Annotated in this window: 49 protein-coding genes, 1 tRNA gene and 1 riboswitch (1 of these 51 cut by a window edge); of the genes, 19 read left to right on the top strand and 31 right to left on the bottom strand. The window is 69.1% G+C overall.

Going from position 1 to position 57441, the window contains the following annotated elements:
* Positions 1-341 precede the first annotated feature (341 nt).
* The 4 genes from AS594_RS21805 to AS594_RS21790 form a co-directional block, all read right to left on the bottom strand.
* Positions 342-1127 carry a GntR family transcriptional regulator gene (locus tag AS594_RS21805; protein ID WP_069928619.1) on the bottom strand — a complete coding sequence of 262 codons (786 nt, stop codon included), beginning with the start codon at positions 1125-1127 and terminating at the stop codon, positions 342-344.
* A gap of 70 nt (positions 1128-1197) precedes the next feature.
* Positions 1198-2322 carry a low temperature requirement protein A gene (locus AS594_RS21800; protein ID WP_069935959.1) on the bottom strand — a complete coding sequence of 375 codons (1125 nt, stop codon included), beginning with the start codon at positions 2320-2322 and terminating at the stop codon, positions 1198-1200.
* 66 nt (positions 2323-2388) lie between these two features.
* On the bottom strand, positions 2389-3531 hold the full coding sequence (locus AS594_RS21795; protein WP_141747176.1) for a peptidase: 1143 nt from the start codon (positions 3529-3531) through the stop codon (positions 2389-2391).
* Between the two features lie 152 nt (positions 3532-3683).
* Positions 3684-4856: an ROK family transcriptional regulator gene (locus tag AS594_RS21790; protein WP_069935265.1), complete on the bottom strand. Its 1173-nt coding sequence runs from the start codon at positions 4854-4856 to the stop codon at positions 3684-3686.
* 56 nt (positions 4857-4912) lie between these two features.
* Here AS594_RS21790 and AS594_RS21785 point away from each other — a divergent pair, with 56 nt between their 5' ends.
* Entirely contained in the window at positions 4913-6037 is a 1125-nt protein-coding gene (locus AS594_RS21785; RefSeq protein ID WP_069935264.1) for a Gfo/Idh/MocA family oxidoreductase, read from the top strand.
* Positions 6034-6579, top strand: coding sequence for a heme-degrading domain-containing protein (locus AS594_RS21780; RefSeq protein ID WP_240509071.1), 546 nt, complete (start codon positions 6034-6036; stop codon positions 6577-6579). Before AS594_RS21785 ends, AS594_RS21780 begins: the two co-directional genes overlap by 4 nt.
* Positions 6580-7020: 441 nt before the next feature.
* Here the strand turns inward: AS594_RS21780 and AS594_RS21775 are convergent, their stop codons facing one another.
* From AS594_RS21775 to AS594_RS21760, 4 genes are all read right to left on the bottom strand, one after another.
* Positions 7021-7884 (bottom strand): fumarylacetoacetate hydrolase family protein, encoded by an 864-nt coding sequence (locus AS594_RS21775; RefSeq protein WP_069935263.1) that lies wholly within the window; start codon positions 7882-7884, stop codon positions 7021-7023.
* A 122-nt stretch (positions 7885-8006) separates the two neighbouring features.
* On the bottom strand, positions 8007-8774 hold the full coding sequence (locus AS594_RS21770; RefSeq protein ID WP_069935262.1) for a YidC/Oxa1 family membrane protein insertase: 768 nt from the start codon (positions 8772-8774) through the stop codon (positions 8007-8009).
* A gap of 295 nt (positions 8775-9069) precedes the next feature.
* Complete coding sequence (locus AS594_RS21765) at positions 9070-9372, bottom strand: DUF6412 domain-containing protein (RefSeq protein WP_069928613.1); 303 nt, start codon at positions 9370-9372, stop codon at positions 9070-9072.
* A gap of 152 nt (positions 9373-9524) precedes the next feature.
* The gene (locus AS594_RS21760) at positions 9525-10385 is read right to left on the bottom strand and encodes a class E sortase (protein ID WP_240509070.1); all 861 of its coding nucleotides are present in this window, start codon (positions 10383-10385) and stop codon (positions 9525-9527) included.
* 122 nt (positions 10386-10507) lie between these two features.
* On the opposite strand from AS594_RS21760, the gene AS594_RS21755 reads away from it, so the two are divergent.
* The 4 genes from AS594_RS21755 (at position 10508) to AS594_RS21740 (ending at position 14412) form a co-directional block, all read left to right on the top strand.
* Positions 10508-11524, top strand: a complete 1017-nt coding sequence (locus AS594_RS21755; protein WP_069932345.1) for an SEC-C domain-containing protein — start codon at positions 10508-10510, stop codon at positions 11522-11524.
* Positions 11525-11614: 90 nt separating this feature from the next.
* Positions 11615-12040 (top strand): very short patch repair endonuclease, encoded by a 426-nt coding sequence (locus AS594_RS21750; protein ID WP_240509069.1) that lies wholly within the window; start codon positions 11615-11617, stop codon positions 12038-12040.
* Between the two features lie 107 nt (positions 12041-12147).
* Entirely contained in the window at positions 12148-13119 is a 972-nt protein-coding gene (locus AS594_RS21745) for a DNA cytosine methyltransferase (protein WP_069935261.1), read from the top strand.
* 123 nt (positions 13120-13242) lie between these two features.
* Positions 13243-14412, top strand: a complete 1170-nt coding sequence (locus tag AS594_RS21740) for a DNA cytosine methyltransferase (RefSeq protein ID WP_069935260.1) — start codon at positions 13243-13245, stop codon at positions 14410-14412.
* Here the strand turns inward: AS594_RS21740 and AS594_RS21735 are convergent.
* From AS594_RS21735 to AS594_RS21725, 3 genes are read right to left on the bottom strand one after another with little or no spacing between them, the layout of a single operon-like run.
* Positions 14396-15280, bottom strand: coding sequence for a DUF6339 family protein (locus AS594_RS21735; protein WP_107393232.1), 885 nt, complete (start codon positions 15278-15280; stop codon positions 14396-14398). The two genes, AS594_RS21740 and AS594_RS21735, sit on opposite strands and share 17 nt — an antisense overlap.
* A complete protein-coding gene (locus AS594_RS21730; protein ID WP_079148874.1) occupies positions 15277-16206 on the bottom strand; it encodes a hypothetical protein in 930 nt (309 codons plus the stop codon). The genes AS594_RS21735 and AS594_RS21730 overlap by 4 nt, the downstream gene beginning before the upstream one ends.
* Positions 16207-16253: 47 nt before the next feature.
* The gene (locus AS594_RS21725) at positions 16254-18362 is read right to left on the bottom strand and encodes a helix-turn-helix domain-containing protein (RefSeq protein WP_069935258.1); all 2109 of its coding nucleotides are present in this window, start codon (positions 18360-18362) and stop codon (positions 16254-16256) included.
* 625 nt (positions 18363-18987) lie between these two features.
* On the opposite strand from AS594_RS21725, the gene AS594_RS21720 reads away from it, so the two are divergent.
* From AS594_RS21720 to drmB, 5 genes are all read left to right on the top strand, one after another.
* On the top strand, positions 18988-19314 hold the full coding sequence (locus tag AS594_RS21720) for a hypothetical protein (protein WP_069935257.1): 327 nt from the start codon (positions 18988-18990) through the stop codon (positions 19312-19314).
* Between the two features lie 119 nt (positions 19315-19433).
* Positions 19434-24197: a sacsin N-terminal ATP-binding-like domain-containing protein gene (locus AS594_RS21715; RefSeq protein ID WP_069935256.1), complete on the top strand. Its 4764-nt coding sequence runs from the start codon at positions 19434-19436 to the stop codon at positions 24195-24197.
* Entirely contained in the window at positions 24194-26104 is a 1911-nt protein-coding gene (locus AS594_RS21710; protein WP_079148873.1) for a UvrD-helicase domain-containing protein, read from the top strand. The genes AS594_RS21715 and AS594_RS21710 overlap by 4 nt, the downstream gene beginning before the upstream one ends.
* Positions 26101-29325, top strand: coding sequence for a helicase-related protein (locus tag AS594_RS21705; RefSeq protein ID WP_069935254.1), 3225 nt, complete (start codon positions 26101-26103; stop codon positions 29323-29325). The genes AS594_RS21710 and AS594_RS21705 overlap by 4 nt, the downstream gene beginning before the upstream one ends.
* Entirely contained in the window at positions 29322-31160 is a 1839-nt protein-coding gene (gene drmB / locus AS594_RS21700; protein ID WP_069935253.1) for a DUF1998 domain-containing protein, read from the top strand. Before AS594_RS21705 ends, drmB begins: the two co-directional genes overlap by 4 nt.
* 130 nt (positions 31161-31290) lie before the next feature.
* Here the strand turns inward: drmB and AS594_RS21695 are convergent, their stop codons facing one another.
* The 3 genes from AS594_RS21695 to AS594_RS21685 all read right to left on the bottom strand — a co-directional run bounded on the left by AS594_RS21695 (position 31291) and on the right by AS594_RS21685 (position 36031).
* Positions 31291-32280, bottom strand: coding sequence for an NHL repeat-containing protein (locus AS594_RS21695; RefSeq protein WP_069935252.1), 990 nt, complete (start codon positions 32278-32280; stop codon positions 31291-31293).
* A 394-nt stretch (positions 32281-32674) separates the two neighbouring features.
* Complete coding sequence (locus tag AS594_RS21690; protein ID WP_069935251.1) at positions 32675-33592, bottom strand: S1 family peptidase; 918 nt, start codon at positions 33590-33592, stop codon at positions 32675-32677.
* Between the two features lie 1125 nt (positions 33593-34717).
* A complete protein-coding gene (locus AS594_RS21685; RefSeq protein WP_240509068.1) occupies positions 34718-36031 on the bottom strand; it encodes a DUF445 domain-containing protein in 1314 nt (437 codons plus the stop codon).
* A 204-nt stretch (positions 36032-36235) separates the two neighbouring features.
* On the opposite strand from AS594_RS21685, the gene AS594_RS21680 reads away from it, so the two are divergent.
* Complete coding sequence (locus AS594_RS21680; RefSeq protein ID WP_069935250.1) at positions 36236-37528, top strand: SGNH/GDSL hydrolase family protein; 1293 nt, start codon at positions 36236-36238, stop codon at positions 37526-37528.
* Between the two features lie 76 nt (positions 37529-37604).
* Here AS594_RS21680 and AS594_RS21675 read toward each other — a convergent pair whose 3' ends face one another.
* From AS594_RS21675 to AS594_RS21660, 4 genes are read right to left on the bottom strand one after another with little or no spacing between them, the layout of a single operon-like run.
* Positions 37605-38315, bottom strand: a complete 711-nt coding sequence (locus AS594_RS21675; RefSeq protein WP_069935249.1) for a DUF1707 SHOCT-like domain-containing protein — start codon at positions 38313-38315, stop codon at positions 37605-37607.
* A gap of 53 nt (positions 38316-38368) precedes the next feature.
* On the bottom strand, positions 38369-39358 hold the full coding sequence (locus tag AS594_RS21670) for an ABC transporter ATP-binding protein (RefSeq protein WP_420877816.1): 990 nt from the start codon (positions 39356-39358) through the stop codon (positions 38369-38371).
* A gap of 6 nt (positions 39359-39364) precedes the next feature.
* Positions 39365-40216 carry an ABC transporter permease gene (locus tag AS594_RS21665; RefSeq protein ID WP_069930675.1) on the bottom strand — a complete coding sequence of 284 codons (852 nt, stop codon included), beginning with the start codon at positions 40214-40216 and terminating at the stop codon, positions 39365-39367.
* A 22-nt stretch (positions 40217-40238) separates the two neighbouring features.
* Positions 40239-41039 carry an ABC transporter permease gene (locus AS594_RS21660; RefSeq protein ID WP_069928607.1) on the bottom strand — a complete coding sequence of 267 codons (801 nt, stop codon included), beginning with the start codon at positions 41037-41039 and terminating at the stop codon, positions 40239-40241.
* Positions 41040-41257: 218 nt separating this feature from the next.
* Between AS594_RS21660 and AS594_RS21655 the strand changes: the two genes are divergently transcribed.
* The gene (locus AS594_RS21655) at positions 41258-43831 is read left to right on the top strand and encodes a transglycosylase domain-containing protein (protein WP_069935248.1); all 2574 of its coding nucleotides are present in this window, start codon (positions 41258-41260) and stop codon (positions 43829-43831) included.
* Positions 43832-43877: 46 nt separating this feature from the next.
* On the opposite strand, the gene AS594_RS21650 is transcribed toward AS594_RS21655, so the two are convergent.
* From AS594_RS21650 to AS594_RS21640, 3 genes are all read right to left on the bottom strand, one after another.
* The gene (locus AS594_RS21650; RefSeq protein WP_028811654.1) at positions 43878-44198 is read right to left on the bottom strand and encodes a DMT family transporter; all 321 of its coding nucleotides are present in this window, start codon (positions 44196-44198) and stop codon (positions 43878-43880) included.
* 43 nt (positions 44199-44241) lie between these two features.
* Positions 44242-44307, bottom strand: a riboswitch (guanidine-III (ykkC-III) riboswitch).
* A 124-nt stretch (positions 44308-44431) separates the two neighbouring features.
* Positions 44432-44767: a GroES family chaperonin gene (locus AS594_RS21645; protein WP_028811655.1), complete on the bottom strand. Its 336-nt coding sequence runs from the start codon at positions 44765-44767 to the stop codon at positions 44432-44434.
* 49 nt (positions 44768-44816) lie between these two features.
* Positions 44817-45137, bottom strand: coding sequence for a DUF3618 domain-containing protein (locus tag AS594_RS21640; RefSeq protein WP_069928605.1), 321 nt, complete (start codon positions 45135-45137; stop codon positions 44817-44819).
* A 152-nt stretch (positions 45138-45289) separates the two neighbouring features.
* Here AS594_RS21640 and bcp point away from each other — a divergent pair, with 152 nt between their 5' ends.
* The 3 genes from bcp to AS594_RS21625 all read left to right on the top strand — a co-directional run bounded on the left by bcp (position 45290) and on the right by AS594_RS21625 (position 47744).
* Positions 45290-45757, top strand: coding sequence for a thioredoxin-dependent thiol peroxidase (gene bcp / locus AS594_RS21635; protein WP_069928604.1), 468 nt, complete (start codon positions 45290-45292; stop codon positions 45755-45757).
* A gap of 123 nt (positions 45758-45880) precedes the next feature.
* Positions 45881-47389: a glycine betaine/L-proline transporter ProP gene (gene proP / locus AS594_RS21630; protein ID WP_069935247.1), complete on the top strand. Its 1509-nt coding sequence runs from the start codon at positions 45881-45883 to the stop codon at positions 47387-47389.
* 269 nt (positions 47390-47658) lie between these two features.
* Positions 47659-47744 (top strand) — tRNA-Leu (locus AS594_RS21625).
* A 43-nt stretch (positions 47745-47787) separates the two neighbouring features.
* Here AS594_RS21625 and rdgB read toward each other — a convergent pair.
* From rdgB to AS594_RS21605, 4 genes are all read right to left on the bottom strand, one after another.
* Positions 47788-48390 (bottom strand): RdgB/HAM1 family non-canonical purine NTP pyrophosphatase, encoded by a 603-nt coding sequence (gene rdgB, locus AS594_RS21620; protein WP_069935246.1) that lies wholly within the window; start codon positions 48388-48390, stop codon positions 47788-47790.
* A 20-nt stretch (positions 48391-48410) separates the two neighbouring features.
* Entirely contained in the window at positions 48411-48809 is a 399-nt protein-coding gene (locus AS594_RS21615) for a hypothetical protein (protein ID WP_069935955.1), read from the bottom strand.
* A gap of 181 nt (positions 48810-48990) precedes the next feature.
* Complete coding sequence (rph, locus tag AS594_RS21610) at positions 48991-49722, bottom strand: ribonuclease PH (RefSeq protein ID WP_069935245.1); 732 nt, start codon at positions 49720-49722, stop codon at positions 48991-48993.
* 95 nt (positions 49723-49817) lie between these two features.
* Complete coding sequence (locus AS594_RS21605; protein ID WP_069928600.1) at positions 49818-50051, bottom strand: PTS sugar transporter subunit IIB; 234 nt, start codon at positions 50049-50051, stop codon at positions 49818-49820.
* 220 nt (positions 50052-50271) lie between these two features.
* Here AS594_RS21605 and AS594_RS21600 point away from each other — a divergent pair, with 220 nt between their 5' ends.
* Both AS594_RS21600 and AS594_RS21595 read left to right on the top strand, forming a co-directional pair.
* Complete coding sequence (locus AS594_RS21600; RefSeq protein ID WP_069928599.1) at positions 50272-51549, top strand: PTS transporter subunit EIIC; 1278 nt, start codon at positions 50272-50274, stop codon at positions 51547-51549.
* 251 nt (positions 51550-51800) lie between these two features.
* Complete coding sequence (locus AS594_RS21595; protein WP_069928598.1) at positions 51801-53069, top strand: PTS transporter subunit EIIC; 1269 nt, start codon at positions 51801-51803, stop codon at positions 53067-53069.
* 85 nt (positions 53070-53154) lie between these two features.
* On the opposite strand, the gene AS594_RS21590 is transcribed toward AS594_RS21595, so the two are convergent.
* A complete protein-coding gene (locus AS594_RS21590; RefSeq protein ID WP_069928597.1) occupies positions 53155-53907 on the bottom strand; it encodes an MBL fold metallo-hydrolase in 753 nt (250 codons plus the stop codon).
* Positions 53908-54081: 174 nt separating this feature from the next.
* Here AS594_RS21590 and AS594_RS21585 point away from each other — a divergent pair, with 174 nt between their 5' ends.
* Positions 54082-54546, top strand: coding sequence for a type II toxin-antitoxin system PemK/MazF family toxin (locus AS594_RS21585; RefSeq protein ID WP_069935244.1), 465 nt, complete (start codon positions 54082-54084; stop codon positions 54544-54546).
* 456 nt (positions 54547-55002) lie between these two features.
* Here the strand turns inward: AS594_RS21585 and AS594_RS21580 are convergent, their stop codons facing one another.
* The 5 genes from AS594_RS21580 to AS594_RS21565 all read right to left on the bottom strand — a co-directional run.
* The gene (locus tag AS594_RS21580) at positions 55003-55953 is read right to left on the bottom strand and encodes a PLP-dependent cysteine synthase family protein (protein ID WP_069928595.1); all 951 of its coding nucleotides are present in this window, start codon (positions 55951-55953) and stop codon (positions 55003-55005) included.
* A complete protein-coding gene (locus tag AS594_RS21575; protein ID WP_069928594.1) occupies positions 55953-56231 on the bottom strand; it encodes a MoaD/ThiS family protein in 279 nt (92 codons plus the stop codon). Before AS594_RS21575 ends, AS594_RS21580 begins: the two co-directional genes overlap by 1 nt.
* A 103-nt stretch (positions 56232-56334) precedes the next feature.
* On the bottom strand, positions 56335-56448 hold the full coding sequence (locus tag AS594_RS47590; RefSeq protein WP_338120175.1) for a putative leader peptide: 114 nt from the start codon (positions 56446-56448) through the stop codon (positions 56335-56337).
* Between the two features lie 69 nt (positions 56449-56517).
* On the bottom strand, positions 56518-57294 hold the full coding sequence (locus tag AS594_RS21570) for an ABC transporter ATP-binding protein (protein ID WP_069928593.1): 777 nt from the start codon (positions 57292-57294) through the stop codon (positions 56518-56520).
* Positions 57291-57441 carry the 3' end of a FecCD family ABC transporter permease gene (locus tag AS594_RS21565; RefSeq protein ID WP_069928592.1) on the bottom strand. The gene runs 902 nt beyond the window's last position, so the window shows 151 of its 1053 coding nt (coding positions 903-1053); the start codon falls outside the window, past its right edge — the gene reads right to left on this strand; it ends in the stop codon at positions 57291-57293. Before AS594_RS21565 ends, AS594_RS21570 begins: the two co-directional genes overlap by 4 nt.

Raw genomic sequence — 57441 nt, 5'->3', positions numbered from 1 at the left:
CGGCTGCGGGTGCGGCTGCCGGTGCGGGTAGGGGTGTGGCATTGGCCAGTCCTGAGGGGTGCGGCTGCGGGCGAGTTCTCCGCCACCCGCCCCAGCGGGGCAGCGCGGCACCGCCGCGCGGAGGGAGGCCCCCGGCCGACACCATCCCGAGCCCACCGGGGCCCCATCCGTCCCAACGGGACCCATCCGGCCCACCGGGTGGCCATCCCTCCCCACCCGGCACCAACCAGCCCCTCCGGCGTTCGAGGAGCGGGGTCCGGGGCGGAGCCCCGCAGGCCACCCCCGGCTGCCTCAGCCCCTCCGGCGCTTGAGGAGCGGGTCCGGGGCAGCGCCCCAGGCCCCTACCGCCCGCCCCCACCCAACCGCACGGTGAAGCTGAACCGGTCCCCCCGGAAAAGCGTCCGGACCCGCTCCAGCGGCCGGCCCTCCACGTCGCGCGACAGCCGATGGATGAGCAGCATGGGAAGCGCCGGCGGCGTACCGATGAGGAGCGCCTCGCGCGGAGTCGCCAGGACCGTCTCGATCCGCTCGTCGGCCTCGCCGAACGACACCCCGACGCGCTCATGGAGGTACGAGTAGAAGGACGAGTCCGGCTCGAAGTCGGCGTCCAGGCGCGGGACACGGGCCACGGCGACGTACGTACTCTCCAGCCCCACCCGCTCGTCGTCCGCCAGCAGCACCCGCTCCAGGTGCCAGACCGGAGCCCCCGCCTCCACCCCCACGTCCGACGCCAGCGCCGCCGGGCAGGGGAAGCGGTCGAGCCCGATGAGACGGCGCCCGGGCCGGCGGTTCTGACGGCGTACGCCTTCGGTGTAGCTGGCCAGGGCCAGTGGCTGTTCCAGCTTCGGGCCCGCGACCACCGTGCCCCGCCCCTGCCGGCGGAGGCGGCCCTCCAGAAGCAGCTCGCGCAGCGCCTGCCGCACGGTCTCGCGCGAGACTTCGTACCGTACGGCAAGATCCCGCTCGGTCGGCAGCAGACCTCCCTCACCCAACTCACCGATCAGAGCGGCGATATGAGCCTTTACGGCGTAGTACTTGGGAACGCGGCCGTGCTCCGGAACCCCGGAGCGGATCGGCGCCCCGGGCTCCTGGTCGTGCGCGTACGGGTAGTCCTTCGGGTAGTCCACGCACTGGATGTTCCCAGACGATGTTGAACACCCACGGAGCAGCGTGCGCTCCGGCCGCGCCCGGTCCGGCTCACCCCGGCGCCCGGACGGAGAGGTACACACCCACGGCGACCGTGCAGGCCGCGATCAGCCCGGCCAGCGGCACGGCCCAGTGCCCGGCGAAGCCGGCGAGCAGGCCGGACACCAGGAGGACCAGGTGCTGTGCGGTCCCTCGCTTGAAGTGGCGGGCGTGCACCAGCCACACCGTGAACATGAACAGGGCTGTGGGCACGGTGACGGCCGTCGAGGCCGCGAGCGTGGAGATGTGGGCGTGATGCGTCGCCTGTTCGACCGCGACTTCGATGCCGGCACCGATCGCGGCGGCGGAGCCGAAGATCAGGTAGTGCCCGTAGCCCCAGAAGAACCCCTGCCGGTTGGAACGGAGATACTCGTGCGCCGGTACGGCGAAGTAGATCCAGAAGGCGGCGAAGACGATGACCAGTCCGCCGGCGGCGATCGGCAGCAGTTCGTCCAGCGCCGCTGACTCGTCCAGGGCCGTCTGCACGGCGACGGTGGCGGCGGCGATGGTCTCGCCGAGCACGATGATGGTGAACAGGCCGTAGCGTTCGGCGATGTGGTGCGGATGCCAGTTGGTCTCGTGGCGGCTCTCGGCGAACACCGGCACCGCGAGCTCGGCGGCGGCCAGCACCAGGAAACCCCACGTCCACGCGGCGTCCGGCAGCCACAGCAGCACCACCCAGCCCACCTGCACCACCACGAGCCCGGCGGCGAAGCGCAGCGCGGCCACCCGCGCGGCTCCCGTCTCGCCGTGTGCGGCCCGCAGCCACTGGAGAGTGAGGGCCACGCGCATGATCAGGTAGCCGAGGACCGCGACGCCGTAGTCGGCGTGGTCGAAGGCGCGCGGGACTCCGGCGGCCAGAACGAGTACGCCGGACATCTGCACCAGCGTGGCGATCCGGTACGGGATGTCGTCGCAGTCGTAGGCCGAGGCGAACCACGTGAAGTTCACCCAGGCCCAGTAGATGGCGAAGAAGACGAACAGGTACCCGGTGATCCCCTCCCAGGCATGCCCCTCCGCCACCGCGTGCACGAGCCGCGCCCCCGCCTGCGCCACGGCCACGACGAAGCACAGGTCGAACAACAGCTCCAGCGGCGTGGCAGCCCGGTGCACCTCGTCACGGCGGCGAGCCCTCATGCGCACCAGCGGGACGACGACGCGGCCGTGTCCGGCCCCGGCGGGGGTGTGGTCAGTCACCGCTGCTCATCGGTTTCGACGGCCTTCCGCCGCGCGCCTTTCGCCAAGCGCCTTTCCGATGCGCGCCCTGCCGGTCCGTACTCTGCCGGACACGCGCCCTGCCGGCCCGCACTCTCCCGGCCCTGCCGACACGCACCCTGCCGACCCCGCCGACCCGCGCAGGTGACGCCGGGCGCCCGCCATGAGCGCCGCGCCGCCGAGGATCAGCGCGCCGGCGGTGGTGCCGAGGGCGAGCAGCGGACCGGGGTCGCGGCTCGTCATGGCGAGGGCTGGTGGGTGCTCCCGGCCGTCGGGGGTGTCGTCGTCACCGGTGCCGGGATCGCGGTCGGGGCCCGGCGACCGGTCGGGATCGGGATCGCGGTCGGGGTTGGGGTTGGGGTCCGGGTCCGGGTCCGGGTCCGGGTCCGGGTCCGGGTCCGGGTCTGCCTCGGGAGGGTCGGGGTCGTCAGGATCATGTCCCGTGTCGTGGCCGGGATCGCGGCCCGCGACGGTGAAGCGGTAGTCGTTCGACTCGCCGACCCACTCGCCGTCGTCGGACCTGCGCTGCACGAGGGCGGCGTTGACGACGGCGTGGGCGGGTGCGGTCCCGGAGGCGAAAGCGAGCCGCACCTCGACGGTGACGGTGCTGTGGGCGGCAACGGTGAAGCCGGGGAATCCGCCGTCGAAGACGCCGATGTGCTCGTCCTCGTCCGTGGTGTGGAAGCGTACGTCGATCCACCGTCCAGAACCGTCGTCGAACTCCAACTCAACCTGGTCCGAAGCGAGTTCCCGCGCCCGGTCCGTCAGGACGATGACCGGGTGGATGTTGCGGCAGCTGTCGGCGGTCGTGTTGGTCAGCTCCAGCGACCATTCACCGGCCGCCCCGCCCGCCCGATAGGTGTCCGGACCACCGCGCAGCCGGGTGGTGATGGGGAAGTCGGAGGAGGCCGGGTCACCGCAGGAGGGCCGCTTGCCAGGAGCGGCGCGCAGAGGACCGGCGTAACCCGCGCCTTCCTCCACGGCACCCGCGCCCGTACGGGCAGGGGCAGGGGCACCGACACCCGCATGGACATGCGCGGTGCCGACCGCACCCGCATGCGCGGTGACGGCTGCCGAGGACACCAGGGCGGCTGCCGTACCCCCGAGGGCGAGGGCAACACGCAGTCGCACAGACAGTCGCACGGGCAGGCGCGCAGGCAATCGCACGGGCAGTCGCACGGGCAGTCGCATGGGGAGCCTTTGCGTGTCGGGGTCACCCGGTCATCGACCGTGACCCTGCCACCCCCGCACGAGGGACACCCGAACGCCACGCCCCGGTACGTTCATATGACTCCGGTGAATCCCCCCAACGGCCCACTCGCCCCGCTCCCCGCACCCGGGAACGCGACGTCCGCATGCCCGAAGACCGGTGCCAGGACGAGCTGCGCCGCCCCGTCGGCGACAGCGCGCCCGTCACCTCCCGCCACGGCCACCGGCACCGCGGGCCCGCCGCCCTCGCGCCGGGCGAGCTCGGCCAGTACGGCCTCCACACCTCGTACGAACACGTCCTCCCGCGCCACGACCACCCGGCCACCCAGCAGCACCCGGTCGATGTCGAGCAGCCCGACGAGGTTGGCGGCGCCGGTGCCCAGGACCCGCGCGGCCTCCGCGAGGTCGCCGCGGGCGACGGCGGCGAGGCAGAGGGCTTCGATGCAGCCGCGGCCCCCGCAGGAACAGGGCGGCCCGTCCAGCTGGAGGGTCTGGTGCCCGAACTCACCGGCCCCGGTGCGCGCCCCGCGATAGAGCGCCCCGCCGAGGACGAGTCCGGAACCGAGCCCCGTCCCGAGGTGGAGGTACGCGAAGGAACCGCCGGCGGGCCGGGCGCGCAGCGCGAGCCCGAGGGCGGCGGCGTTCGTGTCCTTGTCCAGCACCACGGGCAGCCCCAGCCGCTCACCGAGCACGTCCCGCAGCGCGAACCCGTCCCACTGCGGAAACCCGGTGACCCGGTGCAGCACCCCCCGACCGTGATCGAGGGGGCCGGGCATGGCGACCCCGGCCCCGAGCAGTGTCCGCCGCGCCGACGGCACGCCGGGCGGCGGAAGGACGAGCGCCGCGACCTCGCGGCACGCCGCCTCCAGCACCACCTCCGCATCGGCGCCGAGGTCCAGCGGCGACCGGCGCTCGGCGACCGTCGTGCCGGCCAGGTCGACCAGTACCGCCGTCAGCTCGTCGCGGTCCAGGTGCAGGCCGACCGCGTAGGCGGCGTCCGGCACCAGCCGCAGCACGGTCCGCGGCTTGCCGCCCGTCGACGGACGGCGGCCCGCCTCCGCCGCCAGGCCCTCCGCCCGCAGCCGTGCGGTGATCTTGCTGACGGCCTGCGGGGTGAGGGCGGTGCGCTCGGCCAGTTCGAGGCGGCTGATGCCGGTCTCGCCCGCCGTACGCAGCAGGTCGAGGACCAGCGCCGCGTTGTGGCTGCGCAGCGCCGGCAGGTTCGCTCCCGTATTACTCCTGTTCACTGGGCCATTGTCCCCTGCGCTTGCACTTTGGCAACAGCGTTGTTTAAGTGGGAGGCATGACTGGCACTGGCATCGGCACCGAACCGGGCACCGGCAGCCCCGGCACCCACGCCCCCCTGCGGGTCGGACTCGTGGGCTACGGCCTCGCGGGCTCCGTCTTCCACGCCCCGCTCATCGCCGCGACCGAGGGCCTGGCCCTCGATACGGTCGTCACCTCTAACCCGGAGCGGCAGGAGCAGGCCCGCACCGAGCACCCCGGCGTGCGCGTCGCGGCCTCGGCCGACGAACTGTGGGCGCGCGCGGACGACCTCGACCTGATCGTGATTGCGTCCCCGAACAAGACCCACGTCCCGCTGGCGACCACCGCCCTCAAGGCGGGACTGCCGGTCGTCGTCGACAAGCCGGTCGCCGGAACCGCCGCCGAGGCGCGCGAGCTGGCGGCGCTCGCCGACGAGCGCGGTCTCCTGCTCTCCGTCTTCCAGAACCGCCGCTGGGACAACGACTTCCTCACCCTCCAGCAGTTGATCGCCTCCGGCGAGCTCGGCGACGTACAGCGCTTCGAGTCGCGCTTCGAGCGGTGGCGCCCGCAGATCAAGGGCGGCTGGCGCGAGTCGGGCGACCCGGCGGAGATCGGCGGGCTGCTGTACGACTTGGGCAGCCACGTCGTCGACCAGGCGCTCGTGCTCTTCGGCCCGGCGGTGCGGGTGTACGCCGAGTCCGATGTGCGCCGCCCGGGCGCGGAGGCCGACGACGACACGTTCATCGCGATCACGCACGAGAGCGGCGTCCGCTCGCACCTCTACGCGAGCGCCACCACCGCGCAGCTCGGCCCGCGTTTCCGCGTGCTCGGCTCGCGGGCCGGTTACGTGAAGTACGGCCTCGATCCGCAGGAGAACGCCCTCCGCGAGGGCAAGCGGCCCGCCGCCGACGGGAACTGGGGCGAGGAGCCGGAGTCAGCCTGGGGTCGTATCGGCGCGGGCGAGTCCCCTGCGACGGGCGGCGGCAGCCCGGTCCCGACCCTGCCGGGCGACTACCCGGCGTACTACGCGGCCGTCGCCACCGCCGTACGCGCCGGCACGGCCCCGCCGGTCACCGCCGCGCAGGCGGCCGCGGCACTCGACGTACTGGAAGCGGCGCGGCGCTCGGCCCGCGAGGGCGTAACAGTGGAGGTCCAGCGATGACCCCGTCCAACATGTCCAGCCCGTCCAGCACGGCCAGCCCGACGACATCGCCGGCGACATCGCCGGCGAGCGCCGCCGAACGGTTCACCGAACTGCTCACCGAACTGATCGCCCAGGAACGCCGCCTGGTCCTCCCCCGTTTCACCCACGAGGACGCGTGGACCCTCGGCAGCCTGCTCGTCGACCTCGCCCGCGAGCGCGAGGCGCCCGTGGCGATCGACATCCGGCGCGGCACGCAGCAGCTCTTCCACTGCGCACTCCCGGGTTCGAGCGCGGACAACGACGCGTGGATCGACCGCAAGCGCCGGGTCGTGGAGCGGTACGCGGAGAGCTCGTACCTCGTCGGAACCCGTTTCCGCGCCAAGGGCACCACGTTCGAGGACGCGGCACGGCTGGACCCGGACATGTACGCGGCACACGGCGGCTCGTTCCCGATCACCGTCGAGGGCGCGGGCGTGATCGGCACAGTCACCGTCTCCGGCCTCCCCCAGGCGGACGACCACGCGCTGGTGGTCGAGGCCCTGGAACGCTTCAGCTCCTGAGACGGGGCGCGGGCCCTGCCGAGAGCTTCAGCCGCTGAGGCCGGCGGCGCGGAGCCGGCCGAGGCGGGCCCGGAGCCGGCCGAGACGGACGCCGGGCCGCCCAGAGCGCCACGACCTCCCCCAGGGCCGGGTGCCGGGGCGTGGCCGGCCGTGCAGCATTCCCAACCCCACCGGCGTTCGAGGAGCGGGGTCGAGTGCGGAGCCCCGGTGCGGAAAGGGGCGGGGTGGGGATGGAAGCCCACCCCGCCGCCCGGCCGCAGGGAGAGAGCAGCCCTCACGGAGCCACAGAGCCACAGAGCCACGGAGCCAGCAAGCCACCGAGCAGCCGCTCCCCAGGCACCCACAAGCAATCGCCCACTCGGCCACCGGCGCACACGTGAGCACCTGCACGCCTCCGGGCGCCTACAGCGCTTCAGGGGCCCGCAGGGCCCGCGACAGCGCCTACGCGTCCTTCAACTCCTGCCGCTGCCGGCCAAGCCCCTCGACCTCCAGCTCCACCACATCCCCGGACCGCAGATACGGCTTCGGCTCCGCCTGCCCCATCGCCACGCCCGCCGGCGTGCCGGTGTTGATCACATCGCCCGGGTACAGCGTCATGAACTGGCTGACGTACCGCACCACTTCCCCGACCCCGAAGACCTGCTCGGCGGTGGTCCCGTCCTGCTTCAGCTCGCCGTTCACCCACAGCTTCAGACCCAGCGCCTGGGGATCGGGTATCTCGTCCGCCGTCACCAGCCACGGACCCAGCGGGTTGAACGTCTCGCAGTTCTTGCCCTTGTCCCACGTGCCGCCGCGCTCGATCTGGAACTCGCGCTCGGAGACGTCGTGCGCGACCGCGTACCCCGCGACATGCGCGAGCCCGTCCTCGGCCGAGTCCAGGTAGCGGGCGGTACGGCCGATGACCACGGCCAGCTCGACTTCCCAGTCGGTTTTCGTGCTGCCGCGCGGCACGAGCACCGTGTCGTCGGGACCGACCACCGTGTCCGGCGCCTTGAAGAAGATGATCGGTTCGGGGGGTATCGCCGCACCCGTCTCGGCCGCGTGGTCGTGATAATTCAGGCCAATACATACGATCTTGCCGATGCGCCCGAGCGGCGGCCCGACCCGCAGCGTCCCCGCCGAATCGTCGATCACCGGCAGTTCGCCGCCCGCGGCGGCCTCGCGAACCCGGCCGAGCGCCGCTTCGTCGGCCAGCAGGCCGCCGTCGATGTCGGTGACGAGACCGGACAGATCCCGCAGCGTCCCGTCCTGGTCGAGCAGTGCCGGACGTTCGGCACCCGCCGTTCCCACACGCAGCAGCTTCATGGTCAGTCTCCTCTGGTCGAGAGTCGCGTTCGGCCCCGGCCGATGGGTGCGGCCATCGGAGGATTGGCCGATCCTCCAAGGTGCTGTTCCAGTCCGCAAGACCCCGTTCACAGACTGGACTGTTACGCGGCGGTAGCCACCGCGCCCTTACCGGCGGTTATGTCCCGGTAAAGCCACGCCCGCTCCACAGCGCTCCACGTCGTACTGGTGACGACGTACAGCGCGGCGGCCAACGGCACCACGGCCACCGTGATCAGCGTCGCGAACGACATCAGCGGCATCACCTTGGCCATCGCTCCCATGGCCCCGGCACCCGGCAGCTGCATCCCGTCCGGGCCCTCGACCGGCAGACCGGGGGACGCCGCCATCTGCTGCTTGGTACGCCGGTAGGTGAACGTGGCCACCACCGCCACGACGGCGAACAGCACGAGGTACAGCAGCCCCTGCGCTCCGAAGACCCCACCGTCCGCCAGCGCGTCGGCCCACCGGTCGCCGAGCGGGCTTGCGAAGAGGGTGTGGCCGAGGAGTTCGTTCGGTTCGCCTCCGATCTGCTGGCTCGAGAAGAGGTGGTACATCAGGAAGAACGCCGGCAGCTGGAACAGGCTGGGCAGACAGCCCGACAGCGGCGAGACCTTCTCCTTGGCGTGCAGTTCCAAGACCGCCTTATGGAGGCGCTCCGGGTTCTTGCCGTGCTTCTTGCGCAGCTCGGCGATCTGCGGCGCGAGCTTGGTACGGGCTTTCTGGCCCCGGGCGGTCGCCCGCGACAGGGGATGGATGGCGAGTCGTACGCACGCGGTGAACAGAACGATCGCGGCGGCCGCGGCTGAGGTATGGAAGAACGGTTCGAGCAGATCCGCGAGTCGTGCGACCAGGCTGGCGAAGACGGACATGGGGAGCCCTCCGAGGGGTCTCGTCGTACCGGAGAAGAGAGACAAATCGGCATGACGACCCACGCGAGGTGCGTACGGAAGTACGCGAGCAGGTGAGCGGGCGAGCAGGCGAGTGCGCGACTAACGCGCTCTCCGCAGTACGCGCTCTGGGCTCATACGGCTCTGGGCACTACGCGCTCCTGACGTACGGCCTCTGGCAGTAGTAGGCACGCGGCGATTGCTGTTTCGCGCGGGCGTACCTCAGCGACGTACGTCAGAAATCAGAACGCGGCGCGCGCCCCTTGTGCGGTGGTCGTCAAAGGACGACGACACCCGGCGCCCGGGGCCTGGTGCGCCCCCGCGCGTCGGGATCACGCTGGGGCAGGAACGCGGTGCGTATCTCCCGGTCCCGTATCGCCGTACGCACCCTCGTGCGCGGCACGGCGGGAACGGAGCGCGCCGCGATCAGCGCGCACGCGATGAGAGCCGAGCCGGCCGCCGCGGTGGCGGCAAGGGCGACGGCGGCGGAGAAGCTGCCGTTCTCCATGAGGAGGACTTCGGTCAGAAGGAAGAGGACGACACCAACCGTGCGCAACAAGCGCGCCGAGCAACTGATCATGATCCCCCTCCTCTCACCGCGTCATCGCGGTCTGCAACGCCGGCCTGCGATCGCGGCCTGTAATGACAGACGCACAACGCGCCCCCCAAGTTCCCTCCCACGCCACATTGCCTGCACCACAATCCGTGCACCACAGTCCCCCGCGTCCTCCCCTAGCGCGGTCGCATCGACGCGAGCTTTCCCCACACCACCAGCCGGTACTTGGAGGTGTACTCGGGCGTGCACGTGGTCAGAGTGAGGTAGTAGCCCGCGTCGCTGTAGCCGACATCCGGCCGCACAACGCTGCGCGGCACCTTCGCGATCACCCCGCTGTCGCGCGCGGAGGTCTGCGCGAGCGCCTTGTCGACGACGTACGTGTAGACCGCTTCCCGCGTCTCGACCTTCACCTCGTCGCCGCCACGCAGCCGGTTGATGTAGCGGAAGGGCTCCCCGTGCGTGTTGCGATGCCCTGCCAGCGCGAAGTTCCCGGCGCGGCCGGGCTGCGCGGTCTGCGGGTAGTGCCCGACGTACCCCCTGTCGAGTACGCCTCCTTTGCTGACGCCCTGCGCGACTGGCGCGGTGACGCCGAGGCGCGGGATGCGGAGGATGGCGTACGCCTGATCCCAACGGGGAGGCGACGGCTTGCGGCCGACGGTACGCGGCGGGCTCGGCGGAACGGCTGTTGGCTCACCCGGCCCGCCGGCCTCGGGCACGGCCCGAGGCACCTCGACCGGTACCTCCCCGACATTCCCGTCCCCTCCCGTCTCCCCTTCCCCTTCCGCCCCCCACTCCCTCCCCAGCTCCCGCTCCCACTCCCTCTCCAGCGCCTGCACCTTCCGCTCGGCGCCGTCGCGGGCCTGCCGGTTGGTCCACCACAGCTGGTGTACGACGAGCAGCAGCACGACGACGCCGACCGTCACCGCCGCCTCCGCCCCCACCCACAACCCGCGCGCGGCCAGCGCGCGCCCCCGGGAGGCGCCCTGCACCACCACCGGAATCCGCCTCTGGTCCCGCCGCCGCTCCCGCTCCCGCACGGCGGGCACGATAGGCCGTACACCGACAACTCTCCAGAGTCGCGCCGGACAGCCGGTCCGTCCGACCCCGTACCGCTCCCGGCTCTCTCACCCACACCCCGTACAGCAGTACGGTGTGGACCATGCGCCCCGACACGTCTGCCGATCACGCCGATCACACCGCCGAAGCCGAGCGCCTGCTGCGTACCGCGACGCAGTATCCGGAGGACAAGGAGCCGCTGTACCTCCAGGCCGCGGCCCACTTGGAGCTCTCCGGCGACCGCGCCCGCGCGGCCACGCTGTACGACCACCTCCTGGCGAAGACCCCGGACAACCCGCCGCTGGTGAAGGCCCTGAAGGCGGCCAACCTGTGGGAGTACGGCCACGAGGCGGAGGCCCGCGCGATCATCGACGGCATCCGCGCCGCGGCCCCGCGCGAGGCGGCGCCGTGGGAGATCATCGCGGAGGCCCTGGAATCCCACGACGAACTCCACGCGTCGCACGACGCGTTCACCACCGCGCTGACGCTCCTCATCGACCCGTCGGAGGAGATCCCGTACACGTCGTACTCGCTCCTGACCGGCCGCCACCGCGTACGCCGCATGCTGGGCCTGCCGCACGACGAGTGGGACGCGGTGGCGGACAGCGTGAACGCCGGCCCGATCACCCTGGACGAGCTGCACGACCCGAAGCGGCTGTGGACGCTGGGCTCGGACAACCCGGCGGAGCTCCGGGCCGAGATCGCCCGCCTGCGCGCCGAACTGGGCACGTACCGCACAGCGCTCTCGCGCCCGTTCCCGGTGGCGATGCTGCACTGGCCGGAAGACGAGCTGCGCGAACTCCTGACGGCGTACCCCACCCTCGCGGCGGACTACCCGACCCACGAGGCACACCTCACCGCGATCGAGTCGGCATTGCGCGACCTGTCCTCGACGGGCACCCGGAACCTGGGCATCGTCAGGGGCACGGTCCCGTCGTACGAGGCATTCGCCGCCTCGGAGTCGGCGTCCCCCGCCGACGCCTCGCTCCTCCCCCAGTACGCCACCACCCTGGCAGCCCGAGGCCGGGCAACCTCCTGGCCCCCGCCCCGCAACGCCCCCTGCTGGTGCGGCTCGACCCGCCCCTACCGCGACTGCCACGGCACCCCGGACCTCCGATGACGCCTCCCCGCCACTGGACACAACGCCATGGGCACCACTGAGCCTCACGCCGAACCGCCGGGTGGGGAGCCGCGCCGGCACAATGCGCGGATGCCCCACCCCATCCCGTCGTCCGCCGCCGTCTCGTCCCGCATGAGCCGTCAGGGCTCCCGCGACACGGCCGCCGAGATCGCCGTGCGCAAACTCCTCCACGCCGCGGGCCTTCGCTACCGGGTGAACGTCCCCGTACCCGGGATGCCTCGCCGCACGATCGACATCGTCTTCGGGCGCGCCAAGATCGCGGTCTTCCTCGACGGCTGCTTCTGGCACGGCTGCCCGCAGCACGCGACGCAGCCGAAATCCAACGCCGAGTGGTGGCGAACCAAACTCGACAAGAACATGGCCCGCGACCGCGAAACAACAGAACACCTCGAGGCCCAGGGATGGACGGTCCTGCGCTTCTGGGAGCACGAGGCGACACCTGAAGTGGCAGCGCACGTCATGGACGTGCTTTTCCAGAAGCGGTCCCAGGTATGAACGACACCTCGGATCCAGCCAGGAGTTCCACTTTTCATCGACATGCGTAATCAGCCCACCTATCGTCGTCGACACCAATATTGATCTTGATGAGACTGGGGGCTCTCATGGAGAGATTCAGATCGGTCGACGTGTGCTCAGGGGCAGGCGGGCTGGCTCTCGGCCTGGAGCGCGCCGGCTTCGATCCGGTGCTGCTGCTGGACAACAAACCCGTCGCCTGCGAGACGTTGCGTCGTAACAGATCGACATGGAACGTACTCGAGATGGACCTCCTGGACTTCGATCCGGCGGAACATCAAGAGAGCTACGACGTAGACCTGCTCTCCGCAGGTCTGCCTCGGGTGACCTCCTCGGCCACTGCGAATCGAGTGGAAACGGGCATAGAGCTGCGGCTACTGGAAGCCACTGTTCTTCTGGCACACGCCGTGCAGCCACGGGCTCTGCTCATCGAGAACGTGCCCGGACTCGTTGACGGCCCGGAGTTCACCGCAGTGCGGGACTTCATCCGGAAGGAGCTCCAGCACCTCGGCTACAAATTCCACTGGTTCATCCTCAATGCCGCTGATTTCGGCGTCCCCCAGGACCGGAAGCATGGCGTACTCGTAGCCATGAAAGACCGCTTCTTCCATGCCTTCGACCAGCCGGCACCGACCTGTTCCAACCACGTGACAGTGGGCGAGGCCCTGCTCGCCTCCATGTCGCAACGGGGCTGGAGAGGTGCCGACGCCTGGGCGATACAGGCCGACCGCGTCGCGCCCACCCTGGTGGGCGGCTCGGACAATCGCGGCGGAGCGGACCTGGGGTTGACCGGAACCAAGAAAGCGTGGGCTCGCATGGGTATCAACGGCGGAGCCCTGAGTGACGAGGTGCCCGGGCCGGACGGCACCCAGGAGTCCGACACGTCAGGCTCCGATCTGAAGAAGATCACGGTGGCGCAGACCGCCATCCTGCAATCCTTCCCCGACGACTGGATATTCGCGGGCAGAAAAACTAAGCAATACCGACAGATCGGACACGCTTCCCCGCCCCCCGTCGCTGAGGCCCTCGGGCGAGCCATCGCCGCCGCGCTGGGCGCCTGAGGCTTGTGCGGGCTCTCCCTCGTCGAGGGTCCGCGCAGTGCCGACCAGGGCATTCGCTGTCCAGGCGGCCGCCTCACCGCCTGTGGGTGTGGGGCCCGCGTACGCCGGCTACACTTCACTCCCATGACCGCCCCCGCCTCGCCCGAGCCCTCTGCCGCCAAAGAAATTGAGATCGTTGATCTCTTCGCCGGGCCGGGCGGGCTGGACGTGGCGGCACGACAGTTGGGCCTGACGCTGGTGACCGGCATCGAATGGGATGCGGACGCATGCGCGACGCGCACGGCGGCGAACCTGCCCACAAAACAAGGTGATGTCCGCGACTACGGCCCCGGGGACTTTCCGTCCGCCAATGTCCTCGCAGGTGGGCCGCCTTGCCAGACGTACACCGTCGCCGGCGCCGGCGCCGGACGCCGAGCCCTCGAAGAGGTGCTCGGCCTGGCCAAGCGGATGGCCGCTCGCGAGGACGTCGGCGAGCACATCAAGAACCTGGACGACGAGCGAACGGGCCTGGTGCTCGAACCATTGCGGTGGGCACTCGACGCAATTGATGTGGAGCAGCGTCCTTACGAGGCCATTGTGCTGGAGCAGGTCCCCGCGGTACTGCCCGTGTGGGAAGTGGTGGGTGAAGCTCTCGACGCCGAGGGTTACTCGGTGACGCACGGCATACTCCGCACCGAGGAATACGGGGTGCCGCAGACTCGCCGGCGCGCCATTCTCATCGCCCGTTACCAAGGCAAGGACCGAGCCAACAGTGTCCGGGCCACGTTGCCCAGGCCGACGCACCACCCGTACAGGAAGGGCGTGGCACGTCCGACTACGGAGGGGGGATTGCAGCCTTGGGTGACGATGAACGACGTCCTCAAATGGCCGCAATCGTTCGAGGTCATCTCCAACTACGGTACGGGCGGCGACCCCAAGGTTCGGGGACGACGCACGTCCGACGAGCCGTCCGCCACAGTCACCGGGAAGATCTCCCGCAACCGAGTCGTGGCGGCCGACGGCACGGAGTCCCGTTTCACCAATGCGGAAGCAGGGCTTTTGCAGACCTTCCCGGCCGACCACAAGTGGTCGGGTCGCGGGATCGCTCAGCAGATCGGCAACGCCATTCCGCCCCGCCTCGCCGTCCACGTCCTGGCCGCAGCCCTCGACCTTGGCGAGGAGAAGCTCGACGCCGCGATCGCCTCGCTGGAAGCCTCCGCGAGTCCCTCGGCACGGCCCGGGCACGTAAGCACCCCAGGCCGTGTGCCGGCACCTGCCCCCGCGGAATCGGAGCTGGTCAGCTCTCGTCCGTGAGCCTTCCTCGGACGTTGGCATCCACGAAGAGCTCCTCGAAGTAACGGACAAGGGTGTCCACCGCCTTCTCGGGTACCGGCCCGTCGTCGGGCCCGTCCGGCAGCAATCTGCGGGACACAGGAGGAGCCGAATCGCCCTCTCGGATCCACTCCTCCAAAATGCTGCCGTCCCACGCGTCGTCCGCCGCGAAGACGTCGTACATCAGCGTGCTCGCGGCCGTATTGGCGACTGCGGACAGGGCATTCACCTCGCGCCCCGTCCTCGCCGTGCCCTTTTCCACGAGCCGTATCAGCGCCTGGGCCGTGGGGCGGTGATCGATGATGTCGAGTCTCAGTACGGTGTTCAGGACGTCTTGATTGCCGCACGCCACCTGCACCGGACGGTAGTCCGCTCCGTCACGGAACAGCTCGGCGGCCCACCAAAGTCGTGAGAACGCCTGCGTGTAGTGAGCACCCCGGAAGCGTTCCGCGGCGACCATGGGAGGAAAGCCGTTCTTGCCCGTGGCGGGAAGGTGACGCCACACGACGTAGTCGGGAGCGACGGACAGGGAGACGAAGTTCCACAACCTCGCGTCGGCCGCTTCCCTGCGAGTCAGGCGGAGAGCGGCGTGCAGTCGTGGAGCCAGCCACGCGTCCGCCTTCGTTCGGGCATCGTCGCGGTACAGGTGCATGACGTCGTCGATCAGGTCCCGCAGCGGCTCAACGTCCAGACGAGCGCCCGCACCCCGGAGCGGTTCGGAGTTCTTGCTCAACGCGATGTACGGGGGGTTCTCCCTGCTGGCCAACACGCCCGTGCTCAAGCTCTTCGCAGCATTCGTGTCGGACAGCAGCGCCAGGCGATCCGGCATGTGCTCGGGCTTGTCGGTCACGCCTTGCTCCCCTTCTGGGACGTTTCGAGGACTCTGACGGCCGTGCCGAGGTGTCTGGCCACCTTGGCCCGGCGCGTGGCTGCGTAGTTGATGCGCGGCTGGAGTTCGTTCCAACCCGAGGATTCACTGCGCCGAGCATGAATTTCCCGCAACGCGTCCGCTCCGGACTGCTCGGGCAGTACGTCGGAAAGCATTCCTCGCAGCACCGCGTCCCGCCAGCCGCCCGGCCACTGCGGATTTCCTTCGGCATCCACCTCGAGGTCACTGACCGCGGAGTGGAACACGGCAGTCCAGACGTCGGTCGCGATCTGCGCCGCGAGCATGTCCCGGACGGCCTTCTCCATCGAACTCCCGTTGGAGTTGAGCAGCTCCGCGATGCCCTCGAAACCAGTGTTCAAGTGAACCGTCGGGATGTCCCCCGACGTCTCGATCATCCACGGGGCATCCTTGTACGGTCGGAGCCACTCGTGCGGTCCGTCGCGGAAATCGACCTCTTCAACCTGTAGTTCCTGTCGTCGGACCGGGGTCCGAGCCGTGAGATCGACCAGCCAATTGTCGTCGGACCGACCGACGACGCGTCCTCGCACCCCGTCGACGGTCGCGACGACGATCACAGCGAGCTCGGCCTGACTGCGATACGCGGACCTCCAGAAGCGGAGCTGTCCCGCCCACGTCGAGCTGCCCGTCGATTCCCGTTCCAGCAGCGTGGTAGTACGGGAGTTGGTCGACTTCTCCGTGAGTACGGCCATGACCGTCACGTCGCTCCAAGGCCCGGAGGACAGCTCCTTCTCGGGCAGCGTGGCCGTGATGCTCAGCCGCGAAGACTCCCAGTCGGACCGCTCGACCTGGTGCAGAGCGACCACACGCTCCTGGCTCGAGAAGACCGAGGTCTCCAGGTCCGTCCGGTCCTGCCTCACAGCGGTCACGCGGAAGGTCACCTCGCCGGCCAGCGTCCTGTACGGAAAGACCCTCATCAGACAGCGCCCCTTGCCTTCTGCAGTTCCACGATCAGTCCTGCCAGATCGGCTCGTACCGGGTGAGTGGACACGTCTGTTGTTCCGGCGAACGTGGCCGTCCGCGCGCCCGCTTCGAAATGCAGCGCACCGTCCACGACGTGGCAGTTCTCGAGTGCGACGATCTCGGACCACTTGACAGAAGGCCTGCCGCCGGAGCGGACGTCGAACCTGGCTGCCGGACTCATCACCCACGGGTCCGGGCGCACGGGCAACTTGACCTCGGCCTTCACCTGCCAGGCTCCGAACGAGTCGACTTCGGCGTCGAGGTCTCGAATGGTCGGAAAGCCGGTGGCCCTGGCACCCCCGCTGGAACCGCCGTCGAGTCGCAGCAAGTCGCGCAGCGCCTTGGGGCCCTCCTGATTCTGCTCCTTACGGCGCCCCACGAGTTCCCTGACAACTGTGTTGGCCGCTTTGGTGAACGCGGAGATGCGCCGGTAAGCCGTCGGCGAGTAGCTGGCCCAGAGTTCCTCGGTCTGACCCCATTTGTTGTGCTCAGGAGGCTCTGATGCCCTCAGGAAGGCTTCGGCCCGGTCGGCGCTCTCCGCGTCATCGCCCGCCGCATGGCCGGCCAGGAGCACCGCCTGGAACGGGTTCGTACCGAGCGAGAGGTCGGGCACTCTGGCTGCCTTCACTGTCATACGACTGCCGCGCATGCTCACCAGTTGATTGGGTTTTCCGTCGCCGTCCTCGGCTGCCGTGACCAACAGGACGGCTTGGTGCTCGACCGTTCCCCGTTTGCCGCCGAGCTCCGGCACCTTGAGAGGCACGCGGGCCATTGCCACCTGTCCGGCGTCGGTGAGCCGCTCGACCGTGGTGCCGTCGAAGTACGCCTTCAGGGCCCTGGTCCGCGACGGTTGCGTCAGCTGCGGATCCACACGCTGTTCCTTGACCACCACCTGACCATTGCGCAAGGTCCGCACCGACGCCTCCAGCAGAGGAGGCACCTTGCTTCCTGCGGTCATCGCGGCCCAGAAGTTGTTGGCAAGCGCAGTCACCAACTTCTCGTGCATGGACTGCACCGTCTGTTCGTCCGCACCGTCGTCCTCACCGGCCGCGTCGTTGAACGTGCCGGCGACGTCGTGGGCGCCGACAATCAAGAACGAGGTGCCGGGTTCCGCGTTCTCACGGGTGAGGTGAAGCTGGGCGACGGTTTCCTCGTCCGCCCACCAGGAACGGGCAACGTCCTCGCTACCGGGTTCAGTGTCCGGCTCTCCGAGCCAGGCGGGCCCCGCACACGCCACACCGTCCACCACTCGCCACGGCAGATCCAACCGGCCGATGAGCCGTCGCTGGGTGCGCCCTTCGTGCGGCACCGACAGAGTCGAATTGATCAGTACCATGCCGAGACGGCTGGTCGCCCACAGAGTGGCCTTCCCCAACCCGTAAGAGCCACCGGCGCTGTCGTCGGACTTCCGGCTGTCGAGCTGGCGGCGGACAACCGCGGCGAACCGGCCGTCCTCATAGTCGTCTCCCGTGAGGCCCGAGGCGTTGTAGTCGTCAACCCTAAGGAGAATGAGCCGATCGCGCTCATTCATCTCTTTCAGACCTTCGGCGATGACCCTTCCGACCTTCTGCTCCTGAGCGGCCGCGGTTTCGTAGTGGGGACAGAGTTCGCCCCAACCAATGGCCTCACGGAATCCGGCGAGGGCCTCGCCGGTCAACTCGTGCAAGGTGTAACGGACTCGGACCGGCTTCGTGCGATCGAGCCGCTCGTCCAAGCTGTTCTGCGTCGCCTCGCGCGCAAGGACCTCCACATCGGCCTCGAAGGCGAAGGCGGCGGCATTTCCGAAATCCCGCCCACCGTCGGCGTACGCCGGGCGGTGGTACCAGGAGATCGGCCGGGTCGAGACAGCGTCGGTCGTACGGGTGTGGATCGTCCCGGGGTCGGTCCCGATGGCGGCCGCGATGGCGCGCATCGTCTCGTCGCGAGGTACCGCGCGACCTGTGATCCAGGCCGAGACGGCAGCACGCGTCAGGCCCACTCGCTCGGCAAGTTCGGCCTGGCTGATGCCCAGGCGTCGCAGTTGACGCGCGAGCCAAGGCCCAAAGTCTTCTCCGTCGTCCACTTCTGACCACCCCTCAGCCGATACCGGCACCACAAAGCTGCCCAACCATAACAGGGCATTTGACATAGGAGGCTCTGTTAAACAGGAATTGACACCACCTCGGGATGCGTCTGGAATCTACGCCGGAGCATTAGTCAGAAATATCCGCCATGGCTCATTTTGTCCTCACTCGAAGGCGGCTTCACCCCTCGTGACAACTGGAGGCGGTTCTTCCATTTCTCAGAATGGAAGAACCGCCTCCGCTTAGTCGTCCCCGGAGGATTCACGAAGTCCGCTTTTCTCCCGATTTCGCGAGGGGCGCCATACCGAAATTTCCAGGGACTTGCTCAGCGAGCATTCCTTGCTCTACCGTTTGCCTTCCTCGCCGCGTGGGTCAACTCGACGCGCCTTGTCGGGCTCCGGCTTTCCGAGTGCCAGGAATTGCGGAGCGCGAAGACGGCTCGCTGCCGCACGAGAGTTCTTCAATCACCTTGCGGGGCACCCTCCTTTCCTTTACGGTCCTTTTGGCGACAGCCCCACCTGTCATCCAAGAAACATGCTCCTGGATACAGGTGCATGCACTTCCGAGAACAGAGCCACCATGCACTTATCCGAGCGAATGTTTCCGACAGAGAGCAGGGCCGCCATGTCCGACGATTTCGAGCTGGAAGAAATGCGCCGATTCGTCACTCAGTACGAATCGTGCGAGGACCCGTACCTGCGGTCGGAATTCCTCCAACAGACCGGCACGACGTTCGCCGTCGTCAGGCGATACCGACAGCTCATCGCCGCAGCTGATCGCGCTCTCGCGGCCAACCCCACTGCGCGTCCCGGTTTCCGGGCCGACCGGGGTCGTCGGGGGCGACGCAGCCGCCCCACTCCGGTACGCCCGCCCGGCCATGCGCGGAACCGCCGCCGCCGCTCGCGCGTCACCGTGGTCGTCACGGTGCACATCGTGGTCGAGCTGTCTTAGCCCGACACACTGTCGGACGTCCCGGCTATCGTTTTGAGCAAGTTGCCGGCCACGGCCAGACCGTGGCCGGCGCTCCGGTTTCTCCAGCGCCTTGTCAGCAGCCATAGAACGGAAACCTCGTGAGCTACTCCGATCCGGCGGACATCGAAAAAATTTCGCCTGTGATCAAGAAGATCGTCGAGCAGTCGGCACGCGTTTTGGAGACATACCGCGTCGATCCGGGACTCGTCCAGGAACATGCAAATGGCGAGCGCCGGATCACTCAGGGCGGATATGGGGACCGCCAATTGTTCGAGCTCGTACAAAATGCGGCCGACGAGATCGCGAATGATCCAGGAGGGACAGTACATGTCGTCCTGACGGATACGCATCTTTATTGCGCGAACGAGGGAACGGAGGTTTCCGCGGAAGGCGCGGAGACAATTCTGCGCATGAGTGTATCGAAGAAACGGGGAGGACAGATCGGGCGCTTCGGCGTGGGCATCAAATCAGTCCTTGCCGTAACTGATGCCCCTCAATTCTTCAGCACTTCCGGAAGTTTCGGATTCGATCGTGATTGGGCGCATCGCGAAATCATCGGGGCCAGTGGGCTGGCTACGGACGGCAACCGCGAGACACCCGTACTTCGCATGGCACGGCCCCTCGACGCCGATCACGAGAGGGCCGCCGACGCCGTTCTCGACCAACTCCTCGACTGGGCAACCACGGTGGTGCGCCTGCCCCTGATCACCGGTGCCGCCGACCGGTTGGGGCGCGACATGCACCAGGCCAAGGACAGTGAACGGCGCGAGTTCCCGGCACGCTTCCAGCTCTTCTCCCACCACGTGGGCAAGGTGGTCCTGGAAGATCGCCGACCGATGCCTCCCGTACGCCGAGAGATCACCGTGAAGCACGATGGTTTCCACCACACCATCGAGGAGCAGCGGACCGGGCACCGTCCCGCGCAGAGCCGGTGGAAGGTCTTCACGGAGGCGCACCGCCCCAGTAGGACCGCACGTGACAGCGCCGGCGAGATGCACGACCGCGGAACGATCGACATCTCATGGGCTGTCCCGGAGTACACCGGCGAGAACGTGCTCAACGCCCCGAGGGGCCGCGGTGAATTCTGGTCGTTCTTCCCCACCAAGTACCCCATGACCCTGAGCGGAGCACTCAACGGCGCCTGGAAAACGAACGAGGATCGCCAGAATCTCCTCGATGCCAGCCCGTTCAACCAGGAGATCATCCAGGTCGCGGCCCGACTCGTGGTCGACTCACTTCCCCACCTGGCCCCGTTAGAGGACCCCGGTGCGTATCTGCCACTGCTCCCAGGTCGCACCAAGGAATCCGAGACGCTGAACTGGGCCGATCAGTATCTGACCGAACAGATTTGGCAGATGGCAGCTCAGCGTCCGTCCCTCCCGGACCAGGACGGGGATCTGAGGGTGCCTCACGAGTTGAAGTTGCACCCGGACCAGGGCGGCCAGGGAAAGCTCAGGTTCGAGTGGCTACAAATGTGGAACGCCTGCCCGGGCCGGCCCTCCGACTGGGTCCATCCCTCCGTCGAGGCGGCAGAGATCCGTTCCGGCAAGGTGGAGCACATCCTCAAGGCCGCGAAACGGCAGCGGGCGTCGGTGCGTGAGTGGCTGGAGGCTCTCGTTTCCGACAGCGGCGCGGACGGTTCGGCAGTCGCAATCCGCATCCTTGCAGCGATGATCAGGACGGCGTCCCCCTTCGCGGCCGAGGCCCGCACAGCGAAGATCGTCCTCACCGAATCGCACGGAATGGTCGCCCCCGTCGCCGGCAGGGTCTTCCGCCGCACCGTGCAGGACGGGCTCAAGGACGACCTGGTGTACGTCGACGAAAGGCTGTCCGAAGACCTGTCCCTGGCAAGCTCGCTCAGCGAGATCGGGATCCGGGAGGCCGACGCCCGCGGAAGGTTCGTCGGAGTCCTCGACCAGGGCTTCGACAACTACTCCCCGCAGGACTGGACCCGTTTCTGGGAACTCTTCCACAGTGCCGGTGGCAGTCATGTGACGGCAGAGGTCCGGACTCGTGTCGCCGCCCCCATGGAGACACTGTTCGTTCGTACCGTGGACCGGAGCTTCCACCGGATGAAGGACTGCATGCTCCCGGGCCCGGTCGTGCCCGGTGACGGTTCACGGGACAAGAGCATCGCTGTGGACATGACCTTCCATTCCGACGACACCGTGGTGTTCCGAGAGTTCGGGTTGCGCGACCGACCCACCGGAGGCCACCGTCCGGAAGGCGAGTCGTGGTTCGAGGATTACCGGACCGCGGTCTACGAGGGGTACTGCAGGACTCTCCCGAGCAACGCGACCAGGCCTCAGCAGCATCGCCTCAAGCTCGAAGGCGCGGCGGTCGGCGGTCCTCTTCATCTCCTTCTCAAGCTCTCGGACGAAGGGAAGGCGGCCTTCGTCAAGGCACTGTCGGACGACAGCGTGATCGACACCTGGACCCGCCAATTCGGGGCCCAGTCGGCAACGCGCGCCGCGGTGGCCTCACCGATTCGCTGGATGCTGCGTCGGCACGGTCGGGTCTCCACCGCGAAGGGCGTCGTGCCACTCGCAGACGCGGTGGGGCCTCAGCTCCGCGGGTACAGCGACGTGCTTCCGGTCGCGGACATCAGCCCGGAGAAGGCCCGCAAACTCCATCTGCCCGTCACGGTGGACGAGGTCCCCGAGCGGCAATGGGACCAGCTGCTGGCGCAGCTCCTCGAGAGCGAGGACGACACCTTCGTCGGCCGTACCTACGTGATGTTGACCCGTCTGGAAGTTCCCTTCCCCGAGGACTCCCTCACCCGGTGCCGTGTCGGGACCCACTGGGACACGCGTGAGGACGGCGAGATCGCGGTCGCCGCCTCCGGCGGGGAGTATCAGGCGCTCCGCGCGGAGCAGCTGCCCGCTCTGCTGGCCGGCAGCCCAGAAGACGCGGAACTGATGGTCAAGACGTGGGGAATGCTGCGCTACACGGATGTCATCAGCAAGGAGACCCGACATGTGGCGCCGGGCGAACCGACGCCCATGCGGGACGCGTTTCCCGCACTGCGTCAGCGACTCAGCAGCACCCTGATCAACAACTACGGCCTCTTGGCCTGTTCGGAGCTCGAAGAGGTTCTGCGCACTCCCAATGGGACGAGAGTGACCCCGCTGTCCAGCGCTCTTCAGGGCACGACCGTACTTGTGCTGGAGCCGGAGTCTCCGCTGGACGCCCTGATGGCAGCGGACAAGGAGCTTCGCTGGGGCCTCGGGGCGTCTGGCTGCCGTGCCGTGTTGGACGCACAGCGTCGTCAGGAGGAGGACCGGCAGTTGCAGGACGCTCTCCGCATGGTGCGCGAGGCGGGGACTGTCGTGGAGAAGCTCGAGCTCCTTCTGGGCGCCGACGCCCTGCGCGCGGGACTTCCCGCCGGTCTGTTGGAGAGCGAGCGTGCCGACCTGGGAGATGCCGAGCCCTCGGCCTCCCGCGTGGCGCAGATGGCATACAACGCCCATGGCGACGGCGTGTTGCAGGTCCACGTGCGGGATCTCGCGGCAGCGTATCCCAGTCACGCTCCGTCGTCTTTCAGCGGCGCCACCGCCGCGGTGAAATTCGTGGCCGATCTGGGATTCCCGGACTCCTTCGCAGGTGTCCGCGCCCCGTCACTGGAGCCACGGATCGACGTCGCCGGACCGTCCGAATTCCCTCGCCTGCACGATTACCAGGAGCGTCTGGCAACCAACGTCTTCGCGATGTTGGATCGGGTCACCCCGCAGCGCGGCATGCTCTCCCTGCCCACGGGAGCGGGTAAGACCCGTGTGGCTGCCGAAGCCGTCATCCGATGGGTGAAGCAGGACGGACAGCTCGACGGCCCGATTCTGTGGATCGCGCAGTCGGAGGAGCTGTGCGAGCAGGCGGTGCAGAGTTGGAGTTTCGTCTGGCAGAAGGTGGGCGCCGAGAGCCCGCTCGCCATCAGCCGCCTGTGGACGACGAATGAGGCCGGCCCGGTGAGCGACCGACCGCACCTCGTGGTCGCCACGGATGCCAAGCTTCGGGTGTCCCTGGGCACGGACGCCTACGCGTGGCTGCGCTCCGCCTCTCTGGTCATCGTGGACGAAGCACATACCGCCATTGCGCCGCAGTACACAGAAATCCTGAGCCACCTTGGACTCATGCACTCGCGCACTGATCGGCACCTGCTCGGACTGACGGCGACCCCGTTCCGCAACACCAACGTCGAGGAGACTCGCCGACTCGTCCAGCGGTTCGGCAGCCGACGCCTCGACGACGGAATCTTCTCGGGGGAGCCCTATGCCGAGTTGCAACAGCTGGGCATGTTGGCGCATGTCGCGCACAGGGAGCTGACCGGCGGCACCATCGAGTTGACGAGTGACGAGAGGCAGCGCGCCGACCAACTCAGCGTCCTGTCGAAGGCCGCCGAGCAGCGCCTGGCGGACGATCACGACCGCAATCGACGCATCATCGACGAAATCGCCGCCATGCCCTCGGACTGGCCAGTGCTGGTTTTCGCCACTTCTGTGAGCCATGCCAAGTTCCTGTCCGCGAAGCTCAACGACCGTGGCATCACGGCCGCCGCCGTCGATTCGGCGACGTCCACCAGCGAGCGCCGTCGTCGTATCGACTCCTTTCGCCGCCAACAGACGCGGGTGCTCACCAATTACGGTGTACTGACTCAAGGATTCGACGCGCCCGCCACCCGCGCCGTCGTGGTGGCGCGGCCCACCTACAGCCCGAACGTCTACCAGCAGATGATCGGCCGCGGTCTGCGCGGTCCGCGCAACGGCGGCAAGGACAGTTGCCTCATCCTGAATGTCCGGGACAACATCACCAACTACGGAAAGGCTTTGGCCTTCACCCAGTTCGAGCACCTGTGGGGCGCCAAGTGACCACCCTGTACGCCGACAGCCCTCCTCTGACTCCGGAACAGCGTGCCGTCGTGGAACAGCCATGGGACGCCCGCCTCCTCGTGACGGCCGGAGCAGGAGCCGGAAAGACCCACACTCTGGTGCGCAGACTGGACGCGCTCATGGCCGACGAGGAGGAAGGGCTGGAGGCCGGCGAGATCCTTGTCCTCAGCTTCTCCCGAGCGGCGGTCCGTGAGCTGGGGGAGCGAATCGCCGCGCACGCCGAGCAAGCCCGGCGCGTCCGAACCCAGACCTTCGACTCCTGGGCTTACGCGCTTCTCACCAGCGCCTACCCGGATGAGCCGTGGAGCCGATACTCCTTCGACGAACGCATCCGTGAAGCCACCGGAGCCATCGTCCGAGGTGCTGTCGAAAGCAGTGAGATCGGCGCACCCGCCCACGTGATGATCGACGAGGTTCAGGACCTTGTCGGTGATCGCAGGGACATGGTGGAGACACTGTTGGACCACTTCCAGTACAGCTGTGGGTTCACGGTGGTGGGAGACGGTGCCCAGGCGATCTTCGGATTCCAGGTCTCCGACCCCGATGCACGGGCAGCCGAGACCAACTATTTCTTCGACTGGCTCCGCAACTCCTACGCGGACGATCTCGTGGAGCTGCACCTGCCGTCGAACTTTCGAGCCAAGACGGAGGAGGCACGGACCGCGCTGTCCCTGGGGCCCACGCTGCAACGGTTGTCCGCCGACACGGCGGGCTCCGACACCGCAGGTGAGGCTGTCCACCGGGAGCTCAGGGAACGCCTCCTCCGCTGCCCGGGCTTCGGCGACCTCGACGATCCGTTCACGGTCGGCTCCCTCCGAGACTTCACCGGAAGTTGCGCGATCCTCTGTCGGGACAACCGTCAGGCACTGGCTCTGTCCGAGTCCCTGTTCCGACAGGGCGTGCACCACCGTATGCAGCGGTCCCTCCAGGACCGTCCCGTCCCCGCCTGGGTGGCCGAAGTACTTCGCCGTACGGGCTCGTCCACTCTGAACGAGGACCGGTTCCACGAGATCCTCTCCGGGGTGGGGCTGCCGCCCTCCACTGATCCGACTCGACTGTGGCGGTCGTTGCGCGGCGCCGCACGGGCGCCGCGTGGAATGCTGGACGTCGCCGCTGTACGACGGCTCGTCGCGGAGGGGCGCTTCCCGGACGAATTGACGGTCGTGGAGTCTTCGCCGCTGGTGGTGTCGACGGTCCATCGTGCCAAGGGTCTCGAATTCGACCGGGTCATCGTTGTCGAGCCGCCGACTGTCTCCGAGTTGCGCAAGCAGCACACCCACGTGGACCCGGCGGCCGAGGCGCGCGCGCTGTACGTGGCGATGACGCGGCCCCGGGAGGACCTGTTCCGAATCCCCGCCCCCCGGACGGCACAGATTCGACGCGACCGCACCATCAACCGCTGGTACGTCGGTGGATGGGAGTCGTACGTCCGTGATGGTATCGAGGCGATCGGGCAGGACATCTCCCGTGAGCACCCACCCGGGACGGACGGGTTCGAGCAGGAGGCGTCGTCCCTCCAGGACTATCTGATCTCGTCGGTCCACCCCGGGGACGAACTCACCCTGCGGCTCCAGCACGAGATGCCGTTGGCTGCCGACCAGAGCCCTCCCTATACCGTTTTTCACGACGCCCGGCCTGTGGGTGTGGTGTCGGAGGGCTTTCGTCAGGCCCTCTACGCGTCTTTGAAGATCAGCAAAAGCTGGGACATCAGGTGGCCCGTGGAAGTGGCGGGGTTCAGGGTGGACACGCTGGAGAGCGTCGCGGGAAGCAAGGCTTCGAGTGCCCGCGCGGGTCTCGGTGACCACGGAGTCTGGGTCGTTGCCCGAATGTCGGGACTCGGCCGGTACAGGCGGGGCAAGAACTCCCAGGAGGGGTGCGGTTCATGAGGGACGGCGACAACAAACACGCGGCCCACTACGCGGTGCGCGACGGGCTCGTCGCGCAGCTCCGGCGAGATCTGCTCGGCCCCGGTGCCGTGGACGAAGTTCTGAAGCACGACCCACCGATAACGACGTATCCGATCGGCGTTCTGTTCCCTCGGCCCGCGAGCACATCCGCGGAGGAGGAGCTCGCCTCCGAGAACGCGGAGAACGACGGGCTGGACGACGCCCCCGTGCTGAAACGGAAGGACGTCGACGACACGGCACCGGATGTGGGGGTCTCGCTTGCCAACGACCGTCGGCCCTCCTCGATGGGGCTGACCTTCGCAGTCGACCCGGAGGTCTCCTCCACTGTTGTCGTCACCACGGAGGCAGCGGTCTACGACCCGGTGGACGGGGCAGGGAGGCGTGTCGCGGCCAAGCGTGCCGAAATCAGGAGCACCTCCGAGCAGGCCGAACAATGGCGCCGGCGCCCGCTGACGCTGCCGCCGGTCACGATCGACGTGACGCGACCCGGAATGCGGCCGTCGGAATCCCTCGCCGAAGGCGTGGAACTTCGCGCCCTCGTACGCCTGCCCTCCGTGCCGAGCGGGACAGTCACCGTCACGGTCACTCTGATCAACAACATGCGCATCAGCGAACGTGAGTTGCAGGACGCATTCTGCCTCTTCCAACCCCGCCTCACCGTGCACGCGTCGGCCGGCGTCCGTGCCTTCGCCGAGCGACCTGCGGTTTCGGGGCCTGTCGACGAGGAACAGGCGGCCTCCAGGCTGCTCCATCGCCATGCCCCGACCTTCGCCGTGGGCCACGGATGCGCGGCGGACTGGGACTGGTTTCCGCCGCCGATCGGCGCACCGAACACCGCCCGCGCCGCGATCTCGGAGGTCAGAACGGAGTTCGTACCCACCCACGAGGTGCTGCTGACGGACTCCAACCCCGACATCGACGACTCGGCACTCACCATGCACGGTCTCGCCACGCGAGAACCGGCAGATGTGCTGGCAGCGCTCAACCGGTTGGTCGCCGGATATCAAGAATGGATCGGCCGCAAGCGGGACGAGGCCGCGGGACTCGCAGGAACCCCCTACGGGGCACCCGCTCTGGAGCAGATCAGGCAGTGCACCACGGCGCTGGAGCGCATGCGCCGCGGTATCGCTGTACTGACGGCCCAGCCCGACGCCATGCGCGCGTTTCAGCTGGCCAATCAGGCCATGGCTCAGCAGCGGGCTCGGAGTTCTTGGGTGAAGGACGGGCGCACGAAGCCCCTCGATCTGAACAACGGCCGCTGGAGGCCTTTCCAGATCTCCTTCATGCTGCTCTGCCTCGAAGGGATCGTCGACCCCGCGCACTCGGACCGCAGTGTCGCCGATCTGCTCTGGTTCCCGACAGGAGGCGGCAAGACGGAGGCGTACCTCGGACTGATTGCCTTCACCACCTTCCTGCGCCGCATGCGTCACAAGGCACAGGGCGCCGGCGTCACCGTTCTCATGCGTTACACCCTTCGGCTGCTCACCCTTCAGCAGTTCGAGCGCGCCGCCGTCCTGATGTGCGCCATGGAACGGATGCGCCTCGCCGACCAGCGGGAGCTGGGCACCGAGCCGATCTCCATCGGCATGTGGGTGGGCCAGTCCGCTACTCCCAACACCCTCGCCGTTGCGAAGGAAAGCCTTACCGAGCTGCGCAAGGAAAAGTCCCTCCAGGAGAAGAACCCGGTCCAACTCCATGCCTGCCCCTGGTGTGGCACCAACCTCGACGCCCATCAGTACGAGGTGGACGAGGAAGCCCGGCGCATGCACGTCCGCTGCCCCGATGTCTCCTGCGACTTCCACGACGGATTGCCCGTTCACCTGATCGACGAGTCCGTCTACGACGCCCGACCGACCCTCGTGATCGCCACGGTCGACAAGTTCGCCTCCATGCCGTGGCGCGAGCAGACCGCCGCGCTCTTCAACCGGGACCGCTCGGACGGCACCCCACCGCCCGAGTTGATTGTCCAGGACGAGCTCCATCTCATCTCCGGCCCGCTCGGCACTCTCACGGGTCTGTACGAGACCGCGGTGGATTTTCTGGCCGACCGGCCCAAGGTAATCGCGTCGACCGCGACGATCCGGCGTGCCTCACAGCAGGGCACGGCATTGTTCGCCAGGGAGGTGTCGCAGTTTCCTCCGGCGGGCCTCGACTCCCGCGACTCGTGGTTCGCCGTGGAGACTCCCCGTGAGAAGAAGGCGAGCCGCCAGTACATCGGACTGCTGACGCCGAGTACCAGTCAGTCGACGCTGCTCATCCGTACGTACTCGAACCTCCTGCACCAGGCAATGCGCTGCGACGCGTCACAGGAGGTACGCGACGCCTACTGGACGCTCGTCGGCTACTTCAACAGCCTGCGGCTGTTGGCTGCGGCCGAACTCCAGGTGCACGACGACGTCGAGGCGTATTTGGAGTACCTGGCCGAGCGGGACGAAGTCCCGAAGCGCGTACTCCGGGAGCAGACGGAGCTGACGAGCCGGGCCAACTCCAGTGAGATCCCTACCCGTCTCAAGCAGATCGAGCGCAAGTTCCCCCACGAGGAGACAGTGGACGTTCTGCTGGCCACCAACATGATCTCCGTCGGGGTCGATGTGGACCGACTGGGACTGATGGCAGTCATGGGTCAGCCCCAGACCACCGCCGAGTACATTCAGGCGACAAGTCGAGTCGGGCGAAGCCATCCGGGCCTGGTCGCCGTCATGCTCAATTCCGCTCGTTCGAGAGACCGTTCACATTACGAGAATTTCCTTCACTTCCACTCGGCGCTCTACCGAGAGGTCGAGTCCACAAGTGTCACTCCCTTCTCGGAGCGATCACGGGAGCGCGGCCTGCACGCCGTCGTCGTCGCCCTCGCCCGCATTCTGATTCCGGCCGCCCGCCCCAACAACGGCGCAGGCCGGATCGACGAGTTTCACGACCAGCTCCACCAGATCATCAAACCCGTACTCCTCAGCCGTGTCGCCGGCATCGACAAGTACGAACACGAGGCGACCTCTGCGGCCTTCGACGAATTCGTCAAGTGGTGGTCGGACGAGGCCGAAGCACACGGTGGCCTCCTCTACGAACCCAAGCGGGGCAGCAAGATTCCTTCCCTCCTGAGTTCCTTCGACGACGAGTCGAGCGCTGACGCCTGGGCCACTCTCTGGAGCCTGCGTGACGTCGACGCCGAGTCCGCTCTCTTCATGGAGGCATCCCGATGACCCCTCCCCCGTCCCGGCGGCGTCGCAGCGGCGGAATGCCCGAGCGCAGCCTTCCACGACGCGGTTCGGTACGCCGGTCTCAGATGATCACTACCTACGGTGTCGGCTCGCTCATCGCCGTCGACACCGAGTCGTTCATTGTCTCCGGAACCGACTCGTGGAACATCGGCGAGGCTCCAGTGATCCACGAACACCGATTGGCTCGCATCCTTGGCGTGAAGTTCTTCCGGCTGCCCCCTGCGTCCGACGACACGAGCAAAGACGGCGTACGGGTCCGACGCTTTCCGCTGTGGCACTCGTGCGCGGTCTGCAACGCCCTGCGGCCCGTTCGCGGCTTCAACTCCCCACCCGGAAAAAACGAATGCGGTGACTGCCTGGAGGAACTCGTACCGTCCCGATTCGTGACGGCCTGCGCCAAGGGCCACATCGACGACTTCCCCTACTGGAAATGGGCACACCGAAACAACCGGCAGGAGGGCGAGTCCGGGCGATGCGGTGGTGCAATGCGTCTGCGCACCAGCGGAAAGACGGCATCTCTGCGCTCCATCGTAATCTCGTGCACCTGCGGCATTCCCGAGGTTTCCATGGAGGGGGCCTTCCGACGGAGCGCCCTGTCGAACCTACAGGTTCGCTGTGAAGGCAAGCGGCCCTGGCTGAAGGACGCCCCCGCCGAATCCTGCTCCGAAGTTCCACGCACACTCCAGCGCGGTTCGTCCGTGGCGTGGCAACCGATCGTCAAGTCCGCTCTTTCGATTCCGCCCTACAGTGACGGTACGGCGGCCCGCCTCGCGGAGGAGTGGGACATTCTCCGCGGGCTCAGTCGGGCAGAAATAGAACTGTATTTGAAAATTCGGGCGGTCCGGGAAAAGGGCCCCGAAATTTCCATCGACACGGTCATGGCCCTGTTGGAAGCCGAAAAGCATGGGGACACCGGGGCCGACCAGGAGCAGGTGCGGGACAGCGCCTACCTCGCACTGCGCAAGCAGGAGTACGAGCGCTTGAGCGTCGGCAACCTCGAACGCGATCAGAACCGGGAAGAACAGTTCATCTGCGAGCCCCCGACGTCCGCCGCCACTGCGCTCCTCCCGTACGGGTTGGATCGCCCTATGCTGGTCAAGCGACTGCGCGAGGTCCGGGCGCTCAAGGCTTTCTCCCGGGTGGACACACCGGACACCAATGCGGACGTGCACGAAGCCCAGCTGTCACTCACCCACCTCGACTGGCTCCCCGCCATGGAGGTGCAGGGCGAGGGCGTCTTCCTCAGGCTCGACGAGGCAAGGATCGACTCCTGGGCCCGGAGTGCCGCGGTCGCCGCGCGGGTCGAGCGGATACACAGCAATCATCTGCGCCGGCTCCGCGAGCGTGCGACCGACCCCAAGGCAGTTCCCGAGTCGCCGGCCACTCCGCGCATGGTGTTGCTGCACACTTTGGCGCATGTGCTCATAAACGAGTGGAGTCTTGACGGCGGATATCCGGCAGCGTCCCTGCGGGAGCGCCTGTATGCCGACGACTCCATGGCCGGGGTGCTCATATACACCGCGACAAGCGACTCGGCGGGCAGCCTTGGCGGGGTGGTCGCCCAGGGTGCCCCCGAACGTCTGGCCAAGGCTCTGCGGTCCGCAATGCACCGTTCGGAGTGGTGCTCGGCGGACCCGCTCTGCATCGAGTCCGAGGCGAGTGGCGCGGGGAGCACGAACCTCGCGGCATGTCACGCATGCGTCCTGCTACCCGAGACCAGTTGCGAGCAGAACAACGGCCTCCTGGACCGGGCCCTGTTGATCGGCACCCCGGAGGATCCGTCCACAGGTTTCTTCAGCGGGGTTCTTGGGCGGTGACTGTTCCCTCCGCTGATTGACCCAGTGAGAAGCGGGCGGCCCGCCGTGGACACGGCGGCACGCAAGACATGGCCCGGCCGGGCCGGCTCTGGGCGCCGGTCCGGTCGGGCCGCGATGTGGCAGAGGTCGGTCAGCGGTGGTGCTTGTTCAGGGTGGCCAGGAGGAGGTTCGGGTCCTGCATCGTGAAGAAGGCGGGGCTCGTTACGTAGACCGTCTTGCCCTGTACCGCCACTGCGCTGGGGTTCGACAGGCCGTCCTTCGCCGTGAGTACGACCCGGTGGGTGCCGTTGGGCCGTACCAGGGCCACCTTGTTGTCGGTGAACAGGGCGGCCAGGATCGTGTCGTCACGGCCGGTGAAAGCGAAGTCGTCGACGTTGGTCAGGCCGGTCGCCCTGGTCTGGATCTTGCCCGCGGACCCGTTCTTCTTCACCGGGATGCGCAGCAGCAGCCCCTTGTCGGAGTTGGTCACCCACACGGCGCCGTGCCGCACCTTGAGGCCGTTGGCGCCGACGAACCCGGTCGGCGGTGCGGAACGCTCCAGCTTGCTGCCCGTGGCCCACGCCTTCGGCTTGAGGCAGTCGTGGCCCTGGGCGCCCTTTGCCGGGACGCGCCATACGGTGCCGCGCACCGAGTCGGCGGAGTACAGCACGCCGTGGTGCTCGTCGAGCGCGAGGCCGTTGGGGAAGCCGTTCTTCGGCAGGCATGCGATCTGCTTGACGTGGTGGCTCTTGGGGCTGATGCGCCAGATGCCGGTCAGCTTGGTTCCGGTGGCGTAGTTGACGTACAGCGTGCCGTCGTGCGCCCGCACGAGGCCCGTGGCGACCGCGGTCTCGGTGATCGGGGTGTTCTGTCCCGCCACAGCCGGGAGCTCGGCGATGACGCGCGGCTCGTGGTGCGGGGAGAGACGGGCGACCTGGCGGGCGAGGGCGAACGTCACGTTGGCCGAGCCGTCGGGTTCGAGCGCGATGCTCTCCGGCGTCTGGCCTGCGGCGAAGTCGAAGTGCTCGACGACGCGCGGGTCGGTCAGCGTCGGCTCCTTGGCGGAGGTGGGAGCCGCCGCGAGCGCCGCGAGGGCGACGGCGGCGGTGGCGATGCCGGCCAGGCGTGGGAAGCGGGGCATGGGGCTCCTCCGGGCTGTGCGCTGGGCGCGAGGGACACGGGTCGGTGCCCAGAAGAACATGACGGGATGTCACATCTCGCGCGCCGATCCGGGGCGGGGGCAGGAGATCGCCCGCGTGGCCGACATGCTGCTGCGAGCGGGTGGGAGGACCCCGGCGGCGGTCCGCACCACCGCCCTCACGCGGTTGCCGGGCAAGCGGGCAAGGGGGCAAGCAGGCGGGCGGATGGGCGGGCGCGGGCGCGGAAGGGCGTGCGCCGGGGGCGGCCGTCGGCGGGGCGCGGCCGGGGACAGAGAGCGGACGGGCGCCCCGGGGCCCGGGCTGCTCGTCGGGTGCCGGTACGCAGAAGCCGGCGGACCTCCGTGAAGGGGTCCGCCGGCCTTGGTGGCGTGGGGGCTAGAAGATGCTCACCCCGTACGCGTTCAGCGCCTCGGGTACCGGCTGGAAGAACGTCGTGCCGCCGGACGAGCAGTTGCCGCTGCCGCCCGAGGTCAGGCCGAGCGCCGTGCTGCCAGCGAACATGGCGCCGCCGCTGTCACCGGGCTCGGCGCAGACGTTGGTCTGGATGAGGCCGTAGACGATGTCGCCCCCGCCGTAGTTGACGGTCGCGTTGAGGCCGGTGACGGTGCCGCCGCGCAGGCCGGTGGTGCTGCCGCTGCGCTGGACCGCCTGGCCGACGGAGGCGTTGCCCGCGCCGGTGATGTCGCGGTACGAGCCGTTGTAGAGGTAGACCCGGCCGTCGGCGGCGGAGGAGCTGGAGTGGCGGATGAGGCCGTAGTCGTTGTTCGGGAAGCTGGACCCGGCGGTGGAGCCGAGCACCGTCGTCCTGCCGGAGTTGGTGTACCAGGTGCCCGCGCCCTCGGTGCAGTGGCCGGCGGTGAGGGCGTAGTACGTCGTGCCGCTGCGCACGTTGAAGCCGAGCGAGCAGCGGCCGCTGCCGCTGTAGATGGCCTGGCCGCCCGCGATGAGCTTGCTGAACGTACCGGGCGTGCGCTTGATCTCCAGGGCGTCGGCCTGTGCGCCGGCCGCCTTCTTGATCTTGGCTATCTCGGCGGCCGAGACGGTGGTGTCCGCCGTGACGACGAGCTTGCCGGACGCCGTGTCCGTGTACCACGCGGTACCGGCCACGTCCGCGCCGAGCACCGCGTCGCCGGTCTTGGCGAGCTGGGCGGTGGTCGCCCGAGCGCCGTCGCCGGATTCGGCCGAGGCGATCGGGGTGGCAAGCGCGGAGACGGTCAGCAGAGTCGATGCGACGGCGATCAGCCGTGCACGTCTCGCGACGCCGCCGAGGGGGGAGAGGCGCTTGAAGTTCACTACATCCTCCGGTGGGGATCCCAGGGGCCCGCTGGGTGGGCGGGCCCGTCAGTACGCCGCTGCGGCCCCCGACCATCCGTAGCGGTCATGGGCCTGACAAGCGGCGTGGTAGGAATCCTGGGGTCCGGTTGACTCTTCAACAAGGGCGCCTTTCAGCCGCTCTACGCGCATCCACCAGCGGGTGTTCCGCGCCGGCCCGGCGGGGCCGGTGACGACCGCTCCCGCCGCCCGCGAATCCCCGCCGCGCGGCCGGGCCGGCGAACGCCCCTCCCGGCAGGGCACTACGCAGCGCAGGTGTTTGCTGATTACCCGTCAACTGACCGGAGGGTCAGGAGGTCGGGTCGCCGCGCCGCCGTGGCTCGGGCGGTCGGCGGCCGGGACGCGGTACGCCGACGGTGCGCGGACCGTACGGCGACTCCGCTGCTCACCGGCCGCCCCGGCGCCCGACCGCCCGTGCGCGGGCACGGCCGGGCCGTCCCGCTCGCCGCCCCGCCCCGCCGGGCACGTGCCCGGCTCCGCACGCCTCGGCGGTCGTGGCTATTGCACATACGTCCCGTCAGGTACTCGGTGCCTCCGGCGCCTCTGGCATCACCTCCGCCCCGCCCCTCGACCGCCGGCCCCTCAGCCGCGGGGCCGTCGCGCCACCCGGCGCCACGAGCGCCGCAGCGCGCGGCGCACAGCGTTATGCGGCGATCCCTACTGTTCGTACACCGATGACGACTGTCCGGTTCTGACCAGTGGCGCTGCTTCAGGGGTCTTCACCCGCGCGCCGGACCAAGCCGCCGGAACAAAAACAGGGCGCCGTTGAACAGCCCGCGCATCCCCCGCGTACTACTCAGCAACTCCCCCACAGGCTGGGCGCGTGACCGGCGACAGGCGGTCACGCGCCCAGCGCATTCGCCACCGTGGCAACAGCGCGCCGGGCGGACGCCGCCATTGCAACAGCACCCCCACGGCGGGCACCCCCCACGGCCGCACCCACCACGGCAGCACCCCACCGCCCCTAGCGCCTCCCCACGGGCCCCGCTCCCCCAGCCGCCGACCGCGCCCGCGCTCAGCCCCCAGCTCAGCCCTCCGCCCCCAGCGCTCAGCGCTCAGCGCTCAGCGCTCAGCGCTCAGCCGCCGCTACCCGCCCACCGCGTGCGACACCGTGTAGATCAGCAGCCCCGCCAGCGCCCCCACCACCGTGCCGTTGATCCGGATGAACTGGAGGTCCCGTCCGATGTGCGCCTCGATCTTCTTGGACGTGTGCTCCGCGTCCCAGCCCGCCACGGTGTCGCTGATCAGCGAAGTGATCTCGGTCCGGTACGTCGTCACCACGTACACCGCGGCGCCCTCCAGCCAGCCGTCCAGCTTCTCCTGCAACCGCTGGTCCGTCGCCAGCCGCCGGCCCAGGGAGAGCAGCGATGCCCGTACCCGCAGGCGCAGTTCGCTCTGCTCGTCCTCCGCCGCAGAAATGATCATGGTGCGTACGGACGCCCAGGCCGAGGCGATCACGTCCTGCACCTCGCCCCGTCCCAGAATCTCCGACTTCAGCCGCTCCACCCTCGCCCGCGTGTCCTCGTCCGACTGGAGGTCGGTCGCGAAGTCCGTCAGGAAGCGGTCGATCGCGCCGCGCGCCGGGTGGTCCGGCTCGTCGCGCATCTCGGAGATGAAACGCAGCAGCTCCTTGTAGACGCGGTCGCCGACCTTCCGGTCGACGAAGCGCGGCGTCCAGCCCGGCGCCCCGCCCTCGATCGCCTCCATCACCGCGTCCGCGTGGTGCACCAGCCAGGCATAGGCGCGGGTGCAGATCAGGTCGACCGCGCGGTCGTGCGCGCCGTCCGCGACGACGCCCTCCAGCGCCCTGCCGATCCCCGGGGCGATTTCCGCGGCGTCCGCCCGCCGCGTGATCGCCTCCCCGACCACCGCCTGCACGTCGGAATCGCGCAGAACGGTCAGCGCGCCCCGCAGAGCCGTGGACAGCTCCTCCGTCACCCGGTCGGCGTGGGCCGGCTCCGACAGCCAGCTCCCGACGCGGGCGCCGATGCCGATGGCGCGCAGACGGGTGCGTACGACGTCCCCGGACAGGAAGTTCTCGCCCACGAAGGACCCGAGCGTCGTCCCCAGCTGGTCCTTCTTCGTGGGAATGATCGCGGTGTGCGGGATGGGCAGGCCCATCGGGCGCTTGAACAGAGCCGTTACGGCGAACCAGTCCGCCAACGCGCCCACCATGCCCGCCTCGGCCGCCGCCGCGACGTACGGCGGCCAGCCCCCGACGCCCGACCGCTCCGCCCAGGTGGCCAGGACATAAATCACAGCGACCAGAAGCAGCAGCCCGGTGGCCGTCGCCTTCATGCGGCGTACGCCCTGGCGCTTCTCCTCGTCGGCCGCGCTGTACGCGAAGGGCGGGAGTGGTGCGGCGGCGGCCGGAGACCCGGAAACCTCCTGGTCGGACATGCCGTCAGTTCCCGTCTTCTTACGATCCATCCACTTCACCCGTCCGGCTCACACGCACCCGTCTCGTACGTAATTTTCCCTACCTGACCTACTCGTGGAACGCACTGTGAGTTCCCGACGTCTATCAGGGCGGTGCAATGGCGCATCATGGAGTGAGTTCGAACGGAGCCTCGGGCTCCCTGCGCCCGAGGAGATACACCGAGCATGACCAAGCGCAACGGTTATGCCTTGCTCGCCGCGCTCGCCGCGGTGGTTGTCCTCATCTCAGGGGCCATATTCGCCGGAGCGACGCTCGGCGGTCACGGCCCTGACGACGACACACAGGCCCGTCCCCGTACGCCGCTGCGTTCCGCGGCCCCGGCCACCTCCGCTTCCTGGATCGGCACCTGGTCCACCGCGCCCGCCTTCGCCGAGCCCGGTACGGAACAAGGATTCCCGCGGCATTCGATTCGTAACGTCGTACACACCAGCATCGGTGGCACCAGCGCCCGCGTCACCCTCTCCAACCTCTTCGGCGTGCAGCCGCTGCACGTCACGCACGCCTCGATCGCCGTCGCCGCCACCCCCGGCGCCCCGACCGCCGCGCACGGAACCATGCGCCGGCTGCTCTTCGGCGGCTCGCCCTCGGTCGTGATCCCGCCGGGCCGACAGGTCGTCAGCGACCCCGCGCCGCTGAAGGTGCCGTACGACGCGGACCTGCTCGTCACCACGTACTCCCCCACGCCCAGCGGCCCGGTGACGCACCACCCGCGCGCCCGGCAGACGTCGTACGTCGCGCGGGGCGACCGTACGGAGGACCCGCTCGGCGACGCCTACACCGGCCAGACGCCGTACTGGCGCTATGTCACCGGTGTCGACGTACTGAGCGGCAAGGCCGAGGGCGCGGTCGTCGTCATCGGCGACTCGATCACCGACGGCGTCACGTCGACGGCCGGCGCCAACCGCCGCTGGACGGACGTGCTCGCCGACCGCCTGGACGGGCGCTACGGCGTCCTCAACGCGGGCATCAGCGGAAACCGCCTGCTCAGTGACGGTACGGGTCCGAGCGGCCTCGCCCGCTTCGACCGTGACGTACTCTCCCGCTCCGGCGTGAAGGCGGTCGTCGTCGTCCTCGGCATCAACGACATACTGCGCCCGCCGCACGAGCTCGACGCGGCGCGCATCACGGCGGGCCTGGAGCAGCTCGCGCGCCGGGCGCGGACGCACGGGCTGCGGGTCGTCGGCTCGACGGTGATGCCGTTCGAGGGCACCCGGGCCCACACCCCGCAGCTCGAAGCGGTGCGGGACAGCGTCAACGAGGCGATCCGTACGCGCGGAATCTTCGACGCGGTGGTGGACTTCGACGAGGCGCTGCGCGACCCGTACGCCCCGGACCGGCTGCTTCCGGCGTACGACTCGGGCGACCACCTGCACCCGAGCGACGAGGGCTACCGGCACATGGGCACGGCGTTCGACCTCGCGAGCCTCAACAGGAGCGCGGACGCGGCAGGGGTGTAGCGGTACGTACGGGTACGGCCGGCCCCCACCGGGGGCCCCGGCCGGGGACCCGGGACAGGGCCGCCGGAGCCAGGGGTCAGTCCAGCTCCTTGCGGTCGGCCTCAGCCTTCCTCGCCAGCTTCTCCTGCTTGCGCGCCTCCTTGAGGCGCTGCTTCTCCGCACGGGTGATCTTGCGTTCGACGCCCACGCCGCCCATCAGCGCGAAACCGGTGATCGTCACGCGCGGCGAGTCCGGCGCCACCGGTTCCGACGACTGGTTCGTCAGGTCGCCGAAGCCGCCCATGAAGCCGACGCCCTTGACGTTCACGTCCAGCCCGGGCGGCACCGTGACCGCGATGCCACCCATGATCGTGAAGCAGCGGATCAGGGTGTCCCGCTCCTCGAAGCGGGCCTCGCGCAGGTCGATCTCGCCGCCGCCCATTATCGCGAACGCCGTGAACCTGCGGCCCACCGTCCACGTCCCCTTGCGCCCGAAGCCGCTCCAGAAGGCGAAGCCGCCCCTCGACGTGGCCGGGCCGCCGATCCGGGCCCGCCAGGAGACGGGCGTACCGGAGGAGCCGGGAGAGGCCAGAGAGGCAACCGAGGCGACCGGCCCCGTACCCGGCACCGGGAGATCGCGGACCAGCGGCTCCAGCTCGCCGTGCGTACGCGCCTTGTAGACGGCGTCGAGACGCTGGTCGAACTCCTCCATGTCCAGCCGCCCCTCGGCGACCGCCTCGCGCAACACCTCGGCGACCCGCTCACGCTCGGCGTCGGAGGCGCGCATTTCCGGAAGTCCACTGGTCATACCGAACAGACTAGTCAACCGGCGCGCCCGGTCCCAGAGTTCACGGGCAGGGATCAGAGCGCCGAGCGGTCCGCGTACATCTTCGCGATCACCGCCTCGATGTCCGGCTCCCGCACCGACAGGTCCACCAGCGGATACCTCTGCGCCACGGCCGCCACCAGCGGCGCCGCCGACACCGACGCCGGGAACGCCAGCCACTGCCTCGGCCCCTCCACCTTCACCACCCGCGCCCCCGCCACCTCGACCGGCGGCAGCTCGCGCTCCAGGTCCACCACCAGCGTCCGCTCGCTCTCGCCCACCTCGTGCAGCCCGGCCAGTGCCCCGTCGTACACCAGACGCCCGTGGTCGATCACCATCACGCGCTTGCACAACTGCTCGATGTCGGTCAGGTCGTGCGTCGTCAGCAGGACCGTCGTACCGCGCTCCGCGTTCAAGTCCCGCAGGAAGTCCCGCACCTTGGCCTTGGAGATGACGTCCAGGCCGATCGTCGGCTCGTCCAGGTACAGCACCTCGGGATCGTGCAGCAGCGCCGCCGCGATGTCTCCCCGCATCCGCTGCCCCAGCGACAGCTGCCGTACCGGTACGTCCAGCAGCTCGCCCAGGTCGAGCTGTTCGACGCAGCGCGCCATGTTCACCTTGAAGCGGTCGTCCGGGATCCGGTACATGCGGTGCATCAGCCGGTACGAGTCGCGCAGCGGCAGGTCCCACCACAGCGTCGTACGCTGCCCGAACACCACCCCGATACGCCGCGCCAGCCGCGTACGCTCCCGGGACGGATCGATGCCCGCGACCCGGACGCGGCCGCTGCTCGGCGTGAGGATGCCGGTCAGCATCTTGATGGTGGTCGACTTGCCCGCGCCGTTCGGCCCGATGTACCCGACCATCTCGCCGCGCGGCACCGAGAAACTGATCCCGTCGACCGCGCGCACCTGTGTCTTCTCACGCCGCAGCAGGCCGGTCCTGCGGCGTACGTCGAAGACCTTCTCGACGCCGTCCAGCTCGACGAGGTTCTCGATGAGGTCCATCTCCCTCTCCATCACCATGACGTGTCAGCTCCCTGTGCTGCGGTACGAACGAAGGCCCACCCGCCACGCCGCGCCGGCCAGCGCACAGCACCCGCCCGCGATCAGCGGCGGCAGGAAGGCGAGCCAGGACGGCACGTCCAGGGGGTACGGGCGGTCCAGCACGTAAAGCGCCGGGAGCCAGTTGACAAAGGCCAGCGGCAGCACGAAGGTCACCCCGCGCACCAGGTCCTTCGCGAAGACCGTCGGCGGGTACTGGAGCATCGTGGTGCCGCCGTACGTGAAGGAGTTCTGCACCTCCGACGCGTCCTGCGCCCAGAACTGGAACGCCGCCCCCGCCACGAACACCGATGCGAAGATCACCGCCCCGCTCAGGATCATCACCGGCACCATGAGCACCTTCAGCGGCGTCCACGCGATGTCCAGCACCATCAGCGCGTAACCGAGCACCAGCAGCCCTTGCGTGATCCGGCCGAGCCTGCGCAGCGCGAAGCGGTCGGCCGCGATCTGCGCGAGGACCGGGACCGGGCGTACGAGCAAGGTGTCCAGCGTGCCGTCGCGCACCCGGCGCCCCAGCCGGTCCATCGAACCCATCACGAGGTCGGCCAGCCCGAAGGCCGCGCCCGCCGTTCCGTAGAAGAAGGCCACCTCGGGCAGGGTGTAGCCGCCCAGGGCGTCCACGTGGGAGAACATCAGCAGCAGGCCGACGAAGTCGAGGCCGGTCGCCGCGAAGTTGCCGAGGGCCGCCATCGCGAAGGACGCGCGGTACGCCATCGTCGAGCGGATCCACATCGCCGCGATCATCCGGTACGCCCGGACCCCGGCCCGCAGCTGCCCGACGGGCCCGAGCACGTCCTCCGCGCCTGCGGTCCGGCTCACCGCCGCCGGGGTCTGCGTCGCCTCAGCCACCCTGCACCACCACCCTTCGCGTAGCCAGCGTCTGAAGCAGCCGCCCGGCCGTCAGCAGCACCGCCGCCCAGCCGGCCTGGAACGCGTACGCCTGGGCCAGCCCCCAGCCCGTGTGCTTGCCGAGGAACACGTCGGCCGGGATCTGGAGCAGCGCCGACCAGGGCAGCGCCTGCGCGAGGGTGCCCAGACCGCCGGGGAAGAGGGTGAGGGGCAGCACCATCCCGGAGAAGAAGAGGCCCACGAGCCAGGTGATCTGCGCCACCCCCGCCCCGTCGAGCAGCCAGAACGCGGACAGCGCCACCAGGAACCTGACCGCGAAACTGACGACGACGCCGAGCGCGACGGCACACAGGAAGGCCACCCACACCAACGGGTCGGCCGGCAGCGCCAGATCGAAGGCGAGCGCCCCCAGCGCCATCGGCACGACGCCGCGCCCGAGCAGATGGAAGGCGGCCCGCCCCAGGTCGTTCGCCAGCCAGAAGAACTGGAGGTCGGCGGGGCGGTACAGGTCGATCGCGATGTCGCCGGTACGGATCCGTTCCATCAGCTCGTTCTCGAAGCCGCCGCCCATCATGGCGGTGGTCATCAGCAGCGCCTGCCCGATCCACACGTAGGTGAGGGCCTGCGACAGGTCGTACCCGCCGAGCTGCGGGCGCTCGTCCCACAGCGCCGTGAAGGTGTACGCCAGGATGAAGCCGAAGACGGTGTTGGTGAACATCCCGGCCGCCGTCGCCACCCGGTAGGTCGCATGACGCCGGAACCCCCCGGCCGCGACCACCGCGTATACACGCACGCCAAGCCCCCCGATTCGCCGCTCGCCCCATGCCCCAAAACGCCCGACCCTAGCCCAATGGGGTCAGCCGCCGCAGGCATTTTGTTCCGGGGAGCACCGGCGCTTCGATGACCTGCCCCCGGGGGCGTGCACTATGGGCGTACCAGCCGAATCGCCCGATACGACACCGTTATGCCGGAGAGTGAACCTCTGGCCGCGCCCAGGGAGTCTCCACCAGCATGAACGACGAGCCACAGCAGCCCCAGGGGTGGGCGCCCCGGGACCCCTCCGACCCCACGGGGACCGGGGAAAAGCAGGCCAGGAAGAACAAGAAGAAGACCGGCGGGAACGGCGCGGACGGCCCGGACGGAAGCCCGGACGGCAAGAAGGCCCGCCGCCCCAAGCGCACCGGCCTGCGCCGTCTGGTCCCCACCTGGCGCATGCTGCTCGGTACGTTCCTGCTGCTGGCCCTGCTGCTGATCGGCGCGTTCCTCGCGGGCTACACGCTCGTCAAGATCCCGGCCGCCAACAGCGCAGCCACCTCCCAGAGCAATGTCTACCTCTACGCGGACGGCTCGCAGCTCGCCCGCGACGGCGAGGTCAACCGCGAGAGCGTCAAGCTCGCCCAGATCCCCAAGACCGTCCAGCGCGCCGTGCTGGCCGCCGAGGACCGCGACTTCTACTCCGAGCGGGCGGTCGACCCCCAGGCCATGGTCCGCGCGGGCTGGAACACCCTCACGGGCAAGGGCAAGCAGTCCGGCTCCACCATCACCCAGCAGTACGTGAAGAACTACTACCTCGACCAGGAACAGACCGCGACCCGGAAGGTGAAGGAGTTCTTCATCGCGATCAAGCTCGATCGCGAGGAGAGCAAGAACGACATCTTCGAGGGGTACCTGAACACCAGCTACTTCGGTCGCAACGCGTACGGCATCCAGGCCGCCGCCCAGGCGTACTACGGCAAGGACATCGACGAGGTCACGACCGCCGAGGGCGCCTACCTCGCCTCGCTCCTCAACGCCCCCAGCGCGTACGACGTCACCACCCACCCCGAGAACAAGGGCGCGGCCCTGGGCCGCTGGAACTACGTACTCGACGGCATGGTGAAGGAGAAGTGGCTGACGCCCGCCCAGCGCGCCGGGGCGAAGTTCCCCGCGCCGCACGAGGCGAAGCCCGCCTCCGGGCTCTCCGGGCAGCGCGGCTACATCGTGCAGGCCGTCGAGGACTACCTCACCAACAACAAGATCATCGACGAGGACACCCTCGCGACCGGCGGCTACCGCATCACCACCACCCTGGAGAAGTCCAAGCAGGACGCCTTCGCCGAGGCCGTCGACGACAAGGTGATGTCGCAGACCAGCAAGGACCGCAAGGCCGACCGCAATGTCCGCGTCGGCGGCGCCTCCATCGACCCGGCGAGCGGCAAGGTCGTCGCGATGTACGGCGGCATCGACTACACGAAGCAGTACGTCAACAACGCGACGCGCCGCGACTACCAGGTTGGCTCCACCTTCAAGCCGTTCGTCTTCACCTCGGCCGTCGAGAACGGCTCCACCACCCAGGACGGCCGCCAGATCACGCCGAACACCATCTACGACGGCACCAACAAGCGGATGGTGGAAGGCCCCAACGGGCCGACCGGGTACGACCCGGAGAACGAGGACCAGCGCTCGTACGGCCCGGTCACCGTCCGTACCGCCACCGACAAGTCGATCAACGCGGTGTACGCGCAGATGGCACAGGACGTCGGGCCCGCCAAGGTCAAGGACACCGCCGTCGCCCTCGGCCTCCCCGCACACACGCCGAGCCTCGATCCGTACCCGTCGATCGCTCTCGGCGTCGCCACCGCCAGCGTCCTCGACATGACGGAGGCGTACGCGACACTCGCCAACCACGGCAGGCACGGCACGTACACGATCGTCGAGAAGATCACCAAGAACGGCCAGACCGTCGCGCTCCCCACGGCGGACGCAGACTCCGACCCGGGCTCCGGGCCCGACGCGGGCTCGGACGCCGGCTCCGGCGCCGGCACCACGCAGGCCGTGTCCCGCGAGGCCGCCGACACCACCACGTCGATCCTCCGGAGCGTCGTCGACGGCGGCACCGGCACGGCGGCCCAGTCCGCCGGCCGCCCGGCGGCGGGCAAGACCGGCACCGCCGAGGAGGATAAGGCGGCGTGGTTCGCGGGATACACCCCCGACCTGGCCACCGTCGTCGCCGTCATGGGCCAGGACCCGGAAACCGGCGTACAGAAGCCGCTGTACGGAGCACTCGGACAGCCGCGCATCAACGGCGGCGGAGCGCCCGCGCAGATCTGGGGCCAGTTCACGGCCGCCGCGCTCGAAGGCAAGCCGGTGCGGGACTTCGACCTGGAGACGGCGGCCGGCTCCGACGAACCCGCCGCCTCACCGTCCGAGCAGGAGCCGGACACCGGGGAGTCGGAGGGCTCCGCGGAACCGCCGTCGAGCGACAGCCCCGACGACCCGACGCGCAGCCCGACCACCGGCGGCGGCCAGGACACCGGCGGCACGACGACGGACACGGGCGGCACGACGGGATCGCCGGGCACGACCGACGGCGGCCCCACGGACACCGGCGGCACGGACGGCGGAGCCGACGGCGGCGGCGCGGAAGGCGGGACGGACACCGGCGGCGCGACTGACACGGGCGGCGCCACGGGCTCGACGGGCTCGCCGGGCACGACCGACGGCGGCCCCACGGACACCGGCGGCACGGGCGGCGGCGGCGACACGGGCGGCACCACCGGACCGCCGTCGGACGGCCTGCTGAACGGCCCACGCGGCCGCAACTGACTCACCCGCCGCACTCGACGCCCCGACGCACCCGCGATACGGCCGGCTAGTGCCCGGAGGTCGCCTTCAGCCCCACGACGGCCACCAGCAGCAGACAGACGAAGAATATCCGGGCGGCGGTCGCCGGCTCACCGAGCACCACCATGCCGAGCACCGCCGCACCGGCCGCGCCGATACCGACCCAGACGCCGTACGCCGTACCGATCGGCAGCGTCTTGGCGGCGTGCGACAGCAGCAGCATGCTCGCGACGATCCCGGCACCCGTGAAGACACTCGGCCACAGCCTCGTAAAGCCGTCGGTGTACTTCATCCCGATCGACCAGCCGACCTCGAGCAGACCGGCGACGACAAGCAGAACCCAGGCCACGACGGGCACCTCCGAAGCGAAACGCGGAAACAGATACATCGGGGATGCGTCGTCTTTCCGTTTACAACCCGGTACGGCGCGTCTCGTCGGGGGTGTCTCCAACATAGCAAGGGGCAGCGAAAGGGGCCGGTGATCCTGATCACCGGCCCGCGCGCACCCACCGCCCGCGTCGTCCGCCCACAAGGCGCACAGGCCGCGCGCCGCCCCGCTACAAGGCGTACGGGCCGCCGCGCCTACAGGTACAGGCCGGTCGAGTCCTCCGAGACCCGCTCCGAAGCCACCGCGTGCAGATCACGCTCACGCATCAGCACGTACGGGATGCCGCGCACCTCGACCTCGGCCCGGTCCTCCGGGTCGTACAGCACCCGGTCGCCCGGCTCCACGGTCCGTACGTTCTGACCGACCGCGACCACCTCGGCCCAGGCCAGCCGCTTGCCGACCGCCGCGGTCGCCGGAATCAGGATGCCGCCACCCGAGCGGCGCTCGCCCTCGGGACTGTCCGACCTGACCAGCACCCGGTCGTGCAGCATCCGGATGGGCAGCTTGTCGTGCGTGGTGTTCTCGCTCACGCCCCGAACCTACCTGCCCGCCCGCCCGTGCCCGCCATCGGCCGCGGACTCAGGCGCGCCTGCGCCGCGTGGACAGGGCCAGCAGACCCACCAGCCCCACGGCCACCAGCGCCACCGGAACAAGCCGCTCAAGACGCGGCGAACCGTCCTCCGAAACGAACTGCGCCTTCACATCGGACACCGTCCGGTTCACCGCGACGAACGCCCGGCCCGCGGTCTGGTCCACGGTCGAGGCGACCCTGGCCTTCGCGTCACCGACGATCGTCTTCGGGTGCAGCCGCACCCCGATCTCGTCGAGCGTTACGGCCAGCTGGTCGCGCCGGCTCTTGATGTCCGCCTCGATCTGCGCAGGGGTCCTGGCATCCGACACTGCGCTGCCTCCGTGGTCGTGGGCCGAATCCGGTAGTCCTTCATCGACAGTCTGTCAGCTCGGCCCGTCCCATACCCCACGGCACCCCCATTACGCTCGGGACCGTACCCCCAAGACTTCGCGTACCACCCCGCACGAGGAGACCGAAACCGATGAGCGAGCGACTCCAGCCCGGCGACACCGCCCCCGACTTCACCCTGCCCGACGCCGACGGAACCGAGGTCTCCCTCGCCTCGTACAAGGGCCGCAAAGTCATCGTCTACTTCTACCCGGCCGCCCTTACCCCCGGCTGCACCAAGCAGGCGTGCGACTTCACCGACAACCTGGAGCTGCTGACCGGCGCCGGTTACGACGTCGTCGGCGTCTCCCCCGACAAGCCCGAGAAGCTCGCGAAGTTCCGCGAGAAGGAAGACCTCAAGGTCACGCTGGTCGGCGACCCCTCCAAGGAGGTCCTGACCGCGTACGGCGCCTTCGGCGAGAAGAAGCTGTACGGCAAGACCGTGACCGGCGTGATCCGCTCCACGATCGTCGTCGACGAGGACGGCAAGGTCGAGCGCGCCCTGTACAACGTCAAGGCGACGGGCCACGTAGCGAAGATCATCAAGGACCTCGGCATCTGAGGACCCGCGAGGATGTGACCAAGGTCCCGGAACCGGGGACCTTGGTTTGCGGCATTGAATAGAAGGCAGCAGTTCCACTTGGACATTGGAAAACGCCTCCGCGTCCGAGGAAAGGAACCTGCCATGGCGGCCACCGGCCCCGGCTCCGGCCCCGACCACGTGGCCGATCCCGAAGCGATCAAGCGCCACCGCACCCTCTTCCGCGCTGCCCGGAGAAGGAAGAACCCGCCGCTGCGCCGCTCCGACATCACCATCACCGACGAAGCGTCGGTCAGGCGCGCCGTCAAAGCGGCCTCGCTCGGCAACGCCATGGAATGGTTCGACTTCGGCATCTACAGCTACCTGGCGGTGACGATCGGCCACGTCTTCTTCCCGTCCGGGAACGACACGGCCCAACTCCTCTCCTCCTTCGCGACCTTCGCGGTCGCCTTCCTCGTACGACCCGTCGGCGGCATGGTGTTCGGACCGATGGGGGACAAACTGGGCCGCAAGAAGGTCCTCGCCCTCACCATGATCCTCATGGCCGTCGGCACGTTCGCCATCGGCCTGATCCCCTCGTACGCCACCATCGGCTTCTGGGCGCCGGTCCTGCTCATCTTCTTCCGGCTGGTGCAGGGCTTCTCCACCGGCGGCGAGTACGGCGGCGCGTCGACATTCATCGCGGAGTACGCCCCCGACAAGCGCCGCGGCTTCTTCGGCAGCTTCCTCGAATTCGGCACCCTCGCCGGGTACACCGGCGCCGCCGGCCTCGTGACCGTCCTCACCGCCTGGCTCGGCTCGGACGCCATGGAAGCATGGGGCTGGCGCCTCCCGTTCCTCGTCGCCGGCCCGCTCGGCCTCGTCGGCCTCTATCTGCGGATGCGACTCGACGAGACCCCCGCCTTCCAGAAGCTGGAAAGCGGCAACGTCCGCGCGTCCGAGGCCGCCGACCCCGCGGAGAGCACCGCCAAGGGAGACCTCGCGAGGATCTTCCGGCAGTACTGGCCGACGCTGATCCTGTGCATCGCCCTCGTCGGCGCGTACAACGTCACCGACTACATGCTGCTGTCGTACATGCCGACGTACCTCTCCGACGAACTCGGCTACAGCGAGACACACGGGCTGCTCGTCCTGCTCGGCGTGATGGTCTGCCTGATGGCCGTCATCAGCCAGGTCGGCCGCCTGAACGACCGCTTCGGCCGCAAGCCACTGCTGATGGCGGGCATGCTCGGCTTCTTCTTCCTCTCGCTCCCGTCCTTCCTCCTGATCAAGCAGGGCAGCATCCCGGCCATCAGCGCGGGCATGCTGATGCTCGGCCTGTCGCTGGTCTGCCTGCTGGGCACGATGTCGGCGGCGCTCCCGGCGCTCTTCCCGACGCACGTCAGGTACGGGTCGCTGTCGGTCGGCTACAACCTCTCCGCCTCACTGTTCGGCGGCACGACCCCGCTGGTCATCACGGGCCTGATCAGCCTCACCGGCAACAACCTGATGCCCGCGTACTACTCCATGGCGGCGGCACTCATCGGCGTCATCGCGGTGGCGTGCATGAAGGAAACCGCCCAACAGCCGCTGGCAGGCTCCCCGCCGTCGGTGGAAACGAAGCAGGAAGCGGCGGAACTGGTAGCGGCACAGACGGCGGAGCCGAGGTTCTGAGGTTCTGACGTTCCGAGGCGGGTGGGTGGCCGGTGTACGGAGCGACGTGCGGGCCGATGGTGGGGGCGCCTTCTGCCCATTGCGGGAGCGGTCGCTCAAGTCGGCCTCGACACCCGCCACTTCAAACGCCGGGCATGGGGAACCCTGCGGGAGGGCGACCGGAAGCCCACAAGTACCTGGTATCGCGACCGAGGGGAGCGCCGAACAGCCGCACAACCCTGCGCCACATACCCCACGAGCCGCCGGCCAGATACCATGGTTGGTGGCTAGCGGCCGTGGCGCAGCAGGTTGACGCGATCGGTTTAGGTCCGATTTGTCCTTTTGGACTAGGTGGGTTCGAATCCCATCGGCCGCACAGCACGAAGGGGTCGCCCCGAAGGGCGGCCCCTTCCGCACATTCAGCCCAGCAGCTCCCGCACCACCGGGACCAGCGCCCGGAATGCCTGGCCCCGGTGGCTGATGGCGTTCTTTTCCGCCGGGGTCAGTTCCGCGCAGGTTACGTCGTAGCCGTCGGGCTGGAGGATGGGGTCGTAGCCGAAGCCGTTCGTGCCGGCCGGGGTGTGGCGGAGGGTGCCCCGGAGGCGGCCTTCGACCACGCGTTCCGTGCCGTCGGGGAGGGCCAGGGCCGCCGCGCAGGCGAAGTGCGCCGCGCGGTGCGGGGTGTCGATGTCCGCGAGCTGGGCCAGCAGGAGATTCAGGTTCGCGGTGTCGTCGCCGTGCCTGCCCGACCAGCGGGCCGAGAAGATGCCGGGGGCGCCGCCCAGGACGTCGACCGCCAGGCCCGAGTCGTCGGCCACGGCGGGCAGGCCGGTGGCCTGCGCCATGGCGTGGGCCTTGAGGAGCGCGTTCTCGGCGAAGGTGACGCCGGTTTCCTTGACGTCGGGGATCTCGGGGTACGCGTCCGCGCCGACGAGGTCGTGGGTGAGACCTGCGTCGGCGAGGATCGCGTGGAGCTCGGTGATTTTCCCGGCGTTGCGGGTGGCGAGAATCAGGCGGGTCATGCCCCCAGTATCCGTGTCGGTTACGGGGTGCAGACCTTGCCGATCTCGGTGGCGGCGTCGGTGACGGGCCCGATGTCCGGGGTCTCGTCGCCGCTCTCGACCGCCGCGCGGACGTTGTCGACAGCCTTGTTCAGGTCGTCCACGGCCTTGTTGAGGTCCGCGTTGTCCGTCGTGTCCTCAAGGCTCGTCAGCTCTTTGTCGATGTCGCTGAGGGCCTCGTTCAGCTGCGTGGGGTCGTCGGCGGCGCTGGACACCGCTGTGGACAGCTTGTCGACGCTCGTGGCGATGGCGTCGGCGGTCTTCACGCAGTCCATCGCCTTGTCGAGGGCTCCGCAGCCGCCGACGAGGCCGGTCAGCGCCACGGCGGTGACGACGGCGAGTGCGATGCGGCTGGTGCGGCGATTACGGCGACTGCGCATGGTGCGGTCCTCCCCCAGGTACACGGATGTACGGGTATCAGGTACACGGATGTACGGGTATGTGGACGGGCGTACGGTTCGGCCCGTACGCCCGTGCCCTTGGAGACGCCGGAACGGGCCTCCGTGGTTGCCGGCGATTCGGCGGATCTCCCGGTTGCGGTGGCTCGGTGGCTCGGCAACGTCAGAGTGTGCCTTCGAGCGCCTTCACCTGGATGGCCGTGAGGTCGGCGCAGCCGCCGCTCGCGAGGTCGAGGAGCGCGTTCAGTTCCTTGCGGTCGAAGGGCTCGGCCTCGGCGGTGCCCTGGACCTCGACGAAGCGGCCGTCGCCGGTGCAGACGACGTTCATGTCGGTTTCGGCGCGGACGTCTTCCTCGTAGCAGAGGTCGAGCAGCGGGACGCCGTCGACGATGCCGACGCTGACGGCGGCGACGGTGCCGATGAGCGGCTTGCGTCCGGCCTTGACGATCTTCTTGCCCTGGGCCCAGGCGACGGCGTCGGCGAGGGCGACGTAGGCGCCGGTGACGGCCGCGGTGCGGGTGCCGCCGTCGGCCTGGAGTACGTCGCAGTCGAGGACGATCGTGTTCTCGCCGAGTGCCTTGTAGTCGATGACCGCGCGCAGGGAGCGGCCGATGAGGCGGGAGATCTCGTGCGTACGGCCGCCGATCTTGCCGCGTACGGATTCGCGGTCGCCGCGGGTGTTGGTGGAGCGGGGCAGCATCGAGTATTCGGCGGTGACCCAGCCTTCGCCGCTGCCCTTGCGCCAGCGCGGGACGCCTTCGGTGACGGAGGCGGTGCAGAAGACCTTGGTGTCACCGAAGGAGATGAGGACGGAGCCCTCGGCGTGCTTGCTCCATCCGCGTTCGATGGTGACGGGGCGGAGCTGTTCGGGGGTACGGCCGTCGATTCGAGACATGTGTGGAGCCTAGCTGTCGGGCGGGGGCATGCGTGAGGGGCCCGTTCCGGTTCTGGATTCCGGAAGGGGCCCCTCACGGCCGGTTCATGGCCGGCTCACATCATGTCTTCGATGTCCGCGGCGATGGGGTCGGCGTCGGTGCCGATGACGACCTGGATGGCGCTGCCCATCTTGACGACGCCGTGGGCGCCGGCGGCCTTGAGGGCGACCTCGTCGACGAGGTCCGGGTTGTGGACCTCGGTGCGCAGGCGGGTGATGCAGCCTTCGATCTCGTCGATGTTGTCGATACCGCCGAGCCCGGCGACGATCTTCTCAGCCTTGCTGGCCATGTCTTTCTCCCTGTTGTTCAAAGCGGAAGCCTCGGCCCACCGTGGCCGCTTTGCCACGGTAACTCACGGTTGGCGCAACTTCGCGGGCGAGTAACCGCCCTGTGCCGAATGATGGCGATCACCGGCGCCCTGTCTTCCGGCCGGGCTCCGGACCGTACCGCAACTGGTCTACACCAGTATGCGACGCCCGCCAAACCTGGCTTGTTCCGGGAGGACGCCGATGAGTTCGAACCGTGCCGCCGGCGAGACCGGTGGGGGTGTGCGGCGGAGGACCTGGCGGAGTGGTCTGTTCCAGGGATTGCAGAAGGTCGGGCGCAGTCTTCAGCTCCCGGTCGCGGTCCTTCCGGCGGCCGGGCTGCTCGTCAGCCTCGGCAACCTGTTCTCGGCGTACCTGGACGGCCCGTTCTGGGACAAGACCGCCAAGGTGCTCACCTTGGGCGGTACGTCGATCCTGGACGGCGCGTTCGGCCTCCCGCTGCTGTTCTGCATCGGGGTCGCGATCGGTTTCGCGAAGAAGGCGGACGGTTCGACGGCTCTGGCGGCGGTCGCCGGCTTCCTGGTCTACAACAGCGTGCTGAAGGCGTTCCCTGTCGACGGCTCCGTGACCGACCTGGCTCCGGAGGGGACGCCGCAGAATCCCGGCGTCCTGGGCGGCATTCTCATCGGTCTGCTGACGGCGGTGGTCTGGCAGCGCTACCACCGGACCAGGCTCGTCGACTGGCTCGGCTTCTTCAACGGGCGGCGGCTCGTTCCGATCATCATGGCGTTCCTGTGCGTGATCCTCGGCGTCCTGTTCGGCCTGCTGTGGGAACCGGTGGGTGACGCGCTGACCTGGTTCTCCAAGCAGCTGATCGACCTGGGTGCGTGGGGCGCGGGGATCTTCGGTGTCGCCAACCGGCTGTTGATCCCGATCGGTATGCACCAGTTCCTGAACACCTTCTTCTGGTTCCAGGCGGGTGAGTTCCGGACGGCGGACGGCAAGGTCGTTCAGGGTGACCTGACCCGGTTCTTCGCCGAGGACCCGTCGGCGGGGCAGTTCATGTCGGGCTTCTTCCCGATCATGATGTTCGGTCTTCCGGCGGCGGCGCTGGCCATCGCGCACTGCGCGCGCCCCGAACACCGCAAGAGGGTGATGGGCCTGATGATCTCCGTGGGCCTCACCTCGTTCGTCACGGGCGTGACGGAGCCGCTGGAGTTCTCCTTCATGTTCGCGGCGCCGCTGCTGTACGGGCTGCACGCACTCCTAACGGGCGCCTCGATGGCGATCACCTGGGCGCTGGGCGTGCACGCGGGGTTCAGCTTCTCCGCCGGTCTGATCGATTACGTCGTGAACTGGCACCTGGACACCAAACCGTGGCTGATCATTCCGATCGGCCTGTGCTTCGCGGTCGTGTACTACGCGGTCTTCCGCCTGGTGATCACGAAGTTCGACATCCCCACTCCGGGCCGCGAACCGGAGGAGGTCGAGAAAGAGGTGGAGGAGGAGACCGTCAAGTAGCTCCCGGCCCTCAGGTAGCCCCGACCCCGCGCAAGGCCCTCGGGCGTGTCCGGTCCGGGGGCATTTGTCCTGGCTGGAAGGGTGTGTTTCGGAGCACTGGAATTGCGGGTTCCTTATCCGTCCTTCACCGTGCTAAAACTGGTCTACACCACTGAGTGGTGTAGACCACGTGGCGACGCGCCGCGTTGATCCCGAAGACGCCGCCGTCCCCCGGTTCCCCCCTGGCGGCGCCTTGCCCCATGGAGGAAATGATGTCCACGGACAGCGCCGCCGCCCCCGCGGCCGCCAAGAAGAAGGGCTCCGGCGCGATGGCTGTCATGCAGCGCATCGGCCGCAGCCTCATGCTGCCGGTCGCCGTGCTGCCGGCTGCCGCGCTCCTGGTGCGTTTCGGCCAGGCCGACATGCTCGGCAAGGAGTCGTTCCCGGCCTTCATCACCAAGCTCGCCGGTTACATGGCGGCCGGTGGCGGGGCGATCCTCGACAACATGCCGCTGCTGTTCGCCGTCGGTATCGCGATCGGCTTCGCGAAGAAGTCGGACGGCTCGACGGCTCTCGCGGCCGTCACCGGTTACCTGGTCTTCCAGAAGGTGCTCGCCACCTTCACCGACTCCAACCTGCCGAAGGTCGCCGCCGTCGTCGACGGCAAGATCGTCATGAACGAGGCTCCGGTCAACGCCGGTGTCCTCGGTGGCGTGGCCATGGGCATCGTCGTGGCCCTCCTGTACCAGAAGTTCTACCGGACCAAGCTGCCCGACTGGGCGGGCTTCTTCGGCGGCCGCCGCCTCGTCCCGATCCTGTCCGCGTTCGCGGGCCTGGTCGTGGGCATCGTCTTCGGCCTGATCTGGCCGGTGCTGGGTGCGGGTCTGCACAACCTGAGTGAGTGGCTGGTCGGTTCCGGCGCCGTCGGCGCGGGCATCTTCGGTGTCGCGAACCGCGCGCTGATCCCCATCGGCATGCACCACCTCCTGAACTCCTTCCCGTGGCTCCAGGCCGGTGAGTTCGAGGGCAAGCACGGCGACATCGCGCGCTTCCTGGCCGGTGACCCGACCGCCGGGCAGTTCATGACCGGCTTCTTCCCGATCATGATGTTCGCCCTTCCGGCGGCCTGCCTCGCGATCACCCACTGTGCGCGTCCCGAGCGCCGCAAGGTCGTCGGCGGCATGATGTTCTCCCTCGCGCTCACCGCGTTCGTCACCGGTGTGACCGAGCCGATCGAGTTCACCTTCATGTTCATCGCCCCGGTGCTGTACGCGGTCCACGCGGTCCTGACCGGTGTCTCGATGGCGCTCACCTGGGCGCTCGGCATGAAGGACGGCTTCGGCTTCTCGGCCGGCGCGGTGGACTTCGTGCTCAACCTGGGCATCGCGACCAACCCGTGGGGCCTCGCCCTGGTCGGCCTCTGCTTCGCGGTCGTCTACTACGTGGTCTTCCGGTTCGCGATCACCAAGTTCAACCTCCCGACGCCGGGCCGCGAGTCCGACGAGGAGCTCGCCGAGCTCCAGAAGGCCGAGGCGAAGTAAGCCGCAGCCGTACGGGCGAGAGGGCCCCCGGACCGTGTCACCGGTCCGGGGGCCCTCTCGTGTGCGCGTGGGATGCCGTCGTACGTCAGAGTTCGTACTCCGCGCCGGCGACCGCGAGTTCCGCCGGGCCGTCGTAGACGGCGCGCGCGTCGGCCAGGTTCACTTCCGCGTTCGTCCACGGCGGGATGTGGGTGAGGACCAGCCGGCCGGCCCCGGCCCGCGCGGCGCATTCGCCCGCCTCGCGGCCGTTGAGGTGGAGGTCCGGGATGTCCTCCTTGCCGTACGTGAACGACGCCTCGCACAGGAACAGGTCGACGCCGGCGGCCAGTTCGTTCAGGGCCGCGCAGGCTCCGGTGTCGCCGGAGTACGCGAGGGACTTGCCGGCGTGCTCGACGCGGATGCCGTACGTCTCGACCGGGTGCGCCACCTTCTCCGTGCGTACCGAGAAGGGACCGATGTCGAACACGCCCGGCTTGAGCGTGTGGAAGTCGAAGACCTCGGCCATCGACTTCTCGGTCGGGGTGTCGGCGTACGCCGTCGTGAGGCGCTGCTCGGTTCCCTCCGGTCCGTACACGGGGATCGCGGGGGCACGGCCGCCTTCGTGCCGGTAGTAGCGCGCGACGAAGTAACCGCACATGTCGATGCAGTGGTCGGCGTGCAGGTGGCTGAGGAAGACGGCGTCGATGTCGTAGAGACCGACGTGGCGCTGCAACTCTCCCAGGGCGCCGTTGCCCAGGTCGAGAAGCAGCCGGAAGCCGTCGGCCTCGACGAGGTAGCTCGAGCAGGCCGATTCCGCGGACGGGAACGACCCTGAGCAGCCGACGACGGTGAGCTTCATGGAGCGTGAACCTCCGTAGCAGGGACGGGGAGGGTTCGTGCGGGTTCGTCGAGCGTAAGGCGCGACGGAGCCGGTCGCTCCTCGATGGCGGGGCGTTGTGGGGGAACTCACCTGCGTTGTCACCGGTTCGGGCGGAGCGCGCGTGGCGGGCGGGGCGCCGGTACGGTCGGGGTTATGGACACGTCCTGGTGGGTGGCGCTGGTCGCCGTGGTGATGATCGCGCTGGTGGCGGCCGTGGTGGACGGCCGAGGGCGGGGGAAGCGGCCCGGGGGGCGCACGCGACCACCCGCGCGCCCCGGGGAACCGGGCGGGCGGCGGCCGGACCGGGTGCCGCGGGCCGGGGAGATCTGGTGGGCCGATGTGCCGTACGAGGACGGGCCCGGGTCGAAGGACCGGCCCTGCCTGGTGTTGTCGGTACGGGGCGGCCGGGCCCGGATCGCGAAGATCACCAGCAAGCACCACGAGGAGCGGGCCGGGGTGATCGCGCTGCCGCCCGGGGCCGTGGGGGATGCGCGGGGGCGGCGCAGCTATCTGGAGACGGACGAGCTGCGGGAAGTGGGGCTGCGGGGGTTCCGGCGGCGGGTCGGGGTGGCGGACGGGGCGGTGTGGGAGCGGGTCCGGCATCTGGCCCGCGATTAGGCGTGGCCCGGCGGGTGTGGTTTGCGCGGCCCGGCGGGTGTCGCGTGCGGTTCCGCTGCGTGCGGGGCGGGTGCGTGCGGGGCGGCGGGAGTGGGCGGCCTGCTGCGTGCGGGGCGGGTGCCTGCGGGGCGGCGGGAGCGGGCCGGGTGCCGCCCCGGGGGTGGCCGCGGGAGTGGGCCGGGGCGCTGCCCGGAGGTGCCGCTGCGCGGGGCCTTCCCCTGCCCGCCCCTTCCCGAACCGGGGCTCCGCCCCAGACCCCGGTCCTCAAACGCCGGACGGGCTGGAATTGCCGGGGGGAGAGCTGCTGGGGGTGGGCTGCCGAGGCTGACACCCGGCCCCGGTCCTCAAACGCCGGACGGGCTGAGGGGAGCCGCGTTGCGGCGACCGTGCGGCCCGTCCGGCGTTTGAGGAGACGCCCGAAGGGCGTCCGGCGGTTCGAGGGGTCGTGCCGGCCCCCTACGCCCAGAGCTGGCCCTGGAGCGTTTCGATGGCCGCTTCTGTCGTCTTGGCCGTGTAGACGCCCGTCGACAGGTACTTCCAGCCGCCGTCGGCGACGACGAACACGATGTCCGCCCGCTCGCCGGCCTTGACCGCCTTCTTGCCCACCCCGATCGCCGCGTGCAGCGCCGCCCCCGTGGAGACGCCCGCGAAGATTCCTTCCTGCTGGAGGAGTTCGCGGGTGCGTGTCACCGCGTCCGCCGAGCCGACCGAGAAGCGGGTGGTCAGGACGGACGCGTCGTACAGCTCGGGGACGAAGCCCTCGTCGAGGTTGCGCAGGCCGTACACCAGGTCGTCGTAGCGCGGCTCGGCGGCGACGATCTTGATGTCGGGGAGGTTCTCGCGCAGGTAGCGGCCCACGCCCATGAGCGTGCCCGTGGTGCCGAGGCCCGCCACGAAGTGCGTGATGGTCGGGAGGTCGGTGAGGATCTCCGGGCCGGTGGTGGCGTAGTGCGCCCCCGCGTTGTCGGGGTTGCCGTACTGGTACAGCATCACCCAGGAGGGGTTCTCCGCCGAGAGCTCCTTGGCGACCCGTACGGCCGTGTTGGAGCCGCCCGCCGCCGGGGACGAGATGATCTTCGCTCCCCACATGGCGAGCAGGTCGCGCCGCTCCTGGGAGGTGTTCTCCGGCATGACGCACACGATGTCGTAGCCCTTGAGGCGGGCCGCCATGGCGAGCGAGATGCCGGTGTTGCCGCTGGTGGGCTCCAGGATGGTGCAGCCCGGCGTCAACCGGCCGTCCTTCTCCGCCTGTTCGACCATGTGGAGCGCGGGGCGGTCCTTGATCGAGCCGGTGGGGTTGCGGTCCTCCAGCTTGGCCCAGATGCGGACGTCTTCCGACGGGGACAGCCTCGGGAGGCGGACGAGCGGCGTGTTGCCGACCGCCGCCAGCGGGGAGTCGTACCGCATCAGACCATGCCGCCGGCGACGGCCGGGAGGATGGTGACGCTGTCGCCGTCGGCGAGCTTGGTGGAGATGCCGTCGAGGAAGCGGACGTCCTCGTCGTTGAGGTAGACGTTCACGAAGCGGCGCAGCTGGCCGCCGTCGACGATGCGCTCCTGGATGCCGGCGTGGCGCGATTCCAGGTCCGTGAAGAGGTCGGCGAGGGTGTCGCCGTTGCCCTCGACGGCCTTGGCGCCGTCGGTGTAGGTGCGGAGGATGGTCGGGATGCGGACCTCGATGGCCATGGCTTTCGACTCCTGTCAGGAGGGTGGCGTGAAAGGCGCGCGGCAGTTCGTCCCCCGCGCAGGGGCAAGCGTGTGCGTGTACGTGTGCCGGACGGCCCGCGGCTCAGGCCGTTCGGGCCGTACAGATTGCGCTGGCGAGCCGGCACAGGTCGACGTGCAGGCGCGCCACGAGCAGCACGGTGCTCGGCGTCGTCTCACTCACGTCGTGGGGAACCATGCGGTCATCGTATAGATTCCCGGCCCACTTGCCGGTATGTGATCTCACATTGTGGGCGAAATGTGCTCGTCACTTGGACACCGGTAGATAGACGACGGTCGGCGAGCCGGTCGTCGGATGGATGCTGACCTCGGCGGACACCCCGTAGACGGTGTGCAGGAGGTCGGTGGTGAGGACCTCTTCGGGGGTGCCGGACGTGACGACCCGGCCGCCGTCCAGGACGTAGATGCGGTCGCAGTAGTACGCCGCGAGGTTCAGGTCGTGCAGGGCGAGCAGGTTGGTCGTGCCCAGGTCGCGGACCAGGCTGAGGATCTCCAGCTGGTAGCGGATGTCCAGGTGGTTGGTCGGCTCGTCGAGTACGACGAGGGACGGCTGCTGGACGAGGGCGCGCGCCGTCAGTGCCCGCTGGCGTTCGCCGCCGGACAGGGACGGGAAGGCGCGCGCCGCGAGGTCCGCGATGCCGACGCGGGCGAGGGCGTCCCGTACGAGGGTGTCGTCGGCGGCCGTGTCCTGTTCCCAGAAGCGCTTGTGCGGGGAGCGGCCCATGGCGACGACCTCCCGGACGGTCAGTTCGAAGCCGCCCTGTCCGCCGTCCTGGGGGACGGTCGCGATGCGCCGGGCGCGGGTCTTGGGGCTCATGGCGTGCAGGTCGTCGCCGTCGAGGAGGACGCGGCCGTGGGTGGGGCGCAGGGTTCCGTACACGCAGCGCAGGAGGGTCGTCTTGCCGCTGCCGTTGGGGCCGACGAGCCCGACGGTCTCGCCGTCGGCGGCGGTCAGGGTGACGTCGTCGACGAGGTGGCGGCCCCCGATGCCGTACGAGAGCCCTTCGGCGGTGAGGGTCGTCATGCGGGGGCTCCTTCGGTCGTGCCGTACGCCCGGCGGCGCAGCAGCCACAGGAAGAAGGGGCCGCCGGTGAGCGCGGTGAGTACGCCGACGGGGATGTCCTGGGGTGCGGCGACCGTACGGGCGGCCAGGTCGGCCAGGACGAGGAAG

The organism is Streptomyces agglomeratus (assembly GCF_001746415.1).
Taxonomy (GTDB): domain Bacteria; phylum Actinomycetota; class Actinomycetes; order Streptomycetales; family Streptomycetaceae; genus Streptomyces; species Streptomyces agglomeratus.
The sequence above is the reverse complement of the archived record's forward strand: the minus strand, read 5'-3'. Positions and strand labels throughout refer to the sequence as shown.

Coding starts and splice junctions, on each gene's coding strand:
- bcp (WP_069928604.1), top strand. CDS start 45,290: ATGAGCGAGCGACTCCAGCCCGGCGACACCGCCCCCGACTTCACCCTG.
- AS594_RS21705 (WP_069935254.1), top strand. CDS start 26,101: ATGAGGGACGGCGACAACAAACACGCGGCCCACTACGCGGTGCGCGAC.
- AS594_RS21680 (WP_069935250.1), top strand. CDS start 36,236: ATGACCAAGCGCAACGGTTATGCCTTGCTCGCCGCGCTCGCCGCGGTG.
- AS594_RS21695 (WP_069935252.1), bottom strand. CDS start 32,280: ATGCCCCGCTTCCCACGCCTGGCCGGCATCGCCACCGCCGCCGTCGCC.
- AS594_RS21595 (WP_069928598.1), top strand. CDS start 51,801: ATGTCCACGGACAGCGCCGCCGCCCCCGCGGCCGCCAAGAAGAAGGGC.
- AS594_RS21675 (WP_069935249.1), bottom strand. CDS start 38,315: ATGACCAGTGGACTTCCGGAAATGCGCGCCTCCGACGCCGAGCGTGAG.
- AS594_RS21780 (WP_240509071.1), top strand. CDS start 6,034: ATGACCCCGTCCAACATGTCCAGCCCGTCCAGCACGGCCAGCCCGACG.
- AS594_RS21605 (WP_069928600.1), bottom strand. CDS start 50,051: ATGGCCAGCAAGGCTGAGAAGATCGTCGCCGGGCTCGGCGGTATCGAC.
- AS594_RS21580 (WP_069928595.1), bottom strand. CDS start 55,953: ATGCGGTACGACTCCCCGCTGGCGGCGGTCGGCAACACGCCGCTCGTC.
- rdgB (WP_069935246.1), bottom strand. CDS start 48,390: ATGACCCGCCTGATTCTCGCCACCCGCAACGCCGGGAAAATCACCGAG.
- AS594_RS21720 (WP_069935257.1), top strand. CDS start 18,988: ATGTCCGACGATTTCGAGCTGGAAGAAATGCGCCGATTCGTCACTCAG.
- AS594_RS21685 (WP_240509068.1), bottom strand. CDS start 36,031: ATGTCCGACCAGGAGGTTTCCGGGTCTCCGGCCGCCGCCGCACCACTC.
- drmB (WP_069935253.1), top strand. CDS start 29,322: ATGACCCCTCCCCCGTCCCGGCGGCGTCGCAGCGGCGGAATGCCCGAG.
- AS594_RS21655 (WP_069935248.1), top strand. CDS start 41,258: ATGAACGACGAGCCACAGCAGCCCCAGGGGTGGGCGCCCCGGGACCCC.
- AS594_RS21585 (WP_069935244.1), top strand. CDS start 54,082: ATGGACACGTCCTGGTGGGTGGCGCTGGTCGCCGTGGTGATGATCGCG.
- AS594_RS21770 (WP_069935262.1), bottom strand. CDS start 8,774: ATGTCCGTCTTCGCCAGCCTGGTCGCACGACTCGCGGATCTGCTCGAA.
- rph (WP_069935245.1), bottom strand. CDS start 49,722: ATGTCTCGAATCGACGGCCGTACCCCCGAACAGCTCCGCCCCGTCACC.
- proP (WP_069935247.1), top strand. CDS start 45,881: ATGGCGGCCACCGGCCCCGGCTCCGGCCCCGACCACGTGGCCGATCCC.
- AS594_RS21765 (WP_069928613.1), bottom strand. CDS start 9,372: ATGATCAGTTGCTCGGCGCGCTTGTTGCGCACGGTTGGTGTCGTCCTC.
- AS594_RS47590 (WP_338120175.1), bottom strand. CDS start 56,448: ATGGTTCCCCACGACGTGAGTGAGACGACGCCGAGCACCGTGCTGCTC.
- AS594_RS21740 (WP_069935260.1), top strand. CDS start 13,243: ATGACCGCCCCCGCCTCGCCCGAGCCCTCTGCCGCCAAAGAAATTGAG.
- AS594_RS21750 (WP_240509069.1), top strand. CDS start 11,615: ATGCCCCACCCCATCCCGTCGTCCGCCGCCGTCTCGTCCCGCATGAGC.
- AS594_RS21670 (WP_420877816.1), bottom strand. CDS start 39,358: ATGGTGATGGAGAGGGAGATGGACCTCATCGAGAACCTCGTCGAGCTG.
- AS594_RS21800 (WP_069935959.1), bottom strand. CDS start 2,322: ATGAGGGCTCGCCGCCGTGACGAGGTGCACCGGGCTGCCACGCCGCTG.
- AS594_RS21755 (WP_069932345.1), top strand. CDS start 10,508: ATGCGCCCCGACACGTCTGCCGATCACGCCGATCACACCGCCGAAGCC.
- AS594_RS21785 (WP_069935264.1), top strand. CDS start 4,913: ATGACTGGCACTGGCATCGGCACCGAACCGGGCACCGGCAGCCCCGGC.
- AS594_RS21590 (WP_069928597.1), bottom strand. CDS start 53,907: ATGAAGCTCACCGTCGTCGGCTGCTCAGGGTCGTTCCCGTCCGCGGAA.
- AS594_RS21570 (WP_069928593.1), bottom strand. CDS start 57,294: ATGACGACCCTCACCGCCGAAGGGCTCTCGTACGGCATCGGGGGCCGC.
- AS594_RS21775 (WP_069935263.1), bottom strand. CDS start 7,884: ATGAAGCTGCTGCGTGTGGGAACGGCGGGTGCCGAACGTCCGGCACTG.
- AS594_RS21745 (WP_069935261.1), top strand. CDS start 12,148: ATGGAGAGATTCAGATCGGTCGACGTGTGCTCAGGGGCAGGCGGGCTG.
- AS594_RS21575 (WP_069928594.1), bottom strand. CDS start 56,231: ATGGCCATCGAGGTCCGCATCCCGACCATCCTCCGCACCTACACCGAC.
- AS594_RS21600 (WP_069928599.1), top strand. CDS start 50,272: ATGAGTTCGAACCGTGCCGCCGGCGAGACCGGTGGGGGTGTGCGGCGG.
- AS594_RS21615 (WP_069935955.1), bottom strand. CDS start 48,809: ATGCGCAGTCGCCGTAATCGCCGCACCAGCCGCATCGCACTCGCCGTC.